The organism is Erythrobacter sp. EC-HK427 (assembly GCF_902498745.1).
Taxonomy (GTDB): Bacteria; Pseudomonadota; Alphaproteobacteria; order Sphingomonadales; family Sphingomonadaceae; genus Alteraurantiacibacter.
The window spans coordinates 509,815-566,110 of record NZ_LR701479.1 but is presented as its reverse complement, the minus strand read 5'-3'; the positions used below and the strand labels follow the sequence as shown (position 1 = coordinate 566,110).

56 protein-coding genes (2 of these 56 running past the window's edge) are annotated in these 56,296 nt (G+C 62.9%); 25 read left to right on the top strand and 31 right to left on the bottom strand.

Features of this window, described 5'->3' with window-relative positions; translation table 11 throughout:
- A protein-coding gene (locus GC121_RS02835) for a sterol desaturase family protein (RefSeq protein ID WP_151972662.1) crosses the window boundary here: on the top strand, positions 1-17 show its end. 856 nt of this gene lie to the left of the window's left edge; 17 of the gene's 873 nt are visible here — the last part of the coding sequence; its start codon lies beyond the left edge, outside the window; the stop codon is at positions 15-17.
- A gap of 30 nt (positions 18-47) precedes the next feature.
- On the top strand, positions 48-1,019 hold the full coding sequence (locus tag GC121_RS02830) for an alpha/beta hydrolase (protein WP_151972661.1): 972 nt from the start codon (positions 48-50) through the stop codon (positions 1,017-1,019).
- Between the two features lie 81 nt (positions 1,020-1,100).
- Here the strand turns inward: GC121_RS02830 and GC121_RS02825 are convergent, their stop codons facing one another.
- Together GC121_RS02825 and GC121_RS02820 are read right to left on the bottom strand one after the other, a co-directional pair.
- Positions 1,101-1,658, bottom strand: a complete 558-nt coding sequence (locus tag GC121_RS02825; protein WP_151972660.1) for a carboxymuconolactone decarboxylase family protein — start codon at positions 1,656-1,658, stop codon at positions 1,101-1,103.
- Between the two features lie 27 nt (positions 1,659-1,685).
- On the bottom strand, positions 1,686-2,837 hold the full coding sequence (locus GC121_RS02820; RefSeq protein WP_151972659.1) for an acetyl-CoA acetyltransferase: 1,152 nt from the start codon (positions 2,835-2,837) through the stop codon (positions 1,686-1,688).
- Positions 2,838-2,887: 50 nt separating this feature from the next.
- On the opposite strand from GC121_RS02820, the gene GC121_RS02815 reads away from it, so the two are divergent.
- Positions 2,888-3,256 carry a Zn-ribbon domain-containing OB-fold protein gene (locus tag GC121_RS02815; protein ID WP_151972658.1) on the top strand — a complete coding sequence of 123 codons (369 nt, stop codon included), beginning with the start codon at positions 2,888-2,890 and terminating at the stop codon, positions 3,254-3,256.
- Here the strand turns inward: GC121_RS02815 and GC121_RS02810 are convergent.
- Positions 3,244-4,458 carry a CaiB/BaiF CoA-transferase family protein gene (locus GC121_RS02810; protein WP_151972657.1) on the bottom strand — a complete coding sequence of 405 codons (1,215 nt, stop codon included), beginning with the start codon at positions 4,456-4,458 and terminating at the stop codon, positions 3,244-3,246. The two genes, GC121_RS02815 and GC121_RS02810, sit on opposite strands and share 13 nt — an antisense overlap.
- Positions 4,459-4,558: 100 nt before the next feature.
- On the opposite strand from GC121_RS02810, the gene GC121_RS02805 reads away from it, so the two are divergent.
- The gene (locus GC121_RS02805; RefSeq protein WP_151972656.1) at positions 4,559-5,284 is read left to right on the top strand and encodes a ThuA domain-containing protein; all 726 of its coding nucleotides are present in this window, start codon (positions 4,559-4,561) and stop codon (positions 5,282-5,284) included.
- Between the two features lie 9 nt (positions 5,285-5,293).
- Here GC121_RS02805 and GC121_RS02800 read toward each other — a convergent pair whose 3' ends face one another.
- The gene (locus tag GC121_RS02800; protein ID WP_234421086.1) at positions 5,294-5,920 is read right to left on the bottom strand and encodes a TetR/AcrR family transcriptional regulator; all 627 of its coding nucleotides are present in this window, start codon (positions 5,918-5,920) and stop codon (positions 5,294-5,296) included.
- Between the two features lie 130 nt (positions 5,921-6,050).
- On the opposite strand from GC121_RS02800, the gene GC121_RS02795 reads away from it, so the two are divergent.
- The 7 genes from GC121_RS02795 to GC121_RS02765 are packed head-to-tail and all read left to right on the top strand — an operon-like array spanning position 6,051 to position 13,155.
- The gene (locus GC121_RS02795) at positions 6,051-6,806 is read left to right on the top strand and encodes an SDR family oxidoreductase (RefSeq protein ID WP_151972654.1); all 756 of its coding nucleotides are present in this window, start codon (positions 6,051-6,053) and stop codon (positions 6,804-6,806) included.
- Positions 6,807-6,864: 58 nt separating this feature from the next.
- The gene (locus GC121_RS02790; RefSeq protein WP_151972653.1) at positions 6,865-7,629 is read left to right on the top strand and encodes an SDR family NAD(P)-dependent oxidoreductase; all 765 of its coding nucleotides are present in this window, start codon (positions 6,865-6,867) and stop codon (positions 7,627-7,629) included.
- A 2-nt stretch (positions 7,630-7,631) separates the two neighbouring features.
- Positions 7,632-8,393: an SDR family NAD(P)-dependent oxidoreductase gene (locus tag GC121_RS02785; RefSeq protein WP_151972652.1), complete on the top strand. Its 762-nt coding sequence runs from the start codon at positions 7,632-7,634 to the stop codon at positions 8,391-8,393.
- Positions 8,394-8,417: 24 nt separating this feature from the next.
- On the top strand, positions 8,418-9,761 hold the full coding sequence (locus GC121_RS02780) for an SRPBCC family protein (protein WP_151972651.1): 1,344 nt from the start codon (positions 8,418-8,420) through the stop codon (positions 9,759-9,761).
- Entirely contained in the window at positions 9,761-10,732 is a 972-nt protein-coding gene (locus tag GC121_RS02775; protein ID WP_151972650.1) for a thiamine pyrophosphate-dependent dehydrogenase E1 component subunit alpha, read from the top strand. The genes GC121_RS02780 and GC121_RS02775 overlap by 1 nt, the downstream gene beginning before the upstream one ends.
- Positions 10,733-10,743: 11 nt before the next feature.
- Positions 10,744-11,754 (top strand): alpha-ketoacid dehydrogenase subunit beta, encoded by a 1,011-nt coding sequence (locus GC121_RS02770; RefSeq protein WP_151972649.1) that lies wholly within the window; start codon positions 10,744-10,746, stop codon positions 11,752-11,754.
- 3 nt (positions 11,755-11,757) lie between these two features.
- A complete protein-coding gene (locus tag GC121_RS02765) occupies positions 11,758-13,155 on the top strand; it encodes a 2-oxo acid dehydrogenase subunit E2 (RefSeq protein WP_151972648.1) in 1,398 nt (465 codons plus the stop codon).
- On the opposite strand, the gene GC121_RS02760 is transcribed toward GC121_RS02765, so the two are convergent.
- The 4 genes from GC121_RS02760 to GC121_RS02745 are packed head-to-tail and all read right to left on the bottom strand — an operon-like array spanning position 13,152 to position 15,658.
- On the bottom strand, positions 13,152-13,694 hold the full coding sequence (locus tag GC121_RS02760; protein WP_199857713.1) for a nuclear transport factor 2 family protein: 543 nt from the start codon (positions 13,692-13,694) through the stop codon (positions 13,152-13,154). The two genes, GC121_RS02765 and GC121_RS02760, sit on opposite strands and share 4 nt — an antisense overlap.
- Complete coding sequence (locus GC121_RS02755; protein ID WP_151972646.1) at positions 13,691-14,011, bottom strand: putative quinol monooxygenase; 321 nt, start codon at positions 14,009-14,011, stop codon at positions 13,691-13,693. The genes GC121_RS02760 and GC121_RS02755 overlap by 4 nt, the downstream gene beginning before the upstream one ends.
- Complete coding sequence (locus GC121_RS02750; protein ID WP_151972645.1) at positions 13,998-14,288, bottom strand: putative quinol monooxygenase; 291 nt, start codon at positions 14,286-14,288, stop codon at positions 13,998-14,000. The genes GC121_RS02755 and GC121_RS02750 overlap by 14 nt, the downstream gene beginning before the upstream one ends.
- A gap of 17 nt (positions 14,289-14,305) precedes the next feature.
- Positions 14,306-15,658, bottom strand: a complete 1,353-nt coding sequence (locus GC121_RS02745; RefSeq protein ID WP_151972644.1) for an SRPBCC family protein — start codon at positions 15,656-15,658, stop codon at positions 14,306-14,308.
- Between the two features lie 158 nt (positions 15,659-15,816).
- Between GC121_RS02745 and GC121_RS02740 the strand changes: the two genes are divergently transcribed.
- The 5 genes from GC121_RS02740 to GC121_RS02720 are packed head-to-tail and all read left to right on the top strand — an operon-like array spanning position 15,817 to position 22,337.
- Positions 15,817-18,276 carry a TonB-dependent receptor gene (locus GC121_RS02740; protein WP_151972643.1) on the top strand — a complete coding sequence of 820 codons (2,460 nt, stop codon included), beginning with the start codon at positions 15,817-15,819 and terminating at the stop codon, positions 18,274-18,276.
- 26 nt (positions 18,277-18,302) lie between these two features.
- Positions 18,303-20,198 carry a PQQ-binding-like beta-propeller repeat protein gene (locus tag GC121_RS02735; RefSeq protein ID WP_151972642.1) on the top strand — a complete coding sequence of 632 codons (1,896 nt, stop codon included), beginning with the start codon at positions 18,303-18,305 and terminating at the stop codon, positions 20,196-20,198.
- Between the two features lie 15 nt (positions 20,199-20,213).
- Entirely contained in the window at positions 20,214-21,374 is a 1,161-nt protein-coding gene (locus GC121_RS02730) for an acyl-CoA dehydrogenase family protein (protein ID WP_151972641.1), read from the top strand.
- A gap of 1 nt (position 21,375) precedes the next feature.
- Positions 21,376-21,708, top strand: coding sequence for a Rieske 2Fe-2S domain-containing protein (locus GC121_RS02725; RefSeq protein ID WP_151972640.1), 333 nt, complete (start codon positions 21,376-21,378; stop codon positions 21,706-21,708).
- On the top strand, positions 21,705-22,337 hold the full coding sequence (locus GC121_RS02720; RefSeq protein ID WP_234421085.1) for an FMN-dependent NADH-azoreductase: 633 nt from the start codon (positions 21,705-21,707) through the stop codon (positions 22,335-22,337). The genes GC121_RS02725 and GC121_RS02720 overlap by 4 nt, the downstream gene beginning before the upstream one ends.
- On the opposite strand, the gene GC121_RS02715 is transcribed toward GC121_RS02720, so the two are convergent.
- Positions 22,334-22,807: a MaoC/PaaZ C-terminal domain-containing protein gene (locus GC121_RS02715; protein ID WP_151972639.1), complete on the bottom strand. Its 474-nt coding sequence runs from the start codon at positions 22,805-22,807 to the stop codon at positions 22,334-22,336. The two genes, GC121_RS02720 and GC121_RS02715, sit on opposite strands and share 4 nt — an antisense overlap.
- A gap of 125 nt (positions 22,808-22,932) precedes the next feature.
- Here GC121_RS02715 and GC121_RS02710 point away from each other — a divergent pair, with 125 nt between their 5' ends.
- On the top strand, positions 22,933-23,466 hold the full coding sequence (locus tag GC121_RS02710) for a VOC family protein (RefSeq protein WP_234421084.1): 534 nt from the start codon (positions 22,933-22,935) through the stop codon (positions 23,464-23,466).
- Positions 23,467-23,520: 54 nt separating this feature from the next.
- Complete coding sequence (locus tag GC121_RS02705) at positions 23,521-25,155, top strand: class I adenylate-forming enzyme family protein (protein ID WP_151972637.1); 1,635 nt, start codon at positions 23,521-23,523, stop codon at positions 25,153-25,155.
- A gap of 13 nt (positions 25,156-25,168) precedes the next feature.
- Here the strand turns inward: GC121_RS02705 and GC121_RS02700 are convergent, their stop codons facing one another.
- Both GC121_RS02700 and GC121_RS02695 read right to left on the bottom strand, forming a co-directional pair.
- Positions 25,169-26,074, bottom strand: coding sequence for an SDR family oxidoreductase (locus tag GC121_RS02700; RefSeq protein WP_151972636.1), 906 nt, complete (start codon positions 26,072-26,074; stop codon positions 25,169-25,171).
- On the bottom strand, positions 26,071-27,282 hold the full coding sequence (locus tag GC121_RS02695) for an aromatic ring-hydroxylating dioxygenase subunit alpha (protein ID WP_151972635.1): 1,212 nt from the start codon (positions 27,280-27,282) through the stop codon (positions 26,071-26,073). Before GC121_RS02695 ends, GC121_RS02700 begins: the two co-directional genes overlap by 4 nt.
- Before the next feature lie 190 nt (positions 27,283-27,472).
- On the opposite strand from GC121_RS02695, the gene GC121_RS02690 reads away from it, so the two are divergent.
- Complete coding sequence (locus GC121_RS02690; RefSeq protein ID WP_151972634.1) at positions 27,473-28,660, top strand: acetyl-CoA C-acyltransferase family protein; 1,188 nt, start codon at positions 27,473-27,475, stop codon at positions 28,658-28,660.
- A gap of 64 nt (positions 28,661-28,724) precedes the next feature.
- Here the strand turns inward: GC121_RS02690 and GC121_RS02685 are convergent, their stop codons facing one another.
- Genes GC121_RS02685 through GC121_RS02660 form a run of 6 tightly spaced genes read right to left on the bottom strand, consistent with a single transcriptional unit; the run spans position 28,725 to position 34,936 of the window.
- Positions 28,725-29,312: a 3,4-dihydroxy-2-butanone-4-phosphate synthase gene (locus GC121_RS02685; RefSeq protein ID WP_151972633.1), complete on the bottom strand. Its 588-nt coding sequence runs from the start codon at positions 29,310-29,312 to the stop codon at positions 28,725-28,727.
- On the bottom strand, positions 29,309-29,890 hold the full coding sequence (locus GC121_RS02680) for an NADPH-dependent FMN reductase (protein ID WP_151972632.1): 582 nt from the start codon (positions 29,888-29,890) through the stop codon (positions 29,309-29,311). The genes GC121_RS02685 and GC121_RS02680 overlap by 4 nt, the downstream gene beginning before the upstream one ends.
- Before the next feature lie 27 nt (positions 29,891-29,917).
- Entirely contained in the window at positions 29,918-31,009 is a 1,092-nt protein-coding gene (locus tag GC121_RS02675; RefSeq protein ID WP_151972631.1) for an LLM class flavin-dependent oxidoreductase, read from the bottom strand.
- On the bottom strand, positions 31,009-31,923 hold the full coding sequence (locus GC121_RS02670; protein ID WP_151972630.1) for an aldo/keto reductase family oxidoreductase: 915 nt from the start codon (positions 31,921-31,923) through the stop codon (positions 31,009-31,011). Before GC121_RS02670 ends, GC121_RS02675 begins: the two co-directional genes overlap by 1 nt.
- On the bottom strand, positions 31,920-32,930 hold the full coding sequence (locus tag GC121_RS02665; protein WP_151972629.1) for a LacI family DNA-binding transcriptional regulator: 1,011 nt from the start codon (positions 32,928-32,930) through the stop codon (positions 31,920-31,922). The genes GC121_RS02670 and GC121_RS02665 overlap by 4 nt, the downstream gene beginning before the upstream one ends.
- Positions 32,927-34,936 carry an alpha-glucosidase gene (locus GC121_RS02660; RefSeq protein ID WP_234421083.1) on the bottom strand — a complete coding sequence of 670 codons (2,010 nt, stop codon included), beginning with the start codon at positions 34,934-34,936 and terminating at the stop codon, positions 32,927-32,929. Before GC121_RS02660 ends, GC121_RS02665 begins: the two co-directional genes overlap by 4 nt.
- Before the next feature lie 180 nt (positions 34,937-35,116).
- Here GC121_RS02660 and GC121_RS02655 point away from each other — a divergent pair, with 180 nt between their 5' ends.
- Together GC121_RS02655 and GC121_RS02650 are read left to right on the top strand one after the other, a co-directional pair.
- Positions 35,117-37,459 carry a TonB-dependent receptor gene (locus tag GC121_RS02655; protein WP_151972627.1) on the top strand — a complete coding sequence of 781 codons (2,343 nt, stop codon included), beginning with the start codon at positions 35,117-35,119 and terminating at the stop codon, positions 37,457-37,459.
- Between the two features lie 187 nt (positions 37,460-37,646).
- Complete coding sequence (locus GC121_RS02650; RefSeq protein WP_151972626.1) at positions 37,647-38,738, top strand: YeiH family protein; 1,092 nt, start codon at positions 37,647-37,649, stop codon at positions 38,736-38,738.
- A gap of 38 nt (positions 38,739-38,776) precedes the next feature.
- Here the strand turns inward: GC121_RS02650 and GC121_RS02645 are convergent, their stop codons facing one another.
- The 9 genes from GC121_RS02645 to cysD form a co-directional block, all read right to left on the bottom strand.
- Positions 38,777-40,243, bottom strand: coding sequence for a bifunctional diguanylate cyclase/phosphodiesterase (locus tag GC121_RS02645; RefSeq protein ID WP_151972625.1), 1,467 nt, complete (start codon positions 40,241-40,243; stop codon positions 38,777-38,779).
- A gap of 127 nt (positions 40,244-40,370) precedes the next feature.
- Entirely contained in the window at positions 40,371-41,231 is an 861-nt protein-coding gene (locus tag GC121_RS02640) for a protein-glutamate O-methyltransferase CheR (RefSeq protein ID WP_151972624.1), read from the bottom strand.
- Positions 41,222-42,319, bottom strand: a complete 1,098-nt coding sequence (gene cheB / locus GC121_RS02635; RefSeq protein WP_234421082.1) for a chemotaxis-specific protein-glutamate methyltransferase CheB — start codon at positions 42,317-42,319, stop codon at positions 41,222-41,224. Before cheB ends, GC121_RS02640 begins: the two co-directional genes overlap by 10 nt.
- Before the next feature lie 13 nt (positions 42,320-42,332).
- Entirely contained in the window at positions 42,333-42,698 is a 366-nt protein-coding gene (locus GC121_RS02630) for a response regulator (protein ID WP_151972623.1), read from the bottom strand.
- Between the two features lie 80 nt (positions 42,699-42,778).
- A complete protein-coding gene (locus tag GC121_RS02625) occupies positions 42,779-43,225 on the bottom strand; it encodes a chemotaxis protein CheW (protein ID WP_199857712.1) in 447 nt (148 codons plus the stop codon).
- Between the two features lie 19 nt (positions 43,226-43,244).
- Positions 43,245-45,596: a chemotaxis protein CheA gene (locus GC121_RS02620; RefSeq protein ID WP_151972621.1), complete on the bottom strand. Its 2,352-nt coding sequence runs from the start codon at positions 45,594-45,596 to the stop codon at positions 43,245-43,247.
- A gap of 77 nt (positions 45,597-45,673) precedes the next feature.
- Positions 45,674-46,405 (bottom strand): 3'(2'),5'-bisphosphate nucleotidase CysQ, encoded by a 732-nt coding sequence (locus GC121_RS02615; protein WP_151975556.1) that lies wholly within the window; start codon positions 46,403-46,405, stop codon positions 45,674-45,676.
- 19 nt (positions 46,406-46,424) lie between these two features.
- Positions 46,425-48,338, bottom strand: coding sequence for a sulfate adenylyltransferase subunit CysN (gene cysN / locus GC121_RS02610; RefSeq protein WP_151972620.1), 1,914 nt, complete (start codon positions 48,336-48,338; stop codon positions 46,425-46,427).
- The gene (cysD, locus tag GC121_RS02605) at positions 48,338-49,252 is read right to left on the bottom strand and encodes a sulfate adenylyltransferase subunit CysD (RefSeq protein ID WP_151972619.1); all 915 of its coding nucleotides are present in this window, start codon (positions 49,250-49,252) and stop codon (positions 48,338-48,340) included. Before cysD ends, cysN begins: the two co-directional genes overlap by 1 nt.
- 91 nt (positions 49,253-49,343) lie before the next feature.
- Here cysD and GC121_RS02600 point away from each other — a divergent pair, with 91 nt between their 5' ends.
- Positions 49,344-50,324, top strand: coding sequence for a helix-turn-helix transcriptional regulator (locus GC121_RS02600; RefSeq protein WP_151975555.1), 981 nt, complete (start codon positions 49,344-49,346; stop codon positions 50,322-50,324).
- 43 nt (positions 50,325-50,367) lie between these two features.
- Entirely contained in the window at positions 50,368-51,240 is an 873-nt protein-coding gene (mmsB, locus tag GC121_RS02595) for a 3-hydroxyisobutyrate dehydrogenase (RefSeq protein WP_151972618.1), read from the top strand.
- 235 nt (positions 51,241-51,475) lie between these two features.
- Here the strand turns inward: mmsB and GC121_RS02590 are convergent, their stop codons facing one another.
- Entirely contained in the window at positions 51,476-52,276 is an 801-nt protein-coding gene (locus tag GC121_RS02590) for a class I mannose-6-phosphate isomerase (protein ID WP_151972617.1), read from the bottom strand.
- Positions 52,277-52,426: 150 nt separating this feature from the next.
- Here GC121_RS02590 and GC121_RS02585 point away from each other — a divergent pair, with 150 nt between their 5' ends.
- A complete protein-coding gene (locus GC121_RS02585; protein WP_151972616.1) occupies positions 52,427-53,413 on the top strand; it encodes a hypothetical protein in 987 nt (328 codons plus the stop codon).
- Here the strand turns inward: GC121_RS02585 and GC121_RS02580 are convergent, their stop codons facing one another.
- Genes GC121_RS02580 through GC121_RS02565 form a run of 4 tightly spaced genes read right to left on the bottom strand, consistent with a single transcriptional unit; the run spans position 53,414 to position 54,832 of the window.
- Entirely contained in the window at positions 53,414-53,626 is a 213-nt protein-coding gene (locus tag GC121_RS02580) for a helix-turn-helix transcriptional regulator (RefSeq protein WP_151972615.1), read from the bottom strand. It abuts the gene before it with no gap.
- On the bottom strand, positions 53,623-54,216 hold the full coding sequence (locus GC121_RS02575) for a hypothetical protein (protein WP_151972614.1): 594 nt from the start codon (positions 54,214-54,216) through the stop codon (positions 53,623-53,625). Before GC121_RS02575 ends, GC121_RS02580 begins: the two co-directional genes overlap by 4 nt.
- Positions 54,216-54,641, bottom strand: coding sequence for a hypothetical protein (locus GC121_RS02570; protein ID WP_151972613.1), 426 nt, complete (start codon positions 54,639-54,641; stop codon positions 54,216-54,218). The genes GC121_RS02575 and GC121_RS02570 overlap by 1 nt, the downstream gene beginning before the upstream one ends.
- Positions 54,638-54,832, bottom strand: a complete 195-nt coding sequence (locus tag GC121_RS02565) for a hypothetical protein (protein WP_151972612.1) — start codon at positions 54,830-54,832, stop codon at positions 54,638-54,640. The genes GC121_RS02570 and GC121_RS02565 overlap by 4 nt, the downstream gene beginning before the upstream one ends.
- Before the next feature lie 376 nt (positions 54,833-55,208).
- On the opposite strand from GC121_RS02565, the gene ftsH reads away from it, so the two are divergent.
- Positions 55,209-56,296, top strand: the 5' portion of a protein-coding gene (gene ftsH / locus GC121_RS02560) for an ATP-dependent zinc metalloprotease FtsH (RefSeq protein ID WP_151972611.1). Its footprint extends 862 nt past the window's final position; only the first 1,088 of its 1,950 coding nucleotides appear in the window; the start codon lies at positions 55,209-55,211; the stop codon falls past the right edge of the window.

The window sequence follows — 56,296 nt, the reverse complement described above, 5'->3', positions numbered from 1 at the left end:
TCACACTCACCGCATAGCCCCACTTTTAGAAAAGCTGGAGAATTGACATGATCCTGAATCTTCACGGGCGGAGCCCGCTCTGCATCATCGCCGCTTTTGCCCTGTCATCGTGTGGGGGAGACGAGACCCCCGCGCCGCCCCCTGTTGCAGCGGCGCCGACGCCCACTCCGCCCCCGACACCCACGCCGACAGGTAGTCAGAGCACCTTCACGCTGCTGGAGGACATCCAGTACGGGCAAGGCACAACCGAGGCGGGCAGCGTCGACCTGCTGCTCGACATCTACCAGCCCGAAGCCACCTGCACCGCCCCGCGCCCAACGATTTTCTATGTGCATGGCGGCGGCTTCATCCTTGGCGACAAGCAGGACTCGCTCGTTGCCGCCATCGCTCCGCGTGTCACGGCCGCAGGGTTCAACTTCGTCTCGATCAATTACCGTCTCGCGGGCGACAACCCGGTTCTTTCGCCTGCGTTTGCGGAGGTCGGGCAGGCCTATATCGATGACGGGACCATCGCCCCTGACGCCCCGCTATACGTGCCAATCATGGCGTCCTTCGAAGACGGCGTGACTGCGCTGAACTGGATGGAGGACAATGCCGCCCAATATTGCTTCGACATAAGCCGGCTTGGCTATTGGGGATCGTCCGCCGGAACATTTGTGACTTTGCAGATCGCCTACGCGCTTGACCAATTTGATATCGAACGGCCCGAACCGCGCTTCGTTAATGCCTGGTGGGGTGTGCTGCTGCGCGATGCGGATCTCGAAGCCGGCGAGGCACCCTTCCTGATCCTGCATGGGGAACAAGACCCGGTCGTGCCCTATCGCGATTCTGAGGAGCTTGCCGCCCGGGCCGAGGACGTCGGTGTGCCCTATGCGTTCTACACGCTGCTGGGTGCCGGGCATGGTTTCGACACCGGCAATGAGGCGCAGACCCTGGCCGGTATCGAGCTTTCGGTCCGGTTTGCGGTCGATCACCTGACTGACGCGACGCCGACCTATGGGCGTTTCGATGTGCCTTAGGGAGGACATAGAACGGCGAGGGCTCGCACAATCTTGGCTGGGCAAAACCCCGGCATTTGCCAGTCCTCGCTGGCCGCTTCCTCACTCCGGCATGGTTGGCATACACACGCCGTCGAGTGCCAGGACATGGGTAAACCGCCCCAGCGCCATCCATGATCCGATAGCGAAAGTCAGATCGACGATGTCGCGGTCGCTGAAGCTGGCGTGCATCCGCGCCCAGAAATCCTCGTCCTCGTCCATTGACCGGGGCGCTTCGCCGAGCCGCTCGGCATATTCGATGGCGAGGCGTTCGCGTTCGGAAAAGAGCGTTGCATTCTGCCAGTCGGGGATGGCGGCGTAGAACTCCTCGGGTGGCGGAGTGTTGTCGCGCGCTGCTGCGGCCCGCGCGGCATCGCCACCGCTGCGGGTGATGTGTCCGGGCAAATCGCGTTCGGCCCGCATATTGCGGCACAGATGACATCCGTTGATCAGCGCGGTGCGCATCCGCGCGGCTTCCATTTCGCGCATCGAGAGCTGCGAATGTTCGTACACAGCCAAGGAATAGGCCGCCGCCGCCGCACCGATTTCCGGTGTGAAGTGCGCCCAGGTGTAGGACAGTGGATCGTGCGCCTGATCCTGCGGAATGGTGATGCGGGGCATGGTATCCTTCTCCTTTTAGTTATGTGCTCAAACGGTCTCCATCGCGCCGAGCACAAGCGTCGCCTGACTGGACAGCGTTCCGCCATTGGTGTGGGCGAGGCACAGGCTGGCCCCGTCCTGCTGGTTGGCAGCGTCGCCGCGGATTTGCCGCGCAGCCTCGATAATCGCGAAGAGCCCGTACATTCCCGGATGGCAGCAACTCAGCCCGCCGCCATTGGTGTTGACCGGCAGACTGCCGCCGGGTGCAATCGCTCCACTGGCGACGAAGGGCCCGCCTTCTCCCTTGGCGCAAAAGCCGAGGTCTTCTAGGAACAGGATCGTGTTGATGGTGAAGGCATCGTACAATTGCACGGTGTCGAAATCCTGCGGTGTCACGCCCGCCGCCGCCATCGCTCTTGCGCCGGATTCCACGGCTGCCGTGCATGTGAGATCGGCGGAGCGGCTGATCGCATTGTGCCATGTCGCCGCTGCTGCGCCGAGCACGGGGACGGGCGTCTGTATTCCGTCGCGCGCCCGCCGGGTCGAGGTCAGGACGATGGCGGCCGCGCCGTCGGTTACCAGACAGCAATCGGCCTTGCTGATCGGGCTGCTGATGATGCGGCTGGCAAGGCAATCGGCGATGGTCAGCTCGCCCTTGGCAAAGGCTTCGGGATTGGTGTTGGCCCATTGCCGCGCGGCCACCGCGACGGCAGCCATTTGCTCGCGCGTGGTGCCGAATTCATGCGCGTGGCGGGCGGCGGCGAGCGCATAGCTGCTGAGCGGATAGAGCGGATTGTATGGCGCTTCCCAAGCCGAGCTGCGGGCGGGCGTGGCGAGCTTCCCGCCGCTGCTGCGCTGGTTGGAGCCGTAAGCGATCAGCGCGCAGTCGATATAGCCCGCATCGATCATCACCGCAGCGGTGATGACATGGCTGGCGAAGGACGAACCGCCGGTGCGGTTGTTGTCGGTAAAGCGCGGGTGAATGCCATAGGCTTCGGCGAGCGATAGGCCCGCGAAAAGATCATCCGGTAGGCAGCAGAACAGCGCATCGACTTGGCCAAGCGGAATGCCGCCATCAACCAGCGCCAGCAGTCCGGCCTTTGCGGCCATTTCCAGCGAGGTGAAGCCCGGGCACTCGCCCACGCCAAAGGTCGCCAGACCGGCGATGGCAGCAGCAGCGCGGGGGAAGGGGTCGGTCATGCCGCGCACCGGTGATTGACGATTGCGGGCAAGGCCCATAGCAAGGCCGCATGACGCCCAACGATGCTCCTGGCCCCGAAGCCCGCTGGCGTGAAGCGCTGGATGAAGGCCGGATTTTGCTGCAACGCGATCCTGCCAGTGGCGCGGTCTTTTTCCCGCCGCGCGTTTGCGGTCCGGAAGGGCAGGCGCTGGAATGGATTGAGGCGTGCGGCACGGGCACGGTCTATGCGGTCACGACGATCCATCCGCGCCCGCCGCTGGAGCCTTACAATGTCGCGCTGGTCGATCTTGCCGAAGGGGTGCGGATGATGAGCCGGGTGGACGGTATTGCGGCGGATGACATTGCCATCGGCAGTGCGGTTGTTGCCGCGATTGCGCAAACGCGGGATGGCCCACTGGTCGTCTTTCATCCGGCCTGATCCACCGCTTCTTTCCCCATTAGCTGGGCGATCTCCTGCTCGTTAAAGCCTGCCTCTGCCAGCACCTCTGCACTGTCCGCGCCAAGGCCGGGGCCGGGACGCCCCGCTTCTCCCGGTGTTGCGGAAAAGCGCACCGGCACACCGGGCATCCGCACCTTGCCATGCGGCGTGTCGCAACGGTGCCAGAAGCCGACGGCCTCCAGATGCGGATCATCGAGCAGATCGTCGATCGAGCGCACAGGCATGGCCGGGCATTGCGCCGCTTCGAAAAGCGTCATCCATTCCTGCGTCGTGCGCTCGCGCATTACAGCGGCGAGCTGGCCGAGCACTTGCGAGATATTCTGCGTCCGCGTGCGGAGCGAGGCGAACATCGGATCTTTTGACCATTCCGGATTGCCGATGGCGTCGAAAAAACTGCGCCAGTGGCGATCATTGTAGATCATCACCGCGATATAGCCGTCCGCCGTGCGATAGGGTTTGCGCTCGGGCGACAGCGCGCGGACATAGCCGGTCGGCCCAATCGGCGGATCGAACATCGCCCCACACAAATGTTCGAGCATTGCAAAAGAGGCGAGCGTTTCGAACATCGGCACTTCGATTTCCTGCCCGATACCGCTGCGTTCGCGCGCGAACAGCGCGGCGATCACGGCATAGGCAGCCGTGAGGCCCGCCACCTTGTCCGCGACCACCGTCGCCAGATAAGTCGGTTCGCCGCCAGAAAGTGCGGCTTGCAGCGCCACAATGCCCGATGCTGCCTGCACGATATCGTCATAGGCGGGATAGTCAGCATAGGGGCCGCTGCGGCCATAGCCGTAGAGATTGGCGTAGATGATGTTCGGGTTGCGGGCCTGCATATCGGCGTAGGACAGGCCTAGCTTGGTGATGGCTTTCAGCCGCATCGAATGGATGAACACGTCCGCTGTATCGATCAACCGCAGCAGCGCATCGCGGCCCGCCTCCTCCTTCAGATCGAGCAACAGGCTGCGTTTGCCGCGATTGACGTTCATGAACATCGCGCCGCAATCCTCGGTCGGGCCGGGCGGCAAGGCGCGCGTAGTGTCGCCCGAAGGCGCTTCCACCTTGATCACATCCGCGCCCAGATCGGCGAAAATCTGCGTGGTGTAGGGGCCCATCAGCACGCTGGTGCAATCGATGACCCGCACCCCTGCGAGCGGCCCTTTTCCAGCACCTGCACCAGCCATTTTCCATCCCTTAAAAAACAATCATGCTTGTTTTTGGTCTGGGAATGGCCGAAGTGCAAGGGGCAGTTGAAGGCTGGGTGCGAACAATCGGAGAGTTTGGATGCGGGTGCACTTGATCGCCGCAGGAAAATACCACGATATCGACTTTGCACGGCTGGAACTGCTCAAGCTACTGGCCGAGCAGCCTGCGCTCCGCACCACGGTGGCGGCAAGCTATGCCGATAGCGCGCTGATCGAGGCCGCCGATCTGCTCATCACTTACACCTGCGATCTGGTGCCGGATGATGTCGAGGTCGACGTGCTGGAACATTGGCTGGAGCGGGGCGGACGCTGGCTCGCTTTGCACGGGACAAATTCGCTGCTGCGCTTTGCCGAGGGCGGCTTGGTCGAAACGCCCGATGATGCGCCGCGCTTTATGCAGCTTCTGGGAACGCAGTTTATCGGCCACCCGCCCATCGGGCCGTTCAAGGTGCACGTCACCCGCCACGATCACCCGATGACCGATGGTTTGCGCGATTTCTCGGTTGTGGATGAGCTTTATCTCACCCGCCAGCTCGCCGGGTTCGAAACCTTGCTGCACACGTCGTTCAAAGGCGATTGTCCGGAGTTTGGGCTCGCTGCCTGCGATGAGACTGAAGTACCGGTGCTGTATGAACGCAGCGTGGGGCAAGGCGCGATTCTTTACCTCACGCTGGGCCACTGCCGGGGGCATTATGACTTGCAGCCGATCACAGCCTATTACCCGCATATCGAGCGGTGCGCGTGGAATTATCCAGTCTATTACGAGTTGTTGCGGCGCGGCATCCGCTGGGGGATGGGGGCTTAGACCCCGATGCTAGGCGGGGCGCAGATCGAGAATGACCTTTTCGAGATGATCGAGCACCAGCTCTATCTCTTCCTCGTCAATCCCGAAGGTCAGGCGGTTCAGCGCCATGCCTTCCAGCGTGTTGTGCGTCAGCGCGAGCGCGATTTTGAACGCATGGGGATCCTTGCTCCATTGCGGGAACAGTTCGATGGCCAGATCGTGCCAGCGCTCGTTGAATTCCTTGCGCACCGGCTCCAGCGTGGCGGCCAGTTCCTTGTCCGTGCGCGCGGCATTGGCAAGTTCCTGGAAAGCGATGAATTTGGGGCTGAGCAGCTGTTCCCAATAGGATCGCAGCAGCGTGCGGGCATCATCGTTCAATGTCCCCACCCCGCGCCTGAAGGCGCGCAGCCGCTTGTGATGCAGTTCCACCAGCGTGGCCTGCATCAATTGCCGCCCGTTTTCGAAATGGTGGAGCATCGCCCCGCGCGAAAGGCCCGCTTCTTCCGCCACCTTGGGCGTTGTGGTGTTGGCGTAGCTGTATTTGACGAGGCAGCGGATCGTCGCTTCGATCAGCCGCGAGCGGGTCTTCGCACTCTTAAGCGCTTGCGCAGTCGGCTCGATCAAATGGCGCGATGTTTCGCGCGGAATTTCGCTCAATCGGGAAGTTTGCTTGCGCGCGGACATGATCGCCTTATGTCTAAAAAAAGAAATCAGGTGTGACTGCTTTAGCGACGACCCATACATAGGTGCGAAGCGAACAGTCAAACGAATCATCAGGGAGAGAAGAATGAGCAAACTGGCTGGCAAGATTGCATTGGTGACCGGTGGCGGGTCGGGTTTGGGCAAGGCCGATTGCCTGCGCCTCGCCGAGGCAGGGGCTATCGTTTACGTGACCGATGTGAACGAAGCGGCAGCGCAAGACGTGGCGGCACAGATCGGCGAGGGCGCTGTGGCGCTGCGCCATGATGTGGCCTCCGAAGCCGAGTGGCAGGCGGTGTATGAGCGGATTGCCGCCGATCACGGGCGGCTCGATATTCTCGTCAACAATGCCGGGATCGTGATTGTCGCCGATCCGGAGCAGACCACCATTGAGCAGTTCGACAAGACCATGGACATCATGTGCAAGGGCGTTTTCATCGGCTGCAAACTGGGGCTTCCCCTCCTTGCAAAGTCCGAGAACGGGTCGATCATCAATATGTGTTCGAACGCCAGCCATTTCGGTTTCCCGCCCTTCTTTGCCTATTCGGCGGCCAAGGGTGCGGTGCGTTCGATGAGCAAGTCGATTGCCATCCACTGTCAGGACCAAGGCTATAAGGTGCGTTGCAACACGATCCATCCTTCCGCCATCGAAACGCCAATGGTGCAGGGCGCGATGGGTCGGCCCGGCGAAGAGCAGGAGATTCCGCAAGGCGTCCTTCCGGCAGGCTCCATCGGCGCGCCCGATGATGTCGCCAGCCTGATCGTGTTTCTGTGCAGCGACGATGCGCGCTTCCTGACAGGGGGCGAATATCTGATCGACAACGGCTCTAGCATCCGACCTTAAAAACAATCACGCCTGACTTTTTTCTTGCAGTGGCGGCTGCAGGTTCTAAGGTCGGGGCATGAACTTTGCAGGCAGGATAGCACTCGTCATCGGCGCATCCAGCCCGGGCGGCCTGGGCGAGGCCGTTGCCCGGCGGCTGGCCGGTGACGGCTGCCAGGTGACGGTTGCCGCCCGCAGCAGCGGCGGCGTTGCCGAACTTGCCGGGGCAATTGGCGGCAAGCACGCTGTTTGCGACATCCGCGACGAAGCCTCGATTGCCGCGCTGTTTGCCGATGCGGGCCCGATTGACGTGCTGGTGAACGCGGCGGGCACGACCTGTGCGGGCGGCATTGCCCGGATTGAGCGGGCGCAGATCGAAGACCAAATGGAACTGCATTTCACCGCCAATGCGCTGCTGCTCAAACACGCCATTCCGGCGATGCCCGATGGCGGCAATGTGGTGCTGTTCTCCTCCCTAACCGCGCGGCTCGCCGGCGTAGGTCTTGCCGCATACAGTTGCGCCAAGGCGGCGCTGGAACAGTTGGTGCGTGTGGCGGCGTTAGAGCTGGGAGAGCGCGGCATTCGTGTGAATGCAGTCGCTCCCGGTTTCTCGCAAACGCCGATGACCGAAGCGATCTTCGCCGATCCGGCGCTGACCGGGCTTTATCTCGATCATGTGCCGCTCGGCGCGCGGGCGGTAACACCGCAAGAGGTTGCGGCGGCAGTGGCGTGGCTCGCGTCGCCAGAGTGCTTCACCACGGGCGAAATCATCCAGCTGTCGGGCGGGGCGCAACTGGGCCGCTTGCCCGACAAGAGCGACTTCAAGATGTTACGAAAGGCATAGGCATGGATCTGGGACTGAAGGGCAAGAAAGCAATCGTCGTCGGCGGGGCGCGGGGGATCGGCTATGCCATTGCCGAGACCTTTGCCCGCGAAGGCTGCGATGTCGCGATCACCGCCCGCAACGATGATTCGGTGAAGGATGCTGTCGCCAATCTCAAGAAATACGGCACGAAAGTGATCGGCAAGGGCTGCGACGTGACCGATGGCGAGCAGTTTAAGGCGTGGATGCAATGGGCAGATGCGGAGCTGGACGGGGTCGATATTCTGGTGCCCGTCACCTCGGCTTCTGGTGGAGTGGGCAGTCTCAAATACTGGGAACGCAACTTCGCCGTCGATGTGATGGGCCCGGTGCGCGCGATTGACGCGGTGATTGAAGGGATGGCGGAGCGCAAGAGCGGCTCCATCGTGCTGATCGGCACCACTTCGGCGCTGGAGGATATGGGTGGCCCGCAGGCGTATAATGCGCTCAAGGCCTCGCTGATTACCTATGGCAAGCAGCTGGGACTGGCGCATGGCAAGGACGGCATCCGCGTCAATGTCGTCTCCCCCGGCCCGGTGGAGTTTGAAGGCGGCAATTGGGAAATGCTCAAAGGCGCGATGGAGAAGTTCTACCAGTCGCTGATCCGCAAGCACCCGCAGGGTCGCTTCGGCAAGCCGGAGGAAATCGCCCGTGTGGTCGCGTTCCTCGCCAGTCCGGCGGCCAGCTGGTGCAACGGATCGCACATCGTTGTCGATGGCGGCTTCACCAACAACACGCATTTCTAGGGCCGGAGCGGGAAAGCCAGAGCCATGGATGTCAAACGCGAGCAATTCGTCAAGCGCGTCAGCGAGCCGGTGCCGGGCGGGACACCGGTGGAAAAAGCGCCTGATCCGGAGCTTGGCTATGCGCTGATCCCGGCGGAACGCTATACCTCCAAGGAGTTCATGCAGCTCGAATGGGAGCGGCTGTGGACGAAGGTGTGGCTGCTGGGTGGCCGGTCAGACGATATTCCCGAAGCGGGCGATTACATCTGCACCAATATCGGCAAGGAATCGGTGCTGCTGGTGCGCCAGCGCGATGGCTCGGTCGCCGGGTTCTACAACATCTGCCTGCATCGCGGGAACCGGCTGGTGCCCGAAGAGGGCCTCGGCTCGGTGAAGGACAAGGACGGTGTGTTCCGCTGCAGCTATCACCACTGGGCCTATTCGCCCAAGGGCAAGCTGCTGCACGTTCCCGACCGGGAGACCTTCCCGCAAGGCGCGCCGCCGTGCGGGCGAGTGCGGCCGATCAAGGTGGAGGAGTGGGGCAGCTTCGTCTGGTTCTCGCTCAACCCCGAAGCCGAGCCGCTGCGCGACTATCTGGGCGTGATTCCGGAACATCTCGATCCCTATCACATGGAGCGGATGGCGTGGACGCGCGATGTCACCGTGGAATGGGATTGCAACTGGAAGGCGAGCGTCGATGCCTTCAGCGAGACCTATCACGTGCAGGGCATCCACCCGCAGCTGAAATGGTATCTGGACGATGTGAACGTGCAGTATGACTGCTACGACAAGCACAACCGCTATCTGATCCCCTTCGCCGCCGTCAGCCCGCGCGTTTCGCTTCCCTCGATCATGCCGCCGCTGTTTGCGGGCATGATGGAGGCCGCGGGCATGGACCCTGCTGAATATGAGGGCCGGATCGACGGCGTTCGCGAAGCCTTGCAGAAGTTCAAGCGGGAAAACGGAGCGGCGCAGGGTAAGGATTATTCCGCGCTCAATGATGACCAGCTAACCGACGATTATCATTACACGATTTTTCCCAATGTCTCGCTGAATGTCCACTCTGATGACGTGATGATGTTCCGCCAGCGCCCGCATCCGACCGATCCGAACAAGATGCTCTACGACATCTGGATGTTCGAACTGGTGCCCGAAGGCGAGAAGTGGCCCGAACGCGTGCCGCACCAGCATTTCCGGCATGGCGACAAGACAATTGGCCAGGTGCTGGATCAGGATGCGTTCAACCTGCCGCACGTGCAGGCGGGGATGAACAGCGAGGCGTTCGAAGGGCTGTGGATCGGCGATCAGGAAATCCGCCTGCGGCATTTCCACAAGACGCTGGGCGATTACCTGTATGGCCATAACGGGCCGGGCGAAGGGGATATTTGATGCAATATTCGAAAGACGGGTTGCTCCGCGCCTATCGCCGCATGGCCACCATCCGCCAGTTTGAAGAGCGCCTGCATGAAGAAATCGCCAAGGGCGAAATCCCCGGCTTCACGCATCTGTATGCCGGGCAGGAAGCCGCCGCCGTGGGCGTGTGCGAGCATCTGGATAGTGACGACATGATCGTCTCCACCCATCGCGGGCACGGGCACTGCATCGCCAAGGGCTGCGATGTGGACGGAATGATGAAGGAAATCTACGGAAGCCGCGAAGGCCTGTGTAAGGGCCGTGGCGGCTCGATGCACATTGCCGACACCTCTATTGGAATGCTCGGCGCGAACGGGATTGTCGGGGCGGGCGCACCGCAAGCGGTCGGCGCTGCGATTGCTGCCAAGGCGGCGGGCAAGGGCAAGGTCGCCATCGCCTTTTCGGGTGACGGCGCGTGCAACCAGGGCACCACATTTGAAGCGATGAATATGGCCGCTGTCATCAAAGTGCCAGCGATCTTCGTTTTTGAAAACAATCACTATTCCGAACATACCGGCGATGCCTATGCGGTGGGGACGGCGCTCGATATTGCCAGCCGTGCAGAGGCCTTCGGAATGCGCGCGTGGCGGGCCAATGGCTGCGATTTCTATTCGACTTTCGAGGCGATGGCGGAACTGCTCGATTATGTCCGCAGCACCAATCTGCCCGCCGCGATCGAGCTCGATACCGAGCGGTTCTACGGCCATTTCGAAGGCGATCCGCAGCGGTACCGCGCCAAGGGTGAGGTCGCGCGGCTGCGCGAGGAACGCGATGCTCTCAAGAGCTTCCGCGCCTCCGCCGTCACGAAAACATATCTCTCCACCGACGAACTCGACGCGCTCGATGCTGCTGTCGGCGAAGAGATTGACCGCGCGGTGGAGGCTGCGCGCAAGGCCGAGCGGCCAGACCCCTCGCACGTCCTCGAAGACGTCTACGCAAGCTACTGAAAGGCTGATCGATGAGTGTGATGAATATCCGCGAAGCGATCAACCAGACGCTCCACGACGCGATGGAGCGTGATCCAAGCGTGATCCTGCTGGGAGAGGATGTTGCAGGCGGCGCGGGCACGGCAGGCGGGCAAGAGGCGATTGGCGGCATCTGGGGCACCAGCACCGGCCTGATCGGCAAGTTCGGGCCTGACCGGGTGATCGATACGCCGATTTCCGAAAGTGCGATTGTCGGTGCGGCGGCAGGCGCCGCGCTCGCCGGAATGCGCCCGGTAGCAGAGCTGATGTTTGCAGACTTTATCGGCGTGTGCGGCGATCAGCTGATCAACCAGATCGCCAAATTCCGCTATATGTTCGGCGGCAAGGCGCGCTGCCCGGTGGTGGTGCGGCTGATCTATGGTGCGGGGATGAATTCCGCCGCGCAACATAGCCAGGCCTTCTACAATCTCCTGACCGCCATTCCCGGCCTCAAGGTGGCGATGCCGAGCACGCCCGCCGATGCCAAGGGTCTGCTCAACGAAGCCCTCCATGGCGATGATCCTGTGATGTTTTTCGAGCACAAGGCGCTCTACGGCAAAAAGGGCGAGGTGCCCGAGGGCGACTACCGCGTGCCGTTCGGCCATGTGCGGATGGCGCGCGAAGGGGGCGATGTGACCATCGTCGCCTTCGGCCGCATGGTCAGCTTTGCCGAGAAGGCGGCAGACAAGCTCGCCGAGGACGGCATCGGCTGCGACATTATCGATCCGCGCACCACCAGCCCGCTGGACGAGGAAGCGATCCTCGATAGCGTCGAACAGACGGGCCGATTGGTGGTGGTGGACGAGTGCCCGCCGCGCTGCGGGCTGGCGGCGGATGTCACGGCCCTGGTGGCGCAAAAGGCCTTTACCAGCCTTGATGCCCCGCCCGAATGCGTGACCGCGCCGCATACGCCGGTGCCCTTCTCGCCGGAGCTGGAGCGGGCCTATGTTCCTGGCCCGCCCGCCATCGAAGCCGCCGTCCGGCGCACGCTGGATTGGGGCTGAGATATGGCGGCGCTCAAGCCTTTTGCCATGCCCAAATGGGGCATCGAAATGACCGAAGGCACGGTTGCGGGCTGGCAGGTCGAGGAAGGGAAACCCTTCGCCAAGGGCGATGTCATCGTCCTCATCGAAACCGACAAGATCACGAACGAGGTCGAGGCCGATGCCGACGGGTGCCTTGTCCGGCTGCTGGTCGGCGCGCAGGAGACCAAGCCTGTCGGCGCGTTGCTCGCCGTGATGGGCCCGCCCGACGCGAGCGCGGCTGAGATCGATGCCTTTGTTGCGGCCTACCGCCCGGCGGGCAGTTCTGCTGCCGCGAATATGGAGGAAGCGCCGGCCTCCCCTCCCGAACCGGCACCTGCCCCTCCTCCTTCCGCTCCGCCGAGCAAGATTGCCGATAGCATCGCCATTTCGCCAGCGGCCCGGCGCGCAGCAGAAGCAGCGGGGCTGTCGGTTGCCGATATCGCGCCGAGCGGGCGCAACGGGCGGATCACCCGGCAGGATGTCGACAAGGCGATGGCCGGATCGCGCATGCCGGTGCTGCGCGGCCCCATCGCGGTGTCAGGGCAGGAGGAGGCCTACGCCAGCCCGCTCGCCCGGCGGATTGCGGCGCAGAACGGTGTTGACCTGGCGCAGCTGACCGGCACTGGCCCGCGCGGGCGCATTTGCAAGGCGGATGTGCTGGCGGTTGCCAATATTCCTGCACCCAGCGCGCCACTGCCTGTATCCAGCCCGCCGGGTGACGATGTGACGGTCGAGCCGATGAGCGCGATGCGCAAGACCATCGCCCGCCGCCTGACCGAAGCGAAGCAGGCCATCCCGCATATCTATCTGCGCCGCCGCGTGCGCGCCGATGCGCTGATCGCGCTGCGCGCACGCGATGGTAAAATCGGCACTATCAACGATTACCTGATCCGCGCCGCCGCGCTGGCTTTGCGCGAAGTGCCGAGTTGCAATGTGCAGGTGCATGAAGGCGCGATCCACCGCTTCGCCCACGCCGATATCGCGATGGCAGTGGCGACCGATCGCGGCCTCATCACCCCGATCATCACGAGGGCTGACGAGCACAGCATTGCCGACATAGCCAAGGAAAGCGCGCGGCTGGCCCAGCGCGCCCGCGCGGGCAAGCTCCGCCCCGAAGAGTTCCAGGGCGGCAGCTTTTCGATTTCCAATCTCGGCAGCTTTGGGGTCGAATCCTTCGATGCGGTGATCAATCCGCCGCAGGGCGCGATCCTTGCGGTCGGCGCGGCGCGGCAAGAGCCGGTGGATGACAATGGCGCGATCCGTATTGTGCCGGTGCTGCATTTGTCGCTCAGCTGCGATCACCGCGCGATTGACGGCGTGGACGGTGCCCGTTTCCTCGCAGCGATTGCGGAGCTGATCGAGAATCCCGAGCGGCTTTAGGCCTTGCTGCTAAACGTCGGCGCGCCTTCGGGCAGGTCGGCTGGTCTGATGTCGCCATAGGCGCGCATCCGCCCAGCCGTTGGCAAGGCTGCGGCATAGTCTGCCACCGGCAGATAGTAGAAAAAGTGCAGCAACCGGTCGGCAAAGCACCACGCGCCATCTTCGCGCACATAACAGTCATGATAGCGCATCGCGGCCAGCATCGGCGCGCCATTGCGCACGACTTCGGCATGGCTGGAGACAAAGCCGCTCGCCTGATCGGGGTTCTCGGGATCGAGCGTGATCACATGGTCATGCGTTACATGGAAACCGAAGCCGAGCGCCGCAAACCGCCCGCGAAACTGCTCGCACACCGCCTCGCGCCCTTGCGCATCCATCACCCTGTCTGCTGACCGGAACCGGCCATCCCTGGCGAACAGCTCCGCCACCCGATCCAGATCGTGGTCGTCGATATGGATCGTGTAGCGAGCCTGCAATTGCGCGATATCGAGCCTGTCCTCGATCCGGCGCAGCCTGTCTGCGAGCGCCGCCTCGCTCATGCGTGCGAGCGGAAGAAGCCCAATTGCATATCTTCGGCCAGGCATTCGAGGATCGGCGGCACCAGCCGGTCGTGAAAGTCGATATGCATATGGTGGTCGAAGGCGGCTTCGTCCTTGAAGGTGGCGATGCAATAGAACAGGTCGGGGTCGTCGTCCGCCTGCATCACCTCGTAGACATAAGCATCGGGTTCATGCTCGTGCACCAGTGCCTTCAGCTCGGTTTGCAGAGCGATAAATTCGTCGCGCTTTTCGGGCTTCACCTGCAGCGTGGCGATGAACGACTTACCAGGAGCGCCGCCGCGTTCAGCCTTTGACATCGTAGAGATACTCCCGTGTGTAGGTGCCATCGATGCATTCGATCATGCGGGCGATGATCGGTGCGCTCTCCGGGTTTTGCTGGTGGGCGACATCCGCCTCTTCATTGGTGAAACTCTCATACACGGCAAAAGCATTGGGCTCTTCCAGCCGGTAGAACTTGTATTGCAGCGTATCGGGTTCGCGCGCGGCATTGGCTTCCATCGCGTCGATCAACTCGCAGAATTCGGCATCGGTGCCGGGCTTTATTTTGAACCTCGAAAGGAAAGTGGTCGGCATCTCTTGCTCCTGCTGGGTTATTTTTCGCCGTTGATATAGCGGTCAAGCTCGACATGGAAATGCCGCAGCCGTGCTTCCTGCTCGCTCCATAAGGGGCCGGCAAAGCCGCGCGAGCGGGCGCCCTTCTGCACGATGGGAAGCAGCTCGCTATCCTGATCGAGCACTTCGCCCAGCTCGGGCGGCTCGCCAAGGCCGGTATGCACGATATCGGGCCGGGTCATTCCAGTGATATCGGCATCGGGGGACAGGCCCATCCACGCGGGCGGACGGTGGCCCGGAATATCCTCCGGCTTGAACAGGATGATCGTTTCATAAGTGAAACGCTTGGGATCATCGGCGTCGGGCAGGAAGCGGTGGATGAATACCGCTTCGGGGTGGCAGCCGATCTGGATGTTGGGGAACAGACCGTAAATCGTCGAATCGCTCAATTGCGTATCGCTGAACCGCTCGTAACCGAGGCCGTATTTGTCAGACCGCGCGCGCTTTGCCTTCTGGATCGCCGCGCGGCTTTCCTGCGCGGTGCCGGTAAAGGTTTCCGGATCAATCCCTGCATCGGCCAGCATCATCTGGATTCCCAGATTGACCGTTTCCTGATCGGGGAAGCGCGGGCTGGGCTGCGCGAAGGGGACGAACTGGCGGCTCATGCCGTTGGGGAAGAGATCGATCTGGGTGCGATCATCCATCACCGCCTGTGTTTGCGGATGCACCGCGTGCAGGTGATAGATCTCATAAAAGGCATCAACACCGCCTTTCCAATTGGCCGCCCAATCGGACTTCTTGTGCTGCACCACTACCATGTCCTGGATTTCGTACAGCGCCAGATGCTCCGCCACTTCGCCGAGATACTCGGCCAGCGGCATCACATCATCGTTCATCGAAATGAAGACGAGCCCCGATGATACCTCGCAGCGGACTTCGGTCAGGTCGGTCTTGTGGCACAGCACATCCGGATGGAACGTCTCGCGGTCGGTGATATGCGTGTTGGTGCCGTCGATATCGAATTTCCAGCTATGGAACGGACAGACGAAACTGTTGGCCGAACCGAAGTCGGCAAGCGCGATCTGGCTGCCGCGATGCGGGCAGACATTGTAGAACGCACGCACCCCGCCATCGGCCTGCCGCACCACCACGAAAGATTCAGGCCCGATTTCAAAGCGAAGCCAATCGCCTTCTTCGGGAATGTCGCTTTCCACCCCGGCCAGCAGCCAGGTTTTGGTGAACACCTTGTCCCACTCTTCTGTCCAGTATTCGGGGGTGAAAAAGCGAGACGGATCAGGACGATGCGTGCCATTATCAGGTCGCGGCCGTTCGGCGTTGAACGGATGGGGGTCGCCCACATGGATATCCCAGTTTCGGAAATCGAAATTCACACCAGCTCTCCCGTTGTCTGCATCGCCGCACCTGTGTGCTTGGCGCAATAAAACAAACAAGCATGATTGATTGTTATATTCTGCTGTGGCAGGAGGTGCTTGTCAACCGGCAAGCTGGGACTGAACCCCGCTGCCACAAGAGTTGTTGGGAGAGCGTGATGAAGAAGTCGGTACTCTATATCGGGGCTGCGTGGGCCGCACTGTCATGTGTTGCGGTATCGTCGGGCGCCAGTGCACAGGATGCGGGGGAAACGCCCGCCGCTGAAGAAGAAGAAGGCCTTGGTCGCATCATCGTGACCGCCACCCGCCGCGATACCGATTTGCAGACCACGCCGATCGCGGTGTCTGCCATCGATTCGGAGCTTATCGAACAGGCCAATCTCGACAATATCGGCGGCTTGGCGGCTTTCGTTCCCAACTTCTCCGCCGAAACGATCACCGGCTTCAACGCCGCCAGCTTCGCGATGCGCGGCGTGGGGCAGAACAACATCATCGTCTATTTCGAACCGCCCGTGGCGGTGCTGGTCGACGATTTCGTGATGCCCAGCGTGCAGACGCAATTGCTCGACACCTTCGATGTCGATCAGGTGGAAGTGCTGCGCGGGCCGCAAGGAACGCTGTTCGGCAAGAACACCACCGGCGGCGCGGTGACCGTGCGCACCACGCGCCCGGAAATGAACGAGTTCACCGTGCGCGGGCGCGCGCAGGCGGGCGACTGGGGGACATTCAATGTTGCCGGCGCAATCAATATCCCGCTGGTTGACGATATGCTGGCACTCCGCGTCGTCGGCGGGGTCGAAACCGATGATGGCTATTACCGCAATGGGGGCTGCTATGGCCCGGTGACAGGCTTTGTCGCCAACCCCTTCCAAGGCGCGCAAGGCTGCCTGAATGGCGACCGCATCGGCAGCACCGAAGTTTATTCGGGCCGCGTCAAATTGCTGTTCGAGCCGACCGACAATATCTCCGCGCTGTTCCAGTATGAAATCTTGCGCGACCGCTCGGGCTCGGTGCCTTCGGTCAACGAGAACGACCGCTTCACGGGCACCGCGCCATTCCTGACCGATCTGCTCAACACCGGATCGTTCAACCCGGCGAGCGATGATCCGCTCGACAATGCGGCGATCACGCTGCGCGATGATGCGCTGCTGTTTGCCGGGCGCGGCCAGCGGATCGATGTGGACGGGCTTTATGCCAATATTGATTTCGACTTTGACATCGGCACGTTGACCTCGGTCACCGGCTGGCGCAGCCAGCGTTCGCGCCTGCCCAACAGCTATCCGGGCCACGCGCCGCTCGATGCGCAGGGCAACCCGCTCTCGATCTTTGACGCGACCCGCGATGACGACCGCGAGACCTTCCAGCAGGAAGTGCGCTTTGCCAGCGATTTCGAGGGGCCGTTCAACATGGTTGTCGGCGGCTTCTACCAGTCCGACAACACCGATTTCTGCGTTTCGCAGATTCTCGGCTTCCTCGATCTGACCGCTGGCCCGCTGCCCTTCGGCAATTGGAACGATACGCCCTACATCCTGTGTAACGCGCAGGAAGCGACGTCGACCGCGCTGTTCGGTGAAGGCACGTTTGAAATCACCCCGGAACTGACGCTGACCGCAGGCGCGCGCTACACGTGGGAAGACAAGACCTGGCTTGGCCGCCAGCAGACCTTCATTCCCGCGCTTGAAGGCGGGTTCGACCTCGGCCTGACCATCGACGAGGCGCTGGATGCGAGCGTCTACAATTTCCCCGCTGGCGTGATCCAAGTGGAAGATAGCGCCAGCCAGCTGACCTGGCGTGTAAGCCTCGGTTATCAAGCAACGCCTGATCTGTTCCTTTACAGCACGGTCTCGCGCGGCTTCAAGGCGGGCGGCTTTAACGACCAGATCGGCGGTTTCGCAGCGTTTGGAACCGACCTCGATGCCTTTGCCGAAGCGGCGCAGGCCACCGATCCGGAAACCGCCAACAGCTACGAAGCGGGCTTCAAGGCCGATCTGTTCGACGATCTGATGCGGTTCAACCTCACCGGCTTCCACGTCGAATACAACGACCTTCAGCGCCAGTTGAACGTGCCGCTGGTGGTCAACGGTTCGCCCAACCAGGTGACGATCTTCGTCAATGCGGCAAGCGCCGAAGTGTCGGGCATCGAAGCCGAACTGACAGCCGAGCCGACCGACAACCTGACGCTGCGCGGCGTGCTCGGCTATCAGGATGCACGTTACGGCGAATACAATGCGCCCAATGCCGGCTACGATCTCTCGACCTCGCCGCTCGACCGTGCGCCCGCATGGCAGTGGACGATCGATGCCACCTACGCGCAGCCCATCGGCAGCAATCACGAGCTGACCTTCAACGGCAGCGTTGCCTATCAGAGCAGCAGCCTGTTCACGCAGGCGATTGACGATCCGCTGGGCAACACTTTCCTCAATGCGCGCACGCTGCTCAACGGCTCGATCACGCTGAGCCAGGTGGATGACCAGTATTACGTCCGCCTGATCGGCCAGAACCTGACCGACGAGCGTTACCGCACCGCCTCGCAGAACGTTGCGGGCCTGTGGCTCAACAGCCAATTCGGCCCGCCGCGCTACTTCGGTGTGGAAGTCGGCTTCACCTTCGGCAACTGAGGCAGGCGCGCAAGGGACGCTGACGCATGAAGAGCAAGGGCACCTTGATCGCAGTCGCCACGGCGACGCTGGTTGCGGTGGGAACGGCATTGTTCCTGACGCAAGCAGGCGGTGACGGTTCATCTCGGATGACATCGCTGGAAGAGCTGCAGGCGAGGGGCGGCACGCCCATCGATCTGGAGACGCATCCGGGCCAGGCCCTGTTCGAACAAAACTGCCTGTCCTGCCACAACGGCACGGTCACCAAGGCGCCTGCCGTGGTGTGGCTGGAAATGCTGGAACCGGACATGATCCTCTCCTCTATGCGGGAGGGGATCATGCAGCAGCAGGCAGCGCATCTCAGCGCAGACGAGCAATTGCACATCGCCGAATATCTGGCGCGGATTGAGCTGGATGATTACGTTCCGCCCGCTCCGCCGCCCGCCTGCACCGATGCCAGCATCGGCGGCAGCGGCGCGCCGCCCGCAGCGGTGGGCTGGGGGCACGACAATGCGCGCTTCGTGCCTGCATCGGTAGGCGGCGTTACCGCCGCTGATTTGCCCGATATGGAGCTGAAATGGGCCTTCGCCTATCCCAGCTCCAACCGCGCCCGCTCGCAGCCTGCTGTGGGTTGGGACACGATCTTTGTCGGTAGCCAGACGGGCATGGTCTACGCCTTCGATATCGACACCGGATGCACGAAATGGACCTATCGTGCGGGCGCTGAAGTGCGCACGGCCATCGTTGCCGATGCCGAGAATGAGCGGCTGTATTTCGGCGACATTCTAGGCCGCGTTTACGCCATCGATGCGATGTCGGGCGAGCAGCTTTGGCGGGTGGATGCGGACGACCATCCCAATGCCACGATCACCGGCACGCCAACGCTGGGTGGCGGTGTGCTGGCGGTGCCGATATCTTCGCTGGAAGTGACCTCTGCTGCCGACCCCAATTACAGCTGTTGCACCTTCCGCGGCGCAGTGGCGGCGCTTGATCCGGATACGGGCGAGGAAATCTGGAAGCACTACACCGTGCCCGAAGCTCCGGTCGAGCAAGGCAGGACCAGCGTGGGTTCGCGCATTCTCGGCCCATCGGGCGCGCCGGTTTGGAACAGCCCGACCTATGATGCGGCGCGCAACCGCTTCTACTTCGGCTCCGGCGAGAATTATTCATCTCCCGCCGATGAAAACAGCGACGCGCTTTTCGCGGTCGATGCCACCACCGGGCGGCGGATTTTCCAGCTGCAGTTCACCGAGAACGATGCGTGGAATGTCGGCTGTATGCTGGGCAACGAGAATTGCCCCGAGGAAAACGGCCCCGATCTCGATATCGCGGCATCGGTTCTGCTGGTGCCCACCGATGATGGCGGCGACATGATCGTGGTCGGTTCCAAGGCAGGCGTGGTGCACGGTGTTGACCCCGATACGGGTGAACAGGTGTGGGAACGCAGGCTGGGCCATGGCGGGACGCAGGGCGGCGTGCATTTCGGCCTCGCGGCGCAGGGCAGCACGGTTTACGTGCCGATCTCCGATCTCGCCGATACCTATGACGGGCGCGTCTATGATGCGTCGATCAATGGCGCGGGCATCCACGCCATCAACGCTACCAATGGCCGCGTGCTCTGGCGCAGTCTGGCGGACAATATCTGCGATGATGAGGCCTATTGCGATCCGGGCATTTCGTCTGCCGTCACTGCCATTCCCGGCGGGGTGATCGCGGGCCATCTGGATGGCCGCCTGTTCGGTTATGACCGCCGCAACGGCAACAAGGTCTGGTCGTTCAACACGCGCAATCCGGTGGAAACGATCACCGGTGTCGAAGGGCGGGGCGGCAGCATGAGCGGGCCGGGGCCTGCCGTGTATGATGGCCACGTGATCGTGAACAGCGGCTACGGTCTCTACTTCCATATGCCCGGCAATGTGCTGCTGGTGTTTGCCAAGCGATAGGACAGTTTCCTTCCCATGAATTTTACCCTGACTGACGACCAGCGCGAATTGCAGGAGGCGGCGCGCCGTTTCGCGCGTGAGGAATTGCCCGCCATCGCGATGCAGCTCGAAGCGGAAAACCGTCCGCCCTCGCGCGCACTGGTGAAGCAATATGCGGGGTTGGGCTTTCTCGGCATGAATGTGCCCGAGGCGCTGGGCGGCATGGGGCTGGGCAATCTGGAAGCGCTGATCGTGCTGGAGGAATTCGGCAAAATCTCTTCCGCCGTCGCTTTCCCGATTTTCGAATCCTGTGTCGGCCCGGTGCGCGCGATCGAACGCTTTGCCGGGGAAGATTTGCAGCGCCGCGTGGTACCCGCCGTGTGCAGCGGGGACATGGTGGTGGCGGTCAGCATGTCGGAGCCCGATGCAGGCAGCGCGCTGACCGATCTCGCTACCCGCGCGGTGGAGGATGGCGACCACTTCGTGCTAACCGGTACCAAGCGTTGGTGTTCGGGCGGGGGCCATGCCGACGGTTATGTCGTGTACTGCCGTATGTCCGATGATCCCGGTGCCAAGGGCATCGGCGCGTTGTTTGTCGAAGCCGACACGCCCGGCCTGTCCTTTGGCCCCAACGAGCAATTGATGGGCTTTCGCGGCATCCCTTCATCCGATCTGATGTTCGATGAATGCCGCGTGCCCAAAGCCAATCTGGTGGTGCCCGCAGGCGGCTTCCGTAAGCTCATGGAGGCCTTCGATTTGGAGCGCTGCGGCAATGCCACCATGTCGTTGGCGCAGGCATCGGGCGCGCTGGAAGATGTCATCGAATACGTGCAGGAGCGCAAGCAATTCGGCAAACCGATTGTCGATTTCCAGGCGGTGCAGCTGAAGCTCGCCGAAATGCAGATGCAGGTGGATGCCGCCCGCCTGCTGATCTGGCGCGCGGCCTCGAACGCGCAGGACGGGCTCCCCTCGATTCTCGAAAGTTCGGTGGCCAAGTGCTTTGCCAATTCGATCTCCCGCGAAGTCACCGGCAATGCGGTGCAATTGATGGGCGCCTATGGCTATAGCAAGGACTTCCCGATGGAGCGGCGGATGCGCGATGCGTGGGGCTGGGGCATTGCCGGGGGCGCGATCGATATCCAGAAGACCAATATCGCCAGCGCCATGGTTGGCCGCCGCTTCGACCAAAGGCGCTGACATGGCGCTGGAAGACATCGCTGCTGCCGATGAGGTGCCGCTGAAAGGCTCGCTGGTGGTGGCGCATGGCGGGGAGCAGGTGCTACTCGTGCGCAGCGAGGCGGGGGTGTTCGCGGTCGAGAACCGGTGCAGCCATGCCTATCAGGAATTGCACGGCGGCAAGGTTCGCAAGGTGTTTATCTTCTGCCCGCTCCACGGCGTCCGCTTCGATCTGCGCAATGGCTGCCCGAGCGGGGATTTGACCGACACACCGATCAAGGCGTGGAAATGCGCCGAGGAGGGCGGGCGGATTCTCGTCGATCTCGATCAGCGGCTGGATGCGGGGGCGCAATGACGATGCGCATCCTGCATATCGACGCCAGCCCGCGCGCCAGCCGTTCACGCTCGCGCGTGGTGGCGGAGGCGTTCCTCGCCGGTTTACCCGATGATGTGCAGGTGACGCTCTGGGATGTGTGGCAGATGGACTTGCCATCACTGGGCGGCGATATGATCGAAGGGCGTTACGAACTGCTGTTCGGCAGGCCGGTGGACGATGCGGTCGCCGATGAATGGCAGGCGGTTGCGAAGATCGCGGCGGACTTTCTGGCGCATGATGCCTTCGTCATCAGCACCCCTATGTGGAACTTCGGCGTGCCATACAGGCTCAAGCATTTCGTCGATGTCGTCACGCAGCCGGGCATGACCTTCCGCAATGACGCGGTGGGCAATGTCGAAGGGCTCGCAGCGGGCAAGCGCGCACTGGTGATCGGCGCGAGCGCGATGCCGATCGGGCACGATCCGTCGTTGGACGCGCTCGACCACCAATATGCCTATCTGGCGGCGTGGCTCGGCTTTATCGGTGTGGACGAGATTGAGCGCATCCAGGTGGCCCCCACCTTCGGCCCGGAAGACGCTGTGGCGGAAACGATGGCGCAATCGTGCGAGGGCGCAGCCGCCTTGGCGCGGCGTTGGGCGCTGGATTAGGTTTCTGCTGCCGCTCCCTCGCGGGTGTGGACGAAATTGATGCTGTCGAACTCCAGCACGATGTCGCCATGCTGGTTGCGCATCTCATAATGGCCGATGCAGGTGCCGCGCGGCTTGCCGCTCTTGGACGGCTCCTTGGAAACCACGCGCGATGTCACATACACCGTGTCGCCGGGTCGGAGCGCATTGCGCAGCCGGAAATTGTCGAAGCCGAGCCCGCAGACGAAATCGATATCGGCGTTGATCTCGTGATCGAGCTGCCGCCAGATGGCGAGCACGTGCACGCCGCTTGCCACGACTTCGCCAAAGGTGGATGCGCGCGCCGCTTCAGGATCGGTATGGAACCACTGCGGATCATATTGCCGCGCAAAATCGACAATCTCCGCCTCGGTAATCGTGCGGGTGGAGGAGCGGCGGGTTTCGCCAACCACGATGTCTTCAAACTTCAGCGGTGGTCGTTCGGGCTGCATGGGGATGGCTCCATGGTTAGTCCCTCGACAATAGCCGCAATCCAAAAAAAGACAATCATGCCTGTATGTTTACAAGCGTGGAGGCGGTGCTAGAATATGCGAAACTCTTGCCGTCGAGGATTGCCGTGACCGTTTCCGTGCCTGCCCGTCATGCCATTGTGCAAATGGCCTGGGTTGTCGACGACCTCGAAGATGCGGCACGCCGCTGGCACCAGACCACGGGGATCGGGCCGTTTCTGGTAAACCGGCACATTCCGATCCGCGAACCCCTCTATCGCGGCGCGCCCGGTGCGGTCGATTTTTCAACCGCCATAGCGCAAGCAGGCCCCGTGCAGATCGAGCTGGTGCAGCAGCATGATGACGCACCGTCCTGCTACCGCGACAGCGTGCCCAAGGGCAGCGAAGCCATGCATCACGTCGCCATCATGGCGCCGGATTATGAAACGACGGTTGCCGGATATGTCGCGCAAGGCTTCGAAGTTGCCAGCGCAGGCCACTTCGGCACCGCGCGCTTCTGCTACGTGGATTGCCGCCCGGCGCTCGGCCACATGGTCGAGATTTTGGAGGAATGCGCCGCGATCCAAAACTTCTTTGCCGCCATCGTCCGCGCGGCAGATGAGTGGGACGGCGATCCTGCGGGCCTATTGCGAGAATTGTGACCGGCCTCTTCGCCACCTGCCACAAGGCGGGGGCGGGCCAGTGGAGAGAGAGTGATGACGAAGGCGATTTACACGATCGGGAAAATGCTGACCGCGCGAGCAGCGTCACACAGCGACAATCTGGCGCTGATCTTTCCGGATTCGCGCCAGACCTATGCCGAATTGACCGCAGCGGCCACGCGTTGGGCGAAGGCGCTGGCAGCACTTGGAGTAGAGCGCGGCGATCATGTCGGTATCCTGCTGCCGACCTGTCGTGAATTCCTTGAAGTCTACTATGGCTGCGCGCTGATCGGCGCGGTGACGGTTCCGGTGAACGCCCGGTACCAGCCTGGCGAGCTGGCTTATCTGGTACACGATGCCTCGCTGCGGGTGCTGGTCACGACGGGCAAGGTCGCGGATTCGCTCGACTTTGGCGAGCGGTTGGCCGCAGCGCTCCCTTCGCTGGCGGGCGCGGAGAACAATGCGGCGCTCACGCTGCCCGAAGCCCCGGCGTTGCGCCAGATCATTTGCCTTGAAGAACAATGCGCCGCCTCGCTCCTGCCCAAGAGCCGCGCGCTCGCCATGGGGGACAGCATCACCGATGCCGATATCGCGCAAATGACCGACGCGGTGCAGCCCGACGATATCGGCCTGATCCTCTACACCTCGGGCACCACGTCCAATCCCAAAGGCTGCATGATCAGCAACCGGGCGATGGTAGGCAACAGCCGCAATCTGGGCATACGCTACGAAGTGACGGCGCATGACAAGGTGTGGTCTCCGCTGCCGATTTATCACATTGCCGGTATCCTGCCGATGACGATGATTATGGATGCAGGCGGAGCGTACCTGACCGTGCCCTATTTCGACGCGGGCACGGCGTTGGAAATGCTGGAGCGGGAGCGCGCGACCATCGCCTATCCCGCCTTCGTCACCATCATGCAGGATCTGATTTCGCACGAACGGTTCAAGCAGACCAACCTCTCGTCAATGCGGCTGATGAACAGCAATTTTGCTGTCCAGCCGGAATGGATCAAGACCGCGATGATCGAGGCCATGCCCTCCATCGTGCACGTGGGTACCTACGGCCTGACCGAGGCCGCGGGCACGATCTGCACCAGCCGTTTGGACGAAACGCTGGAAAGCCGCACCACCCGCCTCGGCGTGCCGCTCGACGAGTGGGAAGTGCGCATCGTGAATGTCGAAACCGGCGCAGAATGTGCGACGGGCGAGCGCGGCGAAATCTGCGCGCGCGGCCCCAACATGCTCTCGGGATATTTCAACGCGCCGGAAAAGACGGCGGAAAGCATCCGCGATGGCTGGCTGCATACGGGCGATATCGGATCGTTCGATGAGAACGGCACGATCATGTTCCACGGGCGCACCAAGGATATGCTCAAGGTCGGCGGGGAGAATGTAGCGGCGGCAGAAATCGAAAGCGTGCTGCAAACCCATGCCGCGGTGAAGCTGGCGCAGGTTGTGGGGATGCCCGATGATCGCTACGTCGAAGTGCCCGTCGCCTTTGTCGAGCTATCGCCCGATTGCACCGTCGAACCCGAGGAGCTGATCGCGCATTGCCAAGGCCGGATCGCGAATTTCAAGCTGCCGCGCGCCGTCCACTTCGTCACCGCTTGGCCGATGTCGACATCCAAAATCCAGAAGTTCCGCCTGCGCGAAATGCTGCTCGAAGCTGGCGAACCAGAAGGCTGACTGTGGAAACGCTCTAGCTACGGTCTGACTGCGGTCCGCCGAACCAGTCGGGGCGACCGGCGGGCCAGACTGCGCCGTTTTGCGCCTGCCCGCCGTCGATCACCAGCAATTCACCGGTGATGAAATCGCCCGATGGGCCCATCAGATAGACGCAGGCTTCGGCAATGTCCCACACATCGCCACGCCGCTTCATCGGATTGGCATCGTGGAAGCGGGCGAGCGCTTCGGGCGGATAGACGCGGAAACCTTCGCTTTCGATCACGCCGGGGGCAACGCAATTGACGCGGATATCCAGCGGCGCCCATTCGGTTGCCAGCGTCTTGGAGAGATAGATCACCCCCGCACGCGCGGCGCAGGTATGCGCCGCTTGCGGCATCCCGCGTTCGACATTGGCAACGATGCTGATGACATTGCCCTTCGCCCCCTGCTCGCGCCAGCGCTGGGCGAGGGTCTGTGTCATCCACCAGGTGCCGTTGAGATTGAGATCGATCACCGAGAGCCAGCCCTTGCGGCTGAAATCGATAGCATCCTGCGGAAACTGGCCGCCGGCATTGTTGATCAGGTGATCGACGCGCCCGTGCCGTTCGAAAATCGCATCATACAGGCTTTCCACCTGCTCGGGCTCACGGATCGACATGGGGATGTGCATCGGCCGCCTGCCCGTGGCCTCCTCCAGCGCATCGCAGGTTTCGACCAGCTTGTCCTCCGACCTGCCGCAAATCACCACATGCGCGCCAAGCCGCGCTGCGAGGAAGGCGATGCCCTTGCCGATCCCCGATCCGCCGCCACTGACCAGCACGACCTGTTCCTTCAGCAGATCGTCGCGATAGACGGTCTGCATCGTCGCCAATTCGTGATTGGTGAAGTCGAACTTCGGGCGTGCCTCGTCTGCGGGAATGATGGGATCGACCTTGTTCATGCCTCAACCCATTCGTCCAGCACCGGCGTTACGGCAAGCCCCTCAGGCACGCGGTTCGCTCCGATCCGGCGGTCCAGCTCTTCATGCCAGTGATAGATGCGCCGTTCCTGATAATTGAGCGGCATACCGACGAAGCCCGGCGATTCCAGCGATTCCTGGATTTGCGGCGCATATTGCAGGTCTTCGTACAGGATGCGCTCCCAATTGGCCTTGCGCTGCTCCCAATTGGGATGCGGGTTTTCCGCGTCATATTCCGGCGCAATCCATGTCGAGACGACACGGCAGGTGCGCTCTCCGGTCGGCCAGAATTGCAGCAGCGGAATCCCGCTATCGCTCGGCGGCATCACGAAATTCGGGTAGATCATGTAGCTGACATTGTTGTCGCGCGGAATCTCGGTGACATTGGGTAGCTTGGGCATCCCGATCGTGCCGGGATCCTTCCAGTCGGGCCGCCGGTTGGGCGTCACCATCCGCGAATGACCCTTGGGCCACAGCGTTGCGGTCATTCCGCGATGATCGAGAAAGCGGTCCACCGATTGCTGGTGGATCGATTTCAGATGATAGACTTCGAGGAAGGCATCGAGCAGCACCTTCACATTGCATTCGACTTCGTAAGACCGGCTTTCCACGAAATCGAGCCGTTCGAATTCGAACTGCGCAAGCTCTGCCGCCATCGGGCCGATATGCTGAAGCAGCGGCTCTGCATCCGTGTCTTCATTGATGAAGATGATCTTGCCAATCGTCTCGCAGCGGACGGGTTTGAGCGAATGGCAGGAGAAATCCATGTCCGGAAAATCGCGCTTGTCGCGCACCGCCACCAGCTTGCCGTCCAGCGTGTAAGACCAGCCGTGATACCCGCATACAAAGCCGCGGCCATTGCCCGCATCTTCCGTCACCAGCGGCGCGCCGCGGTGCTGGCAGGTGTTATAGAAGGCCCGGAACTCCCCCGACAGATCGCGCAACACGATGATCGGGGAGCCGGTGTTGCGCACCAGCATCCAGTCGCCCGGTTGCGGAATCTGGTCTGCGTGGCAGGCATACAGCCAGGCGCGCTTCCACATCCGCTCGCGCTCCAGCTGCAAAAATTCGGCATTGGTGTACCGACCAGCGGGGATGGAAGGGAGCGCAGGGAAGCCTTCTGGCGGCCCTTTTCGCGCGGTTTCCTGTTCCATCCGCAGCTTGATTTCAGCAGTGATTACAGCGTCCATCTCGCCCTTCTCCAAAATCGGTAGCCACCATAGCGCACGAAACAGATAAAACAATCATGAATGTTTTTTTATTGCACGCGTTAGGGGGTGGCAAGCGCGCCGTTCAGGGCTATTGAGGGGCGGTGAGTTGATCCCTTGCCCGTGTGGCAAGCGGGAGCGGGATGGTTCAACCGGGATGTGGAAAACGGCAATGCAGGACATTTATATTCTCTCTGGCGCGCGCACGGCAATCGGCACGTTTGGCGGCTCGCTCGCCTCTTTCCGTCCGGCCGAACTGGGCACCATCGTGATGCGCGAAGCGATTGCCCGCGCGGGTGTCGATGCGGGTGCCATCCAGCAAGTGATGGTCGGCATTGTGATCCCCACGCAGCCGGCGGACGCCTATGTCAGCCGCGTTGCCTCGGTGAATGCAGGCATTCCTGTTTCCAGCGTGGCGATGAATGTGAACCGCCTGTGCGGCTCCGGCTTGCAGGCGATTGTGTCGGCAGCGCAGGCAATCCGGCTGGGCGAATGCGACTACGCGATTGGCGCGGGCGCAGAATGTATGTCCGGCGCGCCGCATATGACCAATGGCGCGCGTTTCGGCACCAAGATGGGTGATCTGACCTTGCAGGACGGGATGCTCGGCGCGCTGCACGATCCCTTCGACAATTTCCATATGGGCATCACAGCGGAGAACGTGGCCGAACGCTGCGGTATCAGCCGCGAAGAGCAGGACGCGCTGGCGGTCGAAAGCCACCGCCGCGCCGCCCGCGCGATTGCCGAAGGCCGGTTCAAGGAGCAGATCGTTCCGGTGGAAATCGCCACCCGCAAAGGCACGGTGATCTTCGATACCGACGAGCACGTCCGCAGCGATGCTTCGCCCGAAGGGATGGCGGGGCTGCGTCCGGTGTTCAAGAAGGATGGCACGGTTACGGCCGGCAATGCGAGCGGCATCAATGACGGCGCAGCCGCATTGGTGCTGGCGGGCGGCGATGCCGTGGCCCGCGACGGGCGCACGCCCTTGGCGCGTATTCTGGGCTGGGGCCATGCCGGGCTTGAACCCTCCGTCATGGGGCTCGGCCCGGTGGGAGCGGTTCCGGTGGCGCTGGCCCGGGCGGGGCTGACGCTCGACCAAATCGACGTGATCGAGAGCAACGAAGCCTTTGCCGCGCAGGCTTGCGGCGTCGCCAAGGAGCTCGGCTTCGATCCGGCGCGCACCAATCCCAATGGCTCGGGCATTTCGCTGGGGCATCCGGTGGGGGCGACGGGCGCGATCCTGACCGTCAAATGCCTGTATGAATTGCAGCGGACCGGCGGACGCTACGGCCTCATCACGATGTGCATTGGCGGCGGGCAAGGCATTGCGATGGTGATCGAAAACGCTGCGGCCTTGTAGTCGCGTCATGCGGTAAGGCGAGTCGCCAGCGGAATTGCCGTCCGGTCAGGCAGGCTTCAGGCCATCACTGCAGGGCGGTGATATCCACGAAAGGAATGCCATGCTCGTGGGCCAGTGTCTCGACATCGTCGGGGCGCGCCATCTCGCCATCGTCGCGCAGGATCGCGCAGATCACCGCCGCCTCGCCCGCATTGGCGCGGCGGCACAATTCCACCGCTGCCTCTGCCGCCGCCGGGCGGCTCGCCACGCCACCCGGATCGGTGATCAGCGGAAAGACATGGCCCGGCGAAACAATGTCGCTGGCGGTCGCATCCTCTGCCGTCGCCACTTTGATCGTGTGTGCGCGGTCCGCTGCGGAAATGCCGGTGGTGATCCCCGAGGCAGCCTCGACCGAGCGACCATGCGGTCGCCCGGACTGGTTTTCCCGGCGCGGATTGACGAGGCCGATGCCCAGCCCGATCGCGCGGTCACGGGTGAGGCACAGGCAAATCAGGCCGCGCCCGTGCGTCGCCATGAAGTTGATCGCCTCGGGCGTCACATGGCTGGCGGCGATACAGAAATCGATGTCGCCATTGCGGTGTTCGTCGCCGGTGATGATGACCATCCGGCCTGCGGCCAAAGCTGCGACCGCAGTATCGACCGCCCCGCTCATGCAGGCGTTCCGGCTCTGGACAGGGACAGCCCCCGCGCGCCTGCCACCACTTGCTGGCCAACCATTTCGAGTTGCAGCCGCGCCCGGTCTTCGAGGCATTCCCCGTCGGGCGAGAACAGCCCGCGATAGGTGCGGATCGTCGCGCCCATCGGCGTCGGCCAACCGCGCAGAGCGTGCACGACGCTGCGCAGGGTGAGCAGCGTGCTCATCGTTGCCTGATCGCCATAAGCGGTCGAAATCAGTCCCACCGCACGCCCGTCCAGATAGGGGCGTTCATCCTTTGAGAGGTCTTCCAGATAATCGAGCGCATTTTTGACGAGGCCGGAAATCGTCCCGTGATAGCCCGGCGCGGCAATCACAATGCCATCCGCCTGGCGCACCGCTTCCACCAGCTCGCCGCCCGAACCGGCGGCGTGGCCGGTGCCGAGATAATGCGGCAAAGCGCCCAGATATGCGCCGCCGAACAGCGCAACTTCGGCCCCGCCACGGCGCGCTTCGGCAAGGCAGGTGTTGAGCGCCTGTTCGGTCGTGCTGTGCGGATTGACCGTGCCACCGATCCCGACGATGCGGATAGTCATGCAGTTTTCCCTTCGGGTGTTGGCGGCTCAGAAACGGAGCGGGCCATGCGCGATATGCGGCAGCACATGGCGGGCGAACAGATCGGCCTCGGTGGTGTGCGGATAGCCGGACAGGATGAACGCTTCGATCCCCGCATCCTGATAGGCGCGCAGCTTGGCGAGCACCTGATCCGGCGTGCCGACAATCGCCGCACCGCAGCCCGAACGCGCGCGCCCGATGCCGGTCCACAGGTTGTCCTCGACAAAGCCGTCGCCGCCCGCCGCGCCGCGCAGCTCGGCCTGCCGCTGCACCCCGTAATTCTTCGCGTCGAGCGATTTTTCACGGATGGCGGTGCCGGTGGCCTCGTCTAGCTTGGACAGCAGCCGGTCGGCATAGGCGCGCGCTTCCTCCTCTGTTTCCCGCACGATGACATGGGCGCGATAGCCGAATTTGAGTGTCCGCCCGTATTTCGCGGCGCGGTCGGTCAGGTCGGCGATGTTGGCGCGGACATTCTCCATCGTGTCCGGCCACATCAGATAGACGTCTGCGGCTTCGGCGGCGCATTCGCGTGCGGCATGGCTCAGCCCGCCGAAATAGAATGGCGGGCACTTGCCCGAGAGAGTGGTGATCCGCGCCGGATCGAGATTGAGTTGGTAGAACTCGCCATCAAAATCGAGATGTTCGCCATTCAGCAGCGTGCGGACGATTTTCATGATCTCCGTCCCGCGCCGGTAACGCGCTTCGCTGTCGATGGTCTCCCCCGGCATATCGGAGGAAATGATGTTGACGTTGAGCCGACCGGCAGTCCTCTCCGCGTTCCAGCCGAGAATACGGTCCAGCGTCGCGATCCGGCGCGCCAGCTGCGGGGGCCAGTCTTCGCCCATGCGGGTGGCCCAGAGCAGTTTCATCCGCTGCAAATAGGGCGCGACGGCAGCGGCAAAAATGGTGGTGTCGACACCCAGCTGATAACCCGAAGGCAAAAGGATATTGTCGAACCCGCCTTCCTCGGCGCGCAACACGATATTGCGGCAATGTTCCCAGCTGGAGGCCAGCTGCGGGTCGGGCACGCCGAGAAATTCATAGTCATCGTCGCACAGCGCGGAAAACCACGCGATCTCGCACTGGGGTTTGTCGGTCATTACGGAAGCCTTTCTCCTCGCGCGGCAACGAGCACCGCGTACCAATCCTGCCGCGTCCAGCGCATTCCGGCGGCCTGTGCCCCTTCGGCAATGCGTTCGGGGTTTTGCGAGCCGATGATCGGCACGATCCCTGCCGGATGCGCCATCAACCAGCCATAGGCGGCGACCGAGCGGCTGACGCCCTGCTCGCTGGCAATCCGGTCAAGCTCTTCGGCCACAGCGCGGTCGCGCGGGCTTTGCGGGGTAAGCAACTGCCCGCCGCCGAGCGGCGACCAGGCGAGCGGGGTGAGGCCCAGCCGCATGGCCTGATCGAGTTCGCCGTTTTCGAAGCAATCGATGCGCAAGGGGCTGATTTCCGGCTGGGTCGCCACCAGACCGGTGCCGAGGAAATGCTGGAGCGCCTCGGTCTGCGCCATGGTGAAGTTGGAGACACCCAGCGCGCGGATTTTCCCCGCAGCCACTGCGGCGTCGAGCGCGCGGGCCACTTCCTGCGGATGCGCGAGGATGTCGGGCCGGTGAATTTGGTACAGATCGATGGTATCGACCCGCATCCGCTGCAAGGACGCATCGATGGCCTCGGCGAGATAGGCGGGCGATTGGTCATAGGGCAACGGCGGGCGGATGCCGCCCTTGCTCGCCAGCACCATGCGCGCCCGAAGGCCCGGCTCCGCCGCCAGAACCTCGCCGAGCAGCGCCTCGGCATCACCGAACCCGCTCGCCCCGTCAAAGCCGTAGATGTCGGCGGTATCGAGCAGCGTAATTCCTGCATCGAGCGCGGCATTCACCAGCCGAGCCGCCTCGCTAACGCTGCGGCCATCCTCCGCAAATCGCCACATCCCCCAAGCTATGGGCGAGACGGCGATGCCGCTGTGGCCAAGGATTCGCTGGGCCGGGATGGAAGGCAGTTCGCTCATGATTTCTCCCTGGGTGGCGCGATAGAAGCGCGCTCGATCAATGCGTGCGGCAGGCGGCGGTGCGTAATGTCGCCCCCTGCGATGAGGATTTCGGTTGCCGTGCGCGCCAGCTCCGCCATCGGCTGGTGGATTGTCGTCAGCGGCGGCCACACCGTGCGCGCGAGCGTGGTGTCATCAAAACCGGCCACCGACAATTCCCCGGGCACATCGATGCCGCGCCCGTGGGCAAAGGCCAGCACACCTGCAGCCATATCGTCGTTGGAGGCGAAAATTGCGGTGGGCGGATTGGCACCGTCCAGCAGGCTGCGCGCGGCATCAAAGCCGCTGTCAAAGTCGAATTCGCCTTCGCACACCAGGCTGGGTTCGAACGCGATGCCCGCCCGGTCGAGCGCGCGGCGATAGCCGAACAGCCGTTCCTCGCTTGCCATATGGCTCTTGTGGCCCTTGATGAAACCGATCCGGCGGTGGCCGCAATTGAGGATATGCGTGGTCATGTCATCCGCCGCCTGCGCATCATCCATGAACACCGAGCTGGTCAGCGCATGGTTGGTGCCGGGCGAAATGCGGACGAAGGGAATATCCAGCGCATCCAAAGTGCGCAGCACCGCCTCGCAATCGGTCACTGGCGAGGACAAGATAATCCCGTCCACCTGCGTTTCCGAAATCAGCCCGCGCACCTGCTCGCCCACGGTCGGATCCTCGACATCGACCGGCTGCGCCAGCAAGCGGATGCGGTGCTGGTGGCAATACTCCCAGCACCCGGTCTGGATCTGGAACATATAATAGGGGCTGTGATTGTCGTATATGAGCGCGATCTGGTTCGACTTCGCGCCCGACAGGATGCGCGCGGCAACGCTCGGGCGGAAATCGAGCGCCTTCATCGCTGCCTCGACCTTGGCCCGCGTGGCGTCGCTGACATAGGCGTGCCCGTTGAGCACGCGGCTGACCGTTTTGACCGCAACCCCGGCCTTTGCCGCCACATCGTTGATATTGGCCCTGCTGCTCATCCTGCCAATGCCTCCTGCATAGTCTCGAAGAGCGTCCTATGCCCGCTGTCCGCGCGATAGAAAACCGGGGGCCTGCCGATGGGCGCATCAATATCGTGCAATCCGGGGGAAACGGACTCGCCGCTCCAGCAATCGATCCATGCATCGCCGCGCGGGATCACGACGCTGCGCCGCGTTGCGCCCGCCTCGATCACCGGCGCGACAAGCAAGTCTTGCCCGTAGAGGAACTGGTCTTGCACGGCGAACAGCTCCGTCTCTCGCGGATAATGCAGGAACAGCGGCCGCTGCAACGGGAGGCCGCGCGCCGTAGCTTCGGCACACAGCGTGCGGACATAGGGCGCGAGATGGGCATGAACCCGGCTCCAGCGCGCGAAACAGGCGAGCAGTTCGGGGGTGGAATCATATTGCAGATTGTCGTCGGGCCGGTTGCCTTCGTGGCTGCGCATCACCGGCGCAAAGGCTGCCAATTCGCACCACCGCTGCATCAGCTCGACGGTGCGGATATTGCCGTGGAGCGAGGTGTATCCACCGCAGTCGGAATGGCTGTAGGCATTGCCCACCAGACCCGCAGACAGCGCGGCGGTGATGACGGTGCCGATCCCGTCATGGCGGGTGAAATCGACCGACTGGTCGCCCGCCCACAACAGCGGACAATGCGCCTGCACGCCCGAAAAGCCCGCGCGCATAAAGAACACCGCCTCGCCGCCTTTGCCGCGTTCGGCGATGGCGCGGGCGTTGACCTCGGCCCACAGCACCGGCCAGCGATTATGCGCCTCCAGCGGATCGGACCCGTCGGCCAGCCGCACATCGGTGGGCAGATATTCGCCGAAATCGGCCATCCAGCCCGCCATGCCAGTGTCGAGCAATTCCTGCCCGATCACCCGCTCGGCAAACCAGTGGCGGGTTTCCTCGCGGGTGAAATCGAGCACGCCGCAGTCGAATTCCCCGAAATCGACCAGATAGACCTCGTCACTGTCGCGTCGCAGGCAGAAGTGGCCTGCAGCGAGCGCGTCTGCAAACAGTTCACCGTCTTTGGACAAGTAGGGATTGATGTAGCCGAGGAAGCGGATGCCGCGCTCGCGGAATCGCGCGATCCTCTCCGGCAGACCGGGATAGCGCTCCTCACTGCGGGCGCCGCCATGCCAGTCCCAGAACAGCCTGCGCCCGAAGCTGGTCTCGCGCACTCCCGCCCAATCCTCGCACCACACCCCAGCCACGCTGGCACCGGCGGCGATGAAGGCTTCCAGCCGGCCAAAGCCGGTGACGCCCGATTTGAGCCCGACAATCGCGCCACCGGTGATCCATTCGGGCAATTCGGGCTGGCGGCCGAAGCGTTCGGACAGGCGCTCGACAAGAGCCGCGGGGCCATCGGCGACGAAGAACTCGAACCGTGCGGCAGCCGCCCAGACCTCGACCGAGTGCCGCGCGGGGTCGGTGAAATCGAGCACGCTGTAGCAGCTTTCGCCGCAATGCACCGCGAGCCAGCGCGAGGTAAGGAACGTGGGTTGGGGGTAGTTGGTGTTCCAATAGTCACCCCCTGCCATCCCCTCGCTGTCCATCAGGCGGGTAAGCGTGGTTGTCTTGTCGCGGCCGACGCCCGGCTCGCTCGTCCACATCGGAAAGCGGCGGCCATTGAGCGCGAGATAGCTGAGCTGCTCGCCGCCGCCCCACACGGTTTCGCCTGCTTCGGCATGGAAGTGGAGATAGAGGCGGTCATGGTATGGCTGCTTCGCCAGCACCGTCATACCGTTCTCGGCAAGACAAAGGCTGGCGATGACTTCGCCATCGTGCAGAAATTCGACCGCGTCAGCGCTTTCCCGCCAGCTATCCGGCGCGAGCATTTCTGTGGGAGCATCGGTGATGCGAAAATTGCCGCGAACCATGGCAATTCCGGGCTTGCCACGCGCTATGACCAGCGCAGGACAGGTTTTCGTATGCCGTAGCAGCAGCGTTTCCCCGAAATGGAGATCGAAGCCGTCTTCTGTGGCAATAACGGCCGGTTTCACGGCATTTTCCCTCTCATCACGGGCATTTCTGAACCAGTTGCGGGGTGAAATCAAGCACGGTGTGACACCGCTTGACATAAAATGGAGTTCAGTTCATTCCTTTGCCGATATCGGACGCACGAAGCCATAAAGAATGCTGTGCGACGATCGGAAGAGCGATGCTTCGAAAGGGAGGAATGCATGAAAGTTCAATTCTTTAGGAATGCAAGGCTGCAGTGCCTTGCGGGCAGTGCGATCGCGCTTGCCTTGGCGACACCGGCCTTGGCGCAGCAGCAGGATCCCGAAGAAGACAATTCGGTTGGCATCGATACCATTATCGTCACCGCGCAGCGGGTCGAGCAGGATTTGCAGGATGTGCCGATTGCGATCACCGCCGTCTCTGGTGACCGGCTGACACAGGCCGGGGTCAACGGCCTCGAAGGCTTGGCGCAAATCGTCCCCTCGGTGACGTTCCGCAAAGGCACGACCAGCGCCAACAGCGCCATCGTGATGCGCGGCGTGGGCACCATTACTTTCTCGATCGCGGCCGAACCCAGCGTCTCGACCGTTGTTGACGGTATCGTCCTCAGCCGTTCGGGCCAGGCCTTCATGGATCTGGTGGATATCGAGCGGCTGGAAGTGCTGCGCGGGCCGCAGGGCACGCTGTTCGGCAAGAACGCCTCGGCCGGCCTTGTCAACATCGTCTCGCGCGGGGGAAGCAACTCCTTCGAATATGATGCGCGCGCCGAATATTTCGAAGGCGACGAATTCCGTCTGCGTGGCTCGGTGGCGGGCCCGCTCGCAACCGACCTGACCGCGCGGGTCACCGGCTTCTACGGCAGCTATGACGGCAATATCACCAATGTCTTTGGCGGCTCGGAAGAGCAGATCAACGGCTACGAACATTATGGTGCGCGCGGCATCCTCGATTACGACAACGGCACGTCCAGCCTGCGCCTGATCGCCGATTATTTCGAAGCGCAGGATGATTGCTGCGCCGATGTCACCACCGTCAGCCGCGGCGCGGTGATCGATGCCGAGCTGGGCTTGCCCGGCGGCGTCGCACAGGGGCTGGAGCAACGCTTCGTCAATCACAATCTGGTGACGCAGACCAATGACCAGCAGTGGAGCCTGACCGCTGCGGGCGAATTCGAACTGTCCGATGCCTACACGCTGAGCGTGATCGCCGGTTATCGCGACTGGTGGAACGAGGAAATCCGTGAGGGCGATTTTGTCCCGCGGCCGCTGACCACCCAGTTCGAATTGCACGATAACGGTGTGGTCGAGACGCAGCAGATCTCGCTCGAAGCGCGGATCGCGTCCGATCCGTCGGAGGCGTTCTTCTACCAGGCGGGTGCGTTCCTGTGGCATTCGGACAACCAGCAGGTTTTCACGCGGCGTGACATCACCTGCGCGACCTCGACGTTGCCGGTCGATCCGGTGACCGGCGGGCGTCCGTGCAACCTGTCCGATACGGTAAACACGCTGTTCCCGACAGCAACGTCCAACAGCGATGTGAATTCGCGCAATTACGCCTTGTTCGGACAAGCCACCTATCGCCTTAGCGATGCGCTCGCGCTGACGGCGGGGCTGCGCTATACGTGGGACGACCTGTCCTACACCCATGTGCGGGCACCGGGCGTCAATGCCTTCAACGGCGCGCCTGCCACCGGCCCGGGCGTTTCGGGCAATCCGGCGGGTGGCACGATTGCCAGCGGCGGCAATGGCACCAACACCTCCTCGGGCAGCAGCGATAACGGCAATCTGTCGGGCCGCGCGGCGCTGGAATTCACCCCGACCGACGATCTGCTGTTCTACGCCAGCTATACCCGCGGGTATAAGGGCCCGGCGTTCAACGTCTTCTTCAACCACACCGCACCCAACAATGCGGTGCCGATTGACGAGGAAACCTCGGACGCTTTCGAAATCGGCTTCAAATCGCAATTTGCCGATGATCGCATCCAGTTCAATGTGGCAGCCTTCACCGTGGGATATGACGGCTTCCAGGCAAACAACTTCGTCAATCTGAACGGGACGATCATCACCAATTTGACCAATGCAGGCTCGGTGTCGAGCACCGGCTTCGAAGCCGATCTGCTGGCCGTTCCCATCGACGGGCTGACCTTGCGCGCCAGCGCGGCCTATGCCGATGCACGGGTGGACGAATTCAACCCCAATCCGCTGACCAACGCGCCTGACGCGCGCAACGGCACGCGGCTGCCCTTGGCGCCTGAATTCGTGTACACGCTGGGAGCCAGCTACGAAGCCGATCTCGGCGCGGCGATTGCGTATTTCGATACCGACTTCCGCCAGACCAGTAGCCAGTTCTCCGATCTCGGGGAAGGCGGACCGATTGACGCCTATGGCCTGTGGAACGCATCGGTCGGTATTTCGGACGCGGATGACCGGTTCCGGCTGACCTTCCACGCGCGCAATATCACCGATGAGAGCTACACCTTGCTCAATGTCGGCAATGGCCAGCGGCTGCAAATCCCGCGCGATGCGGATCGCTACTTCGGGGTGAGCCTGCGCGTGCGCAACTAGGGCAAGCCGATCTCCCAATGCCTTCATGGCCCCTTCGATGCACTATCGGAGGGGCCATTTTCCTATTCGCTGCCGTGCCTTGGGCTCCGGCTGTAACACTTTGCAGTTGCAGCCGCGCGCCAAGCGTGAGTAAGGGCTGTGACAGCGGTGGACAGAAACCGCGTTCGGGGAGGCAAGCAGAGAGCAAATGCGCGAGCCGGAGAATGACCGATATAATGCCGCGGGCGATCTGTTCGGCGAGATGTATCTGGCGCAAGGCAGTCCGGATGTCCGCGCGGCGAGGAGAACGCAGCGGCTTGCCCGCTGCCTGCCCGGCCTTGCGGTAACAGCGGTGGCCGCCGCTGCGGCGGCTTGGCTGTCCGGCCATTACGGCTTTCCGCTGATCCTGCTCGGCTTGCTGATCGGGCTCGGCCTCAACTTCGTGGGCAAGCTGCCCTCCACCCATGACGGGCTTGATCTGGCATCCATCGGCTTTCTGCGGGTGGGGATCGTGTTGCTGGGATTTCAGGTTACGCTGGCGCAAGTAGCGACCCTTGGCCCGGTCGCCTTCGGGGCGCTCGCCTGCATCATGCTGCTGACCTTTGGCGCAGGCCTTGCGGGTGCCAAACTGGCGGGGCAATCGCGTTATTCCGGGATTTTGGCGGGCGGCGCGACCGCGATCTGCGGAGCGAGTGCCGCGCTGGCGCTATACAGTGTCATCGGGAAAGATCGGCTGCCGCAGGCGCAATTCGCGCTGACACTGGTGGGGGTGAGCCTTGCGAGCGCGCTTGCCATGTCGATCTATCCGGTGATCGCCGCGCAGATCGGCTTTGACGATGCGCAGGCGGGCTTTGTGATCGGCGCGTCGGTGCATGATGTCGCGCAGGCGATTGGCGGGGGATACAGTTTTTCCGACAGTGCCGGCCAGAACGCGACCATCGTCAAATTGTCGCGCGTGGCCATGCTGGCGCCGGTGGTTGTGCTGGTCAGCCTGTGGGTTGGGCAAGAGGCGGGCGCGCCGCGCCGCTCCATCGCCCGCCGCCTTGCCTTGCCGTGGTTCATCACCGGCTTCGCGGCGGTGCTGGTGTGCAATAGTCTGGTTGACGTGCCCGAAGGTGCGCGCGCGCTGCTGCTTGATCTCTCCAAAGGCTTTTTGCTGCTGGCCGTCACCGCCACCGCCATGCGATCGCGCCTCGATCTGATCGCAGAGCTGGGCTGGCGCGCGAGCATACCGGTGGTAACGGCCTCGCTCGCCAGCCTTGGCGCGGCATTGGCCTTTGCGATTTACGGCTTGACCTGACTAGCCTTTGCGTCCGCCTTACTAGGCGGAGCCAGCGGTCAGGCGGATTTGCTCACGGTGCCTGTTTCGGCCTTGGAAGAAAGCAAGGTGTCGATCTCGCTTGCGGGCATGGCCTTGAAATACAGCCAGCCCTGGATCTGGTCGATCCCCGCAACGCGCACCATGACTGCCTGATCCTCGGTTTCGACGCCTTCTGCGGTCACGCCCATATTGAGTGAGCGGGCAATCGCCACCGAGGCGAGCATCATCGCGCGCGAACTGCTGTCATTCGCCGCATCGACAATCATCGAACGGTCGAGCTTGAGCTTCTCGAAACGGAACTGGCGCAGGAAGCCGATGCTGGCATAGCCGGTGCCGAAATCGTCGAGCACAATGCGCACGCCGAAATCGCGGATCACTTCCATCGAACGGCCTGCCACCACCGAATCGAGCACCAGATGCGTCTCGGTTACTTCCATTTCCAGCCGGTCGGCCGGGAAGCCGGTCTCTTCGAGTAAATAGCCCAGCTCCACCGGAAATTCGGGATTGCGCAATTGTGCGGCGGAGACGTTGATCGACAGCTTGATGTCTTCCCAGCCAATTGCATCGGCAAAGGCGCGGCGCAGCACCCACATCCCGATGCCGTTGATAAGGCCCGATTCCTCGGCGATGGGGATGAAGATATTCGGCCCGATCTGCTCGCCATCGGGGCGATCCCAGCGGATCAGGGCTTCAACCGCAACAACTTCCCGCGTCTGCGCATCGACCAGCGGCTGGTAAACCAGGCGGAATTCCTGCCGGGCGAGGGCGAGGCGCAATTCGTCGTCCAGCTTTTGCAAGGCTTCGCGGTGGGTGTCGAATTCCGCGCTGTACCAGGTAACGCGCATCTTGCCCGCGCGTTTTGAGGCATACATGGCGAGATCGGTGCGCCGCAGCATCTCGGACGAATTGACCGGGTTCGCGACATCGGTGCGCGCCATGCCGATCGACGCGCCCACCGTGATCGCGCGCTCGCCGATATAGATCGGCTTGGTCAGCCGGATCAGCAAGCGGCGGCACGCGCCTTCCAGCAGATTGCTCACCATTGCGCCTTTGGCGAAGAAAGCGAACTCGTCCCCCCCTAAACGGTAGATCCGGATATCTTCGCCGCAAATCTCGGAAAACAGCGTAGCGCATTCGCGGATCAGATTGTCGCCCACGACATGGCCGTAATGGTCGTTGACGACCTTGAAGCCGTCGAGGTCAACCATGGCTAGCGCGGCCTCCTTGTCCTCTGCGTCCAGCGCGGAGAAATCGAGATGCAGCGCGCGGCGATTGGGCAGACCGCTCAGGCTGTCCGTATGGCCGAGCTTTTCCAGCTGGTGGACATTGTTGAGGCCAAGCCGCGTCAGGATCGCCACCGCAACCGCGTATACCGCGATACCAACCACCAAATAGCCGAGTGTCACAGGTTCCGCCGGGGAGGCCTGCTGCCAGAACAAAGCGGCCAGCAACAGGAAGACAAGCGTCAGCACAATCAGCGGCATGAATACCGTGACTCTGGGAGAAATCCGCGCCTCTGTCAGTCTGTGTAGCAAAGGGTCCAGCCTGCGACCGTTGATGGTGGAGAAGCCGTAACCCCGTGCACTTAAGATAAGGTGTAAAATGCCTTTACTATCGCACGGCGGCCATAGCGTCCGCACCCGAACGCGCACTTGCTGCGGCAGGCCGCTGGAAACTGGGCCTGCCTTTTTCCGGCATAAACAGGCCGGTATGCCCGCGCACTGCCTCGCCCCCGCCCAGCAGCAGATAACCGTCCTCCGCCAAGGCCGAATCCAGCCGCGCATAGGCCTTCTTGCGCGTCGCGGTGTCGAAATACAGCAGCACGTTACGGCACAAGACCAGATCGAACCGCCGCGTTGTGGGCGGAGTTTCGAGGATGTTGTGCGTGACATAGGTGATGCGGTTGCGCAGCTTTTCGGAGGCCACCCAGCCATCTTCGGTCTCGGTAAACCAGCGCAGCATGCGCGCGATATCCAGCCCGCGCTGGATCTGGAACTGGTTGTAGCACCCCTTGCGCGCGGAGCGGATGGCACTTTCGGACACATCGGTGGCGAGGATTTCGACCTGCCAGTCGTTCCAGATCGCGGTGTTTTCCGCCAGCATCATGGCGAGCGAAAGCGCCTCCTGCCCGGTCGAGCAGCCTGCGCACCAGATCGACAGACGGCGCTTTTCCGCGCGGGCCTGCGCCAGCGCGGGGAGCACGGTATCTTGTAAATCCTGGAACACCGCCAGATCGCGGAAGAAGTAGGTTTCGTTGTTGAGCAAGGCTTCCACCACCTGCCGTGCCAGCGGTGACCGGTAATTGCCCGCAATCCGCGCCGCGAGCGCGTTGAGATCGGCGCAATCATGTTCGCGCATGACGCTGGAAAGCGCCGTGCCCACGCGCCACTGGCGGGTTTGCGTCAGTTCCTGCCCGGTAAACTCTTCCAGCAGTTCCGCGAGTATCCGCACCGCCGCGGGGGTCACCTGCACGGCACGCTCTCCAGACAAGCGGCAAGCCGCGCGGCGAGCTGCGCCGGAGGCAGGATAGCGGAGGCTAGGCCCGCATTCGCAATCGCGCGCGGCATTCCCCACACGGCGGAGGTTTGCGCATCCTGCACCCAAATTTGCCCGCCTGCGCCGGTGATCTGCGGCGCGGCGCGCGCGCCGTCATTGCCCATTCCCGACAGCACGATGCCAAGCGCGCTCTTGCCATAAACCTGCGCCAGCGAGGCGAACATCGGATCGACCGAGGGGCAGCAGCCGCTTTCCGATGGTGAATGATCGAGCGTTATGCGCACGCCCGCCGCTCCGCGCGTGACGCGCATATGCGCATCGCCCGGGGCAATCACGATTTCGTCCGGGCGGAGCAGCAAGCCCTCGGCACCAATCCGCGCCGCGCGGCCCGAAGCGCGTTCGATCTGGCGGGCGAACACCTCGATAAAATGGGCGGGCAAGTGTTGGGTGATGAGGATGGGGACGCCGATCCGGGGCGGGAGATTGCCGAGCAGCTGGTCAAGCGCATGGATGCCGCCGGTGCTCGCACCAATGGCAAGCACTTGGGTAGTGATCGCGCGCGCCGGTGCGACGGGAGGCGCAAGCGTGGGGGCAGGGCCCGCCTCCTTGCGGCTGCGCTTGGCGGCGAGCGCGGAAATGCGGTCCGCCAGACGGGTGCGATAGTCGCGGTCGAAGACGCCAGAGGTCGGCTTGGCAACGGTATCCGCCGCGCCCAGCGCCAGCGCCCGCAGGGTCGGCTCGGCCCCTTCCACCGCAAGGCTGGAGACGACCAGCACGTTGGCCCCGCCCGATCGGGCAATCAGCCGGGGGAGCGCTTCCAGCCCGCCTATTCCGGGCATTTCGAGATCGAGCAGGATCACATCGACCCGCATCGCCTCCACCTGCGCGAGCGCCTCGTCGGCGCTACTGGCGAGGCTTGCGACCTGTAGGCGCGCATCGCCTTCGACGATCCGGGCGAGCATGGTGCGCGCGGTGATCGAATCGTCCACGATCATCACCTGCGCAAGGGCAGACGCGCGGTCGTCTTGACCGCTCGGATGGAAAAGGGTGGTGCTACCGCTCACCGTGGCCAGCGCCTCAGGCGACGCCGACCAATTGCAGTTTGATCTGCAAGGTTTCCTGATCGAACGGCTTCATCACATATTCGTTGGCCCCCGCTTCGATTGCAGCCTTGATATGCGCGACATCGTTTTCCGTGGTGCAGAACACCACTTTGGTTGCATCGCCATCGGGGCGGGCGCGCAGTTGGCCGAGGAAATCGATGCCGCTCATCACCGGCATGTTCCAATCGAGCAGGATGACATCGGGCATGGCGGCATCGCATGCTTCCAGCGCTTCCTTCCCATCAGCCGCTTCGCTGACCGCGAAGCCCATGGCTTCGAGCAGGTGGCGTGAAACCTTGCGGATTACGCGGGAGTCATCAACGATCAAACAGGTCTTCATGATATTGCGATCCAATCAGTTGTCGGCTCCCACACCGCCCGATTGTGATCTGCAATATGTCAAATTGTGTAAAATTTCCTTTAGGCCGCCTTCGCCACAGTCTCGGAGGCGAGCAGTTCTGCGGTGTCGATCACCAGCAGCGGGCCGATGGCGGTTTCGATAGTGCCGCTGGCCGCGCGTGCCCAGCCCTGGCCCAGATCATCTGGCACCCCGTCTTTCTCCCCCAACGCCTGGGTGACATCCAGAATCGCATCGACCATCATCGCATAGCCGTGCCCGCCGCATTCCATGATGACGGCATGGCGCTCGCCGCCCGGTGCGACGTCATCGAGCGGAGCCATTCCCAGCAATAGCGCCGGATCGATTACTGTCAGCACCCGGCTGCGCACGGCAGTCAGGCCGACGATATGCGCCGGCGCGCGGGGGACAGGTGTCAGCCCGTCCAGCACGATTAGCGATTGCACTGCGCTGGCGGGAATGGCGGCGCGTTTGCCGCCGATCTCGATGGCCAGATAGAGTTCACCCATGGCGCGCTTCCCTTCGCGATTAAGCCTGCGCCCGCCGCGCTGCACCCAGTGCTGCGAGCAGTGCCTCGCGGTCATAGCGGTAGATGGCGTGCGGATCGGCGGCGCATTCCTCCGCGCTGGCTCCCACGCGGATGATGGCGCGTGCGGCGGCGGCTGGTGCTTCTGCGCCAAGTTCGCAGATGGCGATGTCGGCCTTGGCCTCATGCGTGTCGTCGATCACCTGATACCCGGCGGATTCGATCAGCGGGCGCAGGAATTGCTGCATCCAGGGATCGCCAACCGGTAGACGGCAGAGCGGCTTGGCAAGCCGTTCCGGCGTGCTGCCGTAGCGCGCGAAAATCGCGTGCGCGTCCAGCAGTTCGACCGGCTTGCCGTCGATCAGCAGAATTCGCTCCACCCCGGCTGCGGCATGGGTGGATGTGCCGTGCATCGGCACGGGGATGATATCGGTGTGGCCGACACAGGCATAGGCCAGCGACGATCCGCCGTCATTCAGGCGCAGCATGCGCAGCTTGCCCGCCAGCGTGTCGAGCCCGCTGGCGATCCCGGCGAGCGGGAAAATGGCATTGTCGAGCACGATATGGTCGCCGCCTGCGGAGCGGCTGATCTTTTCGCGGTCGCCATTTTCGATCCGTTCGACCACCGCCATGCGCAGCGCCCGCTGCTTGCCGTCGAGGCCGGTGAAAATGACGATCTGTACCTCTTCCGCGCTGCTCGCTTGCGGTGCCTCGTCTTCGGCCGCGCGGACGACGCGGCTGCCCATATCGAGCGCCAGCCCGCCTGCCTTGGCGATGCCCATCACGTCCAGCAGCAGGATCAGATCGCCATCATCGGTCAGCGTGGTACCTGCATACAGCCCGGTCGCCATCAGCGAGGGGGCGAGCGGTTTGATGACCAACTCCTCGTGATCGAGCAGCTTGTCGACGCGCAAGGTGAAGATATCGCCGCCGGGCAGGCGGATCACTGCCAGCGGGCTGATGTCGCGCGTTTCGTCAGCCTCCAGCCCGAGCAGATCGGCGAGGCGCAGACAGGCGAATTGCTTGTCCCTGATCCGCACCTGCACCGTATCGCCGACTTCGCTGAGCCGCACCGCATCGCTGCGCAGATCGACCACTTCCTTCACATAGGAACGCGGGATGGCGAATTTCTGCCCACCGGCCTCGACAATCAGCGAGGGCGTGATGGAGAGGGTGAGCGGCAGACGCAGCGCGATGCGAGTGCCTTCGCCGCGCAGGGAATCAATCGTGATCGAACCGCCCAGCTGTTCGATATTGGCGCGCACCACATCCATCCCGACTCCGCGACCGGAAATCTCCGTGACCGTGTCGGCGGTGGAAAGCCCGGCCTCGCAAATGAGCATATGGCGCTCGGCTGGTGAAAGCCCCGCGGCCTGCGCTTCGGTCAGAATGCCTGCCGCGATGCACTTCGCCACGATCCGGTCGGTATCGATGCCGCGCCCGTCATCATTGATCTGTACGAGGATCTGGTTGCCCGACTGGCGCGCGGCGATTTGCAGCAGGCCGGTGCCGTGCTTGCCTTGCGCGGCGCGTTCGGCGGGGCTTTCGATCCCGTGGTCGATGGCGTTGCGGATGATATGGATCAGGGGATCGCGCACCAGCTCGATCATCTCGCGGTCCAGCTCGACATCGCCGCTATCGCAATCGAGCAGGACTTCCTTGCCCAATTGCTGAGCAAGATCGCGCACCAGTCGTGGGAACGAGGTGAAGAGCGTGTCGATGGGCTGCATCCGCGTTTGCGTCATGCGTTCGCGGACTTCGGAAATCAGCGCCGAGAGCCGGTCAAAATGGCCGATCAGCGGGGTGTCTTCGGGCAGCTCGCGCAGGCGGCGCGCCAGTTCGTTGCGGGCGAGCACGATGTCCGAGACGCCGCTCATCACCCGGTCGAGCAGATCGACCGGCAGGCGCACACTGCGCAAATTGGTGGTGCGCGCGACTTGCAGGATCGCGTCTTCGGAAAGTTCAGTAATGCCGCCGGTGTCCGCGCCATCGGGCGCCAGCGCGGCAATCAGGCCGGAATCATCGCCGGTATCGGTTTCCTTGCCGTTGTCGATGCCATCGACCATCGCCGCAATCCGGTCCACCGTCGCCAGCACGGCGCTGACGAGCTTGGCATCAGGCTCGCGTTCGCCGCTGCGTACATCGGCCAACGCGCCCTCTGCTGCGTGCGAGAGGGCTTCCAGCCGGGGAAAGTCGAAAAAGCCGCAATTGCCCTTCACCGTGTGGAAGAAGCGGAAAATCGCGTCGAGCTTGTCGCGATCTTGCGGGTGCGCTTCCCACGCAACGATGGTGCTGCCGATGGACTCGAGCATTTCGCGGATTTCCGCGACAAATTCTTCGAGGATTTCGTCCATTCCGGATGCCCCTGGCGACATTGACTAGTCTGCGGGGCAGTCATGAAGGAACGCAGTTAACAAGTCCTAAAGCGCGGCTACTCCGCCTGCGCGAGCGCGGCGAACACCGCTTCTGCGTGTTCCTTCCGGCAGATCAGCAGATCGGGCAGATAGGTGTCGCGCTGGTTGTAGACGAGCGGGGAGCCGTCGATGCGGCTGATATGCAGGCCGTGCGCGGCGGCGACAGCGGCAGGTGCGCAGCTGTCCCATTCGAACTGGCCGCCCGAATGCAGATAAATGTCCGCCTCCCCGCGAATGATCGACATGGCCTTCGCGCCCGCGCTGCCCATCGGCACCAGCTCCGCGCCCAAGGCTTCGGACACCGCGACCGCTTCGGCCGCCGGGCGGGTGCGGGAGACGACCATGCGCAGTCGCTCCGGCGCAGCAGGCAGTGCGGCGGGTTGATCGGTGCGCAGCACTTCGCCAAGGCCGGGCAGGGCCACCGCGCCGATCACCGGCTCGCCATGGATCGCCAGCCCGACATGCACCGCCCAATCCGCCCGCGCCTCGCCATATTCGCGGGTGCCGTCCACCGGATCGACGATCCACACGCGCTCTTTGGAAAGGCGTTCTTCGGTGTCCTTGCTTTCCTCGGACAGCAGCCCGTCATCGGGGCGTTGCTCGCGCAGCGCGTGGACGAGGAACTGGTTCGCCGTCTGGTCGCCCGCCTTGCCGAGCGATTTGCCTTCGAACATTCCCGAAGCGCGGACTTCCAGCAGGATGCGGCCTGCGCATTCGGCAAGATGGGCAGCAAGCTGGGCGTCGGTCATTGCGGTCATACGGGGTTCCTCACTTGAGCGGCAAAATGCGGTCGACAATGAAAGCGGCGGCTTCCTCCGGCGTCATTTCAACCGTGTTGACGGTGATTTCGGGCTGCTCGGGCGCTTCATAGGGGCTGTCGATCCCGGTGAAGTTCTTGAGCTGGCCCGCCCGCGCCTTCTTGTAGAGGCCCTTCACATCGCGCGCCTCGGCGACTTCCAGCGGCGTGTCGACGAAAATCTCGATGAACTCGTGATCGGCCAGCATTTCGCGCACCATCTGCCGTTCGCTGCGGAATGGCGAGATGAAAGCGGTGAGCACAATCAGTCCGGCATCGGTCATCAGCTTGGCGACTTCGCCGATGCGGCGGATATTCTCAATCCGGTCGGCCTCGGTAAAGCCGAGATCCTTGTTCAGCCCGTGGCGCACATTGTCCCCGTCGAGCAGGAAGGTGTGGCGGTTCATCAGCGCCAGCTTCTTTTCCACCTCGTTGGCGATGGTCGACTTGCCGCTGCCCGAAAGCCCGGTGAACCACAGCACGCGCGGCGTCTGGTTCTTCATGCTGGCGTGATGTTCGCGGGTAATGTCGGTTGCCTGCCAATGCACGTTCTGGCTGCGGCGTAGCGAGAAGTTGAGCAACCCTGCGCCGACGGTCGCATTGGTGATCTTGTCGATCAGGATGAACCCGCCCAGCGTGCGGCTGTCGGCATAGGGTTCGAACACGATCGGCTTGTCGGCATAGACCTCCGCCACGCCGATATCGTTGAGGCTGAGCGTTTTGGCCGCGAGCTTGTCCATCGTATTGACGTCTACGCGGTATTTGGGTTGCTGCACGGTGGCGGAAACGGTCTGCGTGCCGATCTTCAGCCAGTAGCCGCGGCCCACGTGCAGGTCTTCGTCATTGAGCCAGACGAGCGTTGCCTCGAACTGGTCGGCCACTTCGGGCGGATTGTCCGCCACGCACAGCACATCGCCGCGCGAAATGTCGATTTCGTCGGTGAGCGTGAGGGTGACCGACTGGCCCGCAATCGCTTCGTCCAGCTCGCCATCATAGGTGACGATGCTCTTGACCGTGGAGGTCTTGCCCGAAGGCAGCGCGCGCACCGTGTCGCCGGGCTTCACGCTGCCGGTCGCGATCAGGCCGGAGAAGCCACGGAAGTCGAGATTGGGGCGGTTGACCCATTGCACCGGCATCCGGAACGGCTTTTGCGAAGCGACCTCGGACAGCACTTCGACGCTTTCGAGATGCTCGACGAGGCTCGGCCCCGAATACCACGGCGTATTGGCCGAAGGCGCGGCGGTGATGTTGTCGCCCTTGAACCCGGAAATCGGCATGGCGGTGAAATTGGCAATACCGATGCTCTCAGCAAAGGCGCGATAATCGGCGACGATAGAATCGAAAACCTCTTGCGAGTAATCGACCAGATCCATCTTGTTCACCGCCAGCACGATGTTCGTGATGCCAATCAGGTGGCACAAATAGGAGTGCCGCCGCGTCTGGACGAGCACGCCCTTGCGCGCATCGATCAGGATCACGGCGAGGTCGGCGGTTGATGCGCCGGTCACCATGTTGCGGGTATATTGTTCGTGCCCCGGGCAATCGGCGACGATGAATTTGCGCTTTTCGGTGTTGAAGAAGCGGTAGGCGACATCGATGGTGATGCCCTGCTCGCGCTCCGCCGCCAGCCCATCCACCAGCAGCGCGAAGTCGATCTCCTGCCCCTGCGTGCCGACCTTCTTGCTGTCATTGCTCAAGGCTTCGAGCTGGTCTTCGAAGATCATCTTGCTGTCATACAGCAACCGCCCGATCAGCGTCGATTTGCCATCATCCACACTGCCGCAGGTGATGAAGCGCAGCATAGTCTTGTGCTGGTGGGTTTCGAGATAGGCGTCGATATCCTCGGCGATGAGGGCATCGGTCTGGTAGACACTGTCCTGCGACATCAGAAATAGCCCTCCTGCTTCTTCTTCTCCATCCCGGCACCGCCTGCATCCTTGTCGATCACGCGGCCCTGCCGTTCGCTGGTGGTGGTGAGCAGCGTCTCCTGGATGACTTCGGAAAGCGTTGCGGCCTCGCTTTCCACTGCGCCCGTCAGCGGGAAGCAGCCTAGCGTGCGGAAGCGCACCGATTTCATCGTGATTGCAGGTCGGGCGCCCATCACCCGTTCCAGCCGTTCGATATCGTCGGCCATAAACAGCCCGCCTTCATATTCGAAAGTGGGACGCTCGGCGGCGAAATAGAGCGGGACGATCTCGATATTTTCCAGCTGGATATATTGCCACACATCCAGCTCGGTCCAGTTGGAGATCGGGAACACGCGGATGCTTTCGCCCTTGTTCTTCTTGGCGTTGTAGAGGTTCCAGAGTTCGGGCCGCTGGTTCTTCGGATCCCACCCGTGCGAAGTGGTGCGGAAGGAGAAGACACGCTCCTTCGCGCGGCTCTTCTCTTCGTCACGCCGCGCGCCGCCAAAGGCCGCGTCAAAGCCGTACATGGTGAGCGCCTGCTTCAGCCCTTCGGTCTTCCACATATCGGTGTGCAGCGGGCCGTGATCGAACGGGTTGATGCCGCGTTCCTGCGCTTCGGGGTTCTGGTGGACGAGCAGTTCCATGCCCGCCTCTTCAGCAGAGCGTTCGCGCAGCGCGTACATATCGCGGAACTTCCACGTCGTATCGACGTGCAGCAGCGGGAAGGGCGGGGGCGAGGGGTAGAAGGCCTTTTTGGCGAGATGCAGCATCACGGCTGAATCCTTGCCAATCGAATACATCATCACCGGCTTTTCCGCCTCTGCGGCGACTTCGCGGATGATGTGGATCGCCTCGGCTTCAAGGCGCTGGAGATGGGTCAAAGGTGCGGTCATGGGCCGTGTCCTGATGAATGTGCTGCGCTGCGGCATAGCCATGCGGTGATTGCGCTAGACCTCCCATTTGGGAGGGGTTAGACGATTGGCCATGCGTGTTCCCAATCTTGGCGAGACCGAACTGCTGGTGCCCTTGCATGACGGCGTGTTTGAACAGCCGATGTGGCACACCTTCCTCGCGCGGCTGATGCGGGTGGCGGAGGCGCGGGGGGCGGCGATCCTGCTGCAATCGGGGAAGGAGACGGTGCGGCTTTGCACCGGCGATCTCGCGCTGCCCGCTGCGCTTGGCGAGCTGCGCTTTGGCCGCGCCTATGCGCCTGAAGAGCTGGGCGGCGCTTGCCACGCGATCCGTTTGCCGGGTGAAGGCGGGCTCTCCGCCGTGCTGCTGGTGGACAGCGGGGAAGGCGGCATATCCGGCCTGCTCACCGCGCTCGCCCCGCACTTCACCGTGGCGCTCAAAGTCCTCGCCGGGCTGGAGCGCGAGCGGGCGCGTTCGGAGATGAGCGCGGAGGCCTTTGCGCGGCTCGATTTCGGCTGGATCGGGCTCGATGCCAAGGGGCGGATCGTCGATGCCGACGCGCAGGCGGAACGGATGCTGCGCGAATCCGGCCTGCTGGCACGCGGCGCGTATAACCGGCTGGTGCCCGCCGATCCTGCGATAGACCGGCAGCTGACCGCGCTGGTCAAGGATTTCGCCGCCAAGCCCAAGGCCCGCCCGCGCGCGATCAATTTGAGCCATGATCCGTGGATCGACATTCTGGTTGCGCCCTTGCGGCTGGAGGCGCTGGCGGGGGGCAAGGATGCCGTGGCGGTGGTTTATCTGCGCGGCGACCGCTCTTCTTCCGAAACCCGCGCCGAGCAATTGGTCGACCTGTTCGATCTGACGCCGAGCGAGGCGCGCATGGCGTGGTCGATGGCGCAGGGCCTGTCGATTGCCGAGGCAGCGGCGGAGCATGGCCTGACCATCGAGACGGCGCGTAATTACTCGAAGAAGATCTACGCCAAAACCGGCGCGCGCGGACAGGTCGATCTGGTGCGCCATGTGCTGACGGGCGTGCTGGCCCTTGCGTAGCTGGCGATGAAATGACAGGTGCCCATCCCAAGGAGAGAGACTCATGAAAATCGCATTTATCGGCCTCGGCAATATGGGCGGCGGGATGGCGGCAAACCTGGCCAAAGCGGGCCATGATGTGCGCGCCTTCGATCTGAGCGAAGCGGCGCTTACGGCGGCAGAGGCCAAGGGGTGTGCCCCTTTTACCTCGGCCAGCGAGGCTTGCGCGGGCGTTGATGCGGTGGTCTCCATGCTGCCCAATGGCGGCATCGTGAAAGCGGTCTACACCAATGATGTGATCGGCCAAGCACCGGCAGGCGCGGTGCTGATCGACTGCTCGACCATCGACGTGGCGACCGCGCGCGACGTCTCCGCAGCGGCGGCGGAGGCGGGCTATCCGATGGTCGATGCGCCGGTGTCGGGCGGGATTGCGGCGGCGGATGCGGGGACGCTGACCTTTATGGTCGGCGGGACGCAAGAAGGCTTCACCCGCGCCGAGGAAGTGCTCAAGCACATGGGCAAGGCGGTGATCCATGCAGGTGATGCGGGCAACGGGCAGGCGGCGAAGATCTGCAACAATATGCTGCTCGCCATCCATATGATCGGCACCGCCGAAGCCTTCGCCATGGCGCAGAAGCTGGGGCTCGATCCGCAGACCTTCTACGACATTTCCAGCGTCAGCAGCGGCCAGTGCTGGTCGATGACAAGCTATTGCCCCGTCCCCGGCGTCGGGCCGACCACGCCCGCGGATAATGGCTACCAAGGCGGCTTTGCCACCGCGCTGATGCTCAAGGATTTGAAGCTGGCGATGGAAGCGGCGGAGACCGCCGGGATGGAACCGCGCATCGGCGCGACGGCGAAGGCACTCTACGAAACGTTCGACGCGGCCGGAAATGGCGGGCGGGACTTCTCGGCGATCATCACCGAATACGACTGATGAACTGGTATGCGCTCATACCGCTGCTTTTGGGAGCCGCTCTTATGTGGGGCAGTATCCGCGAAGACCGAAGCGATGACGCTCTCAAAGAGGCTCAAGCCAACGCCGATATTCGCGGTGTCGCTCCACCCGCACCCAGAAACTGGTTGCGCAGGGTTCTAGGACAAGCTTTCGCGCAAGTCTCCGGCCATTTGGGGTTAGTGCTCATCTTGTTAGGTATTGTAGGTTTGATCGCCTAACGCGGCGCTGCAACCAGCGCCTTGCCCTCGGGCGCGAAGGTTACGTCGGCGATCCCCGGGGCGTAGGCGCATTCGCCCGGCGACACGACTTCGCCCGACACCAGCACATCGCCCGATAGCGGCACGACCAGCAGCTTTTCCGCATAGGCGTAGAGCTGCGCGTCTTCCGCTACGCCGTCTATCAGGTCGAGCGTGAAATGCGGACCGTCCACCAGTGTGGCCGAGCCGCTTGCCGGAATGCGCTGGTGCAAATGCGCGGGATAGGGTGCGCCATCGGCCACCGCCATGCCCGCTTCCAGATGCAGCTCGCGCGGGCGGCCGTAATCATACAGGCGATAGGTGATGTCCGAATTCTGCTGGATCTCGATGATCGAGCAGCCGGGGCCAATCGCGTGCACGGTGTTTGCCGGAATGGTGAAGAAATCGCCTGCCTCCACCTGGTGCCACACCAGCAGCTCTTCGATCGAGCCGTCCAAGGCGGCGGCGCGCATTTCGTCGGCTGACAATTCGCGCTTGAAGCCGATGCCGAGCGTCGCGCCCGGCTGCGCGGCGATCACCAGCCAGCATTCTTCTTTGCCGTTGCGGCCCAGCCCCGCAGCTTCGGCCTGATCGTCATCGGGGTGGCATTGCACCGACAGCTTCTCGCTGGTGAAAAGATACTTCACGAGCAGTTCGGAGAGCTCTTCCGGCGGCTCGAACCAGATCTCGCCAATGCGCTTGCCTTCCGGCGCGACGAAGGGTGCGGGAAGCACATCCATCCCCCAGACCTTTTCGACCGTGCGGGTGGGGAGATGCATGTGTGACCTTTGGAATGAGTGCGAAGCGTCCATGGCGGGATCGCTTAACCATGAAATATTGCGGTTCGCATAACGCGGCCGCCATTTCCACCCCGATTGCGGCACGATGGCCTTTTGAGTTCGCGCCCGAAGCGGGGTAAGCGGGGGCGCATGAGTGATCCCGCCACCATCGCCGCCGATCCGCAATGGCTGCCGCACACGCTCGATCTCGCGGGCGGGCGGATGCTGTTCGTGCGCATTTCGCAAGAGGTCTTTACGCAAAGCGGGTTCCTCGCTGATATCGACCCGGAACGGGCCGAGGACAGGGCGTGGATTGCGCTAGCCGATGTCAAGGCCATGCCAGTGCAGGCAGGCCCGCTGCATTTCGTCTTCCACACCGCCTTTTGCCGCTCAACCCTGCTGGCGCGGGCGCTCAATATTCCGGGCGTGAGCGTGGGCATGGCCGAGCCGGGTATCCTTGCGCAATTGGCGGGCGCGGGCGAAGCGGGGCGCGATCTGGTGAAGCCGGTGTGCGATCTGCTGTCGCGCGTTTGGCCCGATAGCAAGGCGGTGTTCGTCAAGCCGACCAACCACGCCAATATGCTGATCCCTGCACTGCTCGCCGCGCGGCCCGATGCCACCGCAGTGCTGATGACCAACCCGCTCGCCAGCTTCCTCAAGGCGGTGGACAAGCGCGCGCTGATGGGGCGGCGCTGGGGGCGGCAGCTTTATCTCGAAGTGATGGGCTATGCCGGAATGGACCTCGGCATGGACGGGCGCGAGCAGTTCTGCATGACCGATCTGCAAGCGGCGGGGCTTGCTTGGTTCCTGTCGCAGCGGATGTTCACCCTGCTGGCGGCAGGGCCGGACGGGCAGCGGCTGCGCGTGCTCGATGGAGACCGCTTTGCACGCGCCAAGGCGGAAACGCTGGAAGCGGTGCTGGAATTGGCGGGGCTGGATATTGATCCGGCTGCAATCGCAGCGGTGGTCGACGGCCCGATCTTCGCGCGCCACGCCAAGCTGGGCGGGGCGTTCGCCGAAGAGGCGACCGCAATGCCCCCCGCGCTGGAGCAGGAAATCGGGCAGGTGCAGCAATGGCTGGAGATGATTGCGCGGCAGGCGGGACTTACGATCCCCGCCCGCCAAACGCTGTTCTAGCTATTCCGCAGCCGCTTCGGCCACGTCGCGGAGGAAAATCTCCTCGATTGCCAGTTCGAAAACATCGGCGATCTTGAAGGCCAGCGGGAGCGACGGATCATACTTTCCGGTCTCGATCGCATTCACGCTTTGGCGCGAGACATCGAGCCGGTCGGCCAGATCCTGCTGGCTCCATCTGCGTTCGGCGCGCAGCACGCGCAGGCGGTTGTTCACGCGGCTTCTCCGCCGCTTTCGGGTAAGGCCATTCCGAGCGCCAGGCCAATCGCCCATGCGGGGAAGACCCACCAGGCCCAGATATGCGGCACCAGCCCGAAGGTTTCGAGAAATCCCCAGCCCGTACCCAGCACCAGCACAAAACCCAGCCCCACCATCGAGGCGCGCACCGCCTTGTAACGTTGGTACTCGTCGCTTTCCTCCCGCAGATAGCGCATCATGGCCCAGATCATGGCGAAGGCGGGCAGCATCGGCGCGATGGCCAGCGCCCACAGCAGCGGGGACGCTTCGGCAATCCGGTTGGCAATGCTCGCAGCCCCGATCATTCCCACCGAATAGACCGCGCTCGCGGTGAGGAAGCGGCGGTTATAGTCACGCATCGCCCGGGTCACTGCGCCCCTGTCCTCATACACTTGCCTGCTCGCCTTGATCAGCGGGAGCAGCAGCGCGAAATTGAGCGCGAACAGAATGTAAGGAACAGGCGGTTCGACCGCGCCAGTGGCGAACAGTGCGGCGATAACCCCCATATTCGCGGTGAACAGACCCGCCCACAGGCCGGGCTTCGGTTTGGTACGAACACTCTCGGTCATCACCGGCACTCCCCGTAAGAACCCATCGTTATCTTGTTGTAGACGGCCCCCACGCCGGTGCCGAAACACCAGATGGTCGGCCACCAGAAGGCTGCCAGATGCGGGACGGGTAAATAGGTTTCCATGAAGCCCCACACCGCTGCCGCGGTCAGCGTCAGTCCGGTCGCTACCATCATCTGGCGGACATAGAGCATCCGGAAAAACTCGTCGCGTTCCTCCACGATCAGGCGGACGAAAATCCAGAAGACCGCGGCAAAGGCAAGCCCCGGCAGGGCGGCGAGCATATAGGCCGGCCAGCCCGAAAGGCCGCGTTCCTCTATCAGCACTTCGGCAGCGAAAAGCGAGGTGAGATACAGCGCCATCGCCATCGCCATACGCACGAGATAGCGCCGCTTTTCCGGCTTGGTGCGGGCGATGGCGGTCATGCGCTGTCTCCCTCGGGCGTGCGGCCGCACGGCTTGCAGGGCCGCACATTGCCGAGCGTTGTCCAGGCGAGAACGGGCAGCATGATGAGCATGAACCGGGCGGTTTCGCTGTCGATCGGGCCGGCGACGGCCAGCAGGGCGAAAAGGATAATCGCGCTCGCCCAGATGAGCGCGTTTGTTACAGGTTTCATGTCAAGCTCCCTTGAAGGTATGTAAAGGTAACTAGACATCGATTCGAAAAATGTCAAGCACGCTTTCCAAAGTGATTGCCGTGCTTGACGTTGGATGGCGGTTTGTTGGGGTGACGGATGATGCTTCGCGCTTTCCTACAAGCTCTTCGCCGCGGCATGGGCTCTCCATGCTCTGCAGACCGCACAAAAGTGATGAATTACAGCGGGAAGGGTGCGATCCGGGCGGCGCGGGGTTTTCTGCCCTGAACCCTGTAACAGGTGTAACAGGTTCCCCGTTCACGCTGATCGGAAATCCCCCTCCAAAAGCCGTATCCGCGTTAGCTTGCCATTCACCCGCGCGCGCCTACATTGGTCGCAGTGAAAGGATGCTTCGAGCATGGATGAGAATCGCGAACCCGAGAACCAGCCCAACCCCTGGATGAAGAGCCTCTTCGTATGGGGCGGTATCTTTCTGGCCTTGCTGCTGGCGGTATCGATGTTTGGCGGCGCCAGCGAAGCGCCGGGCACCGCGATCTCGTATTCGGACTTCAAGGACCGCGTGGCTGAAGGCACGGTCGAATCGGTCGAGATCGGCCCGGAAGTCATCACCGGCACGCTGGGCAACGAACAGCGCTTTTCCACCGTGCGGGTCGAAGGCGACAGCGGCCTGATTGACGAATTGCAAGACGCCGATGTGCAAATCACCGGCGCGCAGGCCGAAAGCGGCAATATGCTGCTTTACATCCTCGTCCAGACGCTGCCTTTCCTCCTCATCCTCGGCATCGCGTTCTTCGCCTTGCGGCAGGTGCAGAAGGGCGGCGGCGCGGGCGGCGCGATGGGCTTTGGCAAGTCCAAGGCCAAGCTGCTGACCGAAAAGCAGGGCCGCGTGACGTTTGACGATGTCGCCGGGATCGACGAAGCGCGCGAGGAATTGCAGGAAATCGTCGAGTTCCTGAAAGACCCAAGCCGCTTCTCCAAGCTGGGCGGACAAATCCCCAAGGGCGCGTTGCTGGTCGGTTCGCCCGGTACCGGCAAGACGCTGCTGGCCCGCGCGATTGCGGGTGAAGCGCGCGTGCCGTTCTTCACCATTTCGGGCTCCGACTTTGTCGAAATGTTCGTCGGCGTCGGCGCGAGCCGCGTGCGCGATATGTTCGAGCAGGCGAAGAAAAATGCGCCCTGCATCGTCTTTATCGACGAAATCGACGCCGTGGGCCGCCATCGCGGCAACGGCATCGGCAACTCGAATGACGAGCGCGAGCAGACGCTGAACCAGCTGCTGGTGGAGATGGACGGTTTTGAGGCCAACGAAGGCATCATCATCATCGCCGCCACCAACCGCCCCGACGTGCTCGACCCCGCGCTGTTGCGCCCCGGCCGGTTTGACCGTCAGGTCGTGGTGCCGATCCCCGATATTGACGGGCGCGAGAAGATCCTTGCCGTGCACATGAAGAAGGTGCCGTTGGCCCCCGACGTGAACCCGCGCAC

Coding starts and splice junctions, on each gene's coding strand:
- GC121_RS02830 (WP_151972661.1), top strand. CDS start 48: ATGATCCTGAATCTTCACGGGCGGAGCCCGCTCTGCATCATCGCCGCT.
- GC121_RS02695 (WP_151972635.1), bottom strand. CDS start 27,282: ATGGACGCTGTAATCACTGCTGAAATCAAGCTGCGGATGGAACAGGAA.
- GC121_RS02735 (WP_151972642.1), top strand. CDS start 18,303: ATGAAGAGCAAGGGCACCTTGATCGCAGTCGCCACGGCGACGCTGGTT.
- GC121_RS02720 (WP_234421085.1), top strand. CDS start 21,705: ATGACGATGCGCATCCTGCATATCGACGCCAGCCCGCGCGCCAGCCGT.
- GC121_RS02730 (WP_151972641.1), top strand. CDS start 20,214: ATGAATTTTACCCTGACTGACGACCAGCGCGAATTGCAGGAGGCGGCG.
- GC121_RS02820 (WP_151972659.1), bottom strand. CDS start 2,837: ATGACCGACCCCTTCCCCCGCGCTGCTGCTGCCATCGCCGGTCTGGCG.
- GC121_RS02785 (WP_151972652.1), top strand. CDS start 7,632: ATGGATCTGGGACTGAAGGGCAAGAAAGCAATCGTCGTCGGCGGGGCG.
- GC121_RS02740 (WP_151972643.1), top strand. CDS start 15,817: ATGAAGAAGTCGGTACTCTATATCGGGGCTGCGTGGGCCGCACTGTCA.
- GC121_RS02780 (WP_151972651.1), top strand. CDS start 8,418: ATGGATGTCAAACGCGAGCAATTCGTCAAGCGCGTCAGCGAGCCGGTG.
- GC121_RS02795 (WP_151972654.1), top strand. CDS start 6,051: ATGAGCAAACTGGCTGGCAAGATTGCATTGGTGACCGGTGGCGGGTCG.
- GC121_RS02700 (WP_151972636.1), bottom strand. CDS start 26,074: ATGAACAAGGTCGATCCCATCATTCCCGCAGACGAGGCACGCCCGAAG.
- GC121_RS02815 (WP_151972658.1), top strand. CDS start 2,888: ATGACGCCCAACGATGCTCCTGGCCCCGAAGCCCGCTGGCGTGAAGCG.
- GC121_RS02755 (WP_151972646.1), bottom strand. CDS start 14,011: ATGTCAAAGGCTGAACGCGGCGGCGCTCCTGGTAAGTCGTTCATCGCC.
- GC121_RS02625 (WP_199857712.1), bottom strand. CDS start 43,225: ATGGGTGAACTCTATCTGGCCATCGAGATCGGCGGCAAACGCGCCGCC.
- mmsB (WP_151972618.1), top strand. CDS start 50,368: ATGAAAATCGCATTTATCGGCCTCGGCAATATGGGCGGCGGGATGGCG.
- GC121_RS02615 (WP_151975556.1), bottom strand. CDS start 46,405: ATGACCGACGCCCAGCTTGCTGCCCATCTTGCCGAATGCGCAGGCCGC.
- GC121_RS02645 (WP_151972625.1), bottom strand. CDS start 40,243: ATGCCGCTGATTGTGCTGACGCTTGTCTTCCTGTTGCTGGCCGCTTTG.
- GC121_RS02765 (WP_151972648.1), top strand. CDS start 11,758: ATGGCGGCGCTCAAGCCTTTTGCCATGCCCAAATGGGGCATCGAAATG.
- GC121_RS02650 (WP_151972626.1), top strand. CDS start 37,647: ATGCGCGAGCCGGAGAATGACCGATATAATGCCGCGGGCGATCTGTTC.
- GC121_RS02790 (WP_151972653.1), top strand. CDS start 6,865: ATGAACTTTGCAGGCAGGATAGCACTCGTCATCGGCGCATCCAGCCCG.
- GC121_RS02585 (WP_151972616.1), top strand. CDS start 52,427: ATGAGTGATCCCGCCACCATCGCCGCCGATCCGCAATGGCTGCCGCAC.
- GC121_RS02630 (WP_151972623.1), bottom strand. CDS start 42,698: ATGAAGACCTGTTTGATCGTTGATGACTCCCGCGTAATCCGCAAGGTT.
- GC121_RS02770 (WP_151972649.1), top strand. CDS start 10,744: ATGAGTGTGATGAATATCCGCGAAGCGATCAACCAGACGCTCCACGAC.
- GC121_RS02665 (WP_151972629.1), bottom strand. CDS start 32,930: ATGAGCAGCAGGGCCAATATCAACGATGTGGCGGCAAAGGCCGGGGTT.
- GC121_RS02590 (WP_151972617.1), bottom strand. CDS start 52,276: ATGCATCTCCCCACCCGCACGGTCGAAAAGGTCTGGGGGATGGATGTG.
- GC121_RS02705 (WP_151972637.1), top strand. CDS start 23,521: ATGACGAAGGCGATTTACACGATCGGGAAAATGCTGACCGCGCGAGCA.
- GC121_RS02805 (WP_151972656.1), top strand. CDS start 4,559: ATGCGGGTGCACTTGATCGCCGCAGGAAAATACCACGATATCGACTTT.
- GC121_RS02680 (WP_151972632.1), bottom strand. CDS start 29,890: ATGACTATCCGCATCGTCGGGATCGGTGGCACGGTCAATCCGCACAGC.
- cysN (WP_151972620.1), bottom strand. CDS start 48,338: ATGTCGCAGGACAGTGTCTACCAGACCGATGCCCTCATCGCCGAGGAT.
- GC121_RS02810 (WP_151972657.1), bottom strand. CDS start 4,458: ATGGCTGGTGCAGGTGCTGGAAAAGGGCCGCTCGCAGGGGTGCGGGTC.
- GC121_RS02690 (WP_151972634.1), top strand. CDS start 27,473: ATGCAGGACATTTATATTCTCTCTGGCGCGCGCACGGCAATCGGCACG.
- cysD (WP_151972619.1), bottom strand. CDS start 49,252: ATGACCGCACCTTTGACCCATCTCCAGCGCCTTGAAGCCGAGGCGATC.
- GC121_RS02725 (WP_151972640.1), top strand. CDS start 21,376: ATGGCGCTGGAAGACATCGCTGCTGCCGATGAGGTGCCGCTGAAAGGC.
- GC121_RS02750 (WP_151972645.1), bottom strand. CDS start 14,288: ATGCCGACCACTTTCCTTTCGAGGTTCAAAATAAAGCCCGGCACCGAT.
- GC121_RS02600 (WP_151975555.1), top strand. CDS start 49,344: ATGCGTGTTCCCAATCTTGGCGAGACCGAACTGCTGGTGCCCTTGCAT.
- GC121_RS02685 (WP_151972633.1), bottom strand. CDS start 29,312: ATGAGCGGGGCGGTCGATACTGCGGTCGCAGCTTTGGCCGCAGGCCGG.
- GC121_RS02655 (WP_151972627.1), top strand. CDS start 35,117: ATGAAAGTTCAATTCTTTAGGAATGCAAGGCTGCAGTGCCTTGCGGGC.
- GC121_RS02775 (WP_151972650.1), top strand. CDS start 9,761: ATGCAATATTCGAAAGACGGGTTGCTCCGCGCCTATCGCCGCATGGCC.
- GC121_RS02670 (WP_151972630.1), bottom strand. CDS start 31,923: ATGAGCGAACTGCCTTCCATCCCGGCCCAGCGAATCCTTGGCCACAGC.
- GC121_RS02575 (WP_151972614.1), bottom strand. CDS start 54,216: ATGACCGAGAGTGTTCGTACCAAACCGAAGCCCGGCCTGTGGGCGGGT.
- GC121_RS02760 (WP_199857713.1), bottom strand. CDS start 13,694: ATGAGCGAGGCGGCGCTCGCAGACAGGCTGCGCCGGATCGAGGACAGG.
- GC121_RS02825 (WP_151972660.1), bottom strand. CDS start 1,658: ATGCCCCGCATCACCATTCCGCAGGATCAGGCGCACGATCCACTGTCC.
- GC121_RS02620 (WP_151972621.1), bottom strand. CDS start 45,596: ATGGACGAAATCCTCGAAGAATTTGTCGCGGAAATCCGCGAAATGCTC.
- GC121_RS02675 (WP_151972631.1), bottom strand. CDS start 31,009: ATGACCGACAAACCCCAGTGCGAGATCGCGTGGTTTTCCGCGCTGTGC.
- GC121_RS02715 (WP_151972639.1), bottom strand. CDS start 22,807: ATGCAGCCCGAACGACCACCGCTGAAGTTTGAAGACATCGTGGTTGGC.
- GC121_RS02565 (WP_151972612.1), bottom strand. CDS start 54,832: ATGAAACCTGTAACAAACGCGCTCATCTGGGCGAGCGCGATTATCCTT.
- GC121_RS02570 (WP_151972613.1), bottom strand. CDS start 54,641: ATGACCGCCATCGCCCGCACCAAGCCGGAAAAGCGGCGCTATCTCGTG.